The sequence below is a fragment of the Alicyclobacillus suci genome (assembly GCF_017329615.1).
Taxonomy (GTDB): Bacteria; Bacillota; Bacilli; order Alicyclobacillales; family Alicyclobacillaceae; genus Alicyclobacillus; species Alicyclobacillus suci.
This window is the reverse complement of sequence record NZ_JAFMTW010000019.1, coordinates 1-57,671: the sequence shown is the minus strand read 5'-3', so window position 1 is coordinate 57,671 and position 57,671 is coordinate 1. Positions and strand designations below refer to the sequence as shown.

Genomic DNA, 57,671 nt, shown 5'->3' with positions numbered 1-57,671 from the left:
TCCACGAGGTACCACGCTTCACAACATTCACCAGCGACACCTGTAAGACCAAGGCAACGCCAATCAACACACCTGTGGAAATCACCAATAGCGGTCCAACTTCACGCGTATCAGGCGTGTTGAACAATACGTGCAGTACGGCAAACACCACGTAGCCGACCAGACCTCCACCTGCGGAAGGCGGCGCGGCAGACGTATTCGGATGAAAAATGTAATTCTTCAACTCCTGTAACGCTTGCCACTGCGCTGCGGCCAGCCCGGTACCTGTTTGATACTGCAATTGACGGCTATAAAACTGCATTTCCATGAAGCCTAACAAGCATAGCAAAATGATTAAAAGGCCAACGTGCCGACTGTCCCACACGAAGCGCGATCTCCGAAACATCATATAAATCGCCGCATAGCCTGTCAGAATAGGAATTAGAAAATACCAACTCCCAGCGAGAAAAATGCTGATGACAGCGAGCGACTGCCCCACGAGCCCTAATTTGCCTAAGGCGAGCGCACATCCCGTGAGCATCGCCAAACCGGTCACTTCATACTTCAAGATGTTCTTCTGTTGCTGTTTACGTGCCACGGTTCACCCACCAGTCTCATTGTCCTTAGTGAAGAATTCGTGAATCCAGGAATGATTTCCTGCCAAGGTCACGAACTGGATCCGGCGGCACCTCACTGGCACCATTAGCAATATCGCGCTTACTTGTAGTCTTTCTCGCTCTATTGCCCCCATGCTGTGCGCGAAACAACTTTGCAACAAAGGGCCATCCCTCAAGTCATCATCTACGATGACGTTTGGGACAGCCCTTGGCCACATCACTCGCATTTGTCTTCACATTTCACGGTAGGCAAGCGTCCTACCGGGAGGTATACGGCATGCCAGGTTGCCAATCTGGCCGAAGGTAATCACGTGCCCGCGGGCTAATCACGCGGCTGACCGTCGCCTCTCCCGTCTTCGTGCTGCGCGTCAAAACGAGAATGGCGTCGCCGACAGTGACTTCTTCCGTCACTGTGTCTGACGCACCTTGTGAGGCGGTTGGCGTGGCGAAAATTTCGCTGTCCGACAATGTCGTCCAATGCATTACTGCATCACCCCTACCGCAGGGCTCGCCGACTGTTGCTGCTCGCGAATCAATTCGTGCAGTTTGCGCATCGCTTCACCCAGCCCACCAATTTCATCAACCAGCCCATACTTCACCGCATCTGGGCCAATGACCGTTGTGCCAATGTCTCGCGCCATCTGCCCGGTATTGAGCATCAATTCGCGAAATTTGTCTTCGGTGATATTGGAGTGATCAACCACAAATTTCGTCACTCGTTCCTGCATTTTCTCAAGGTATTCAAACGACTGCTGCACACCAATCACGAGCCCATTTAGGCGAATGGGGTGAATGGTCATACTCGCGGATTCGGCGATAAATGTGTAATCGGAACTCACGGCAATCGGCACACCAATCGAATGTCCGCCGCCAAGAACGAGCGAGACCGTCGGTTTACTCAGCGAAGCGACCAGTTCCGCAATCGCGAGCCCCGCCTCCACATCGCCACCCACCGTATTCAGAATCAGCAATAACCCATGTACTTTTTCGCTTTCCTCGACAGCCACCAGCTGCGGGATGATATGCTCGTACTTAGTGGTCTTGTTCTGTGGCGGCAACACCATGTGGCCTTCAATTTGACCAATGATAGACATACAGTAAATGTCGCTGTTGACATTGGCGGTTTCCTCAGGAGCCGTCTGGCCTAGCGCCTCTATATTTTGAACGATCTCGTTCGCGCCCTCATCGCCGGTCGCCGGTTCGGCTTCAGACTGCGCAATCACTTGCTGGACGGCGGTGCGCCTTGGCTTCGTCGACCGCAAAATCTGCTGTAAAGGTGAATTCATGTCATAACCCATCGTGGCGCCATTCCCCCTTTTCTACCGGTAGTATGAGCCACGGGTGCTTGGGAGATGCAGGGGAGCGTGCCAGAAACCGCAGTGAAACGAAAAACGGGCCATCTCAGACAGCCCATGTCCAAGATGCCCCGTTTTTGACAAGCAGATTACGCCTCCATGATGATTGGAAGAATCATCGGGCGGCGGCGCGTCTGCTCAAACAGATAGCGGCCTAACGAATCGCGAACCGCCGTTTTCAGGCTCGACCACTCACTCACGTTATCCGTCACCAATTTGATGAGCGTACTCTCCACCAGCTTATTGGCCTCGTCGAGCAATGCTTCCGACTCGCGCACATAGACAAACCCGCGTGAAATGATATCTGGACCAGAAAGAATGTGACCTGTCGCCTTCGACAGCGTGACGACGACGACCAAAATCCCATCCTGGGATAACAACTTGCGGTCGCGCAAGACGATATTGCCCACGTCTCCGACGCCCAGTCCATCAATCATCACCGTACCCGCAGGTACCTTCCCGCCGAGGCGCGCACGGCCGTTCTCAAATTCCACCACGTCACCAAGCTCGGTGATAAAGATATTCTCTTCCTCGACGCCAACTTCCATGGCAAGATTCGCGTGCGTCCGCTGCATCCGGAATTCACCATGCACAGGCAAGAAGAACTTCGGCTTCACAAGCGACAACATCCACTTGAGTTCTTCCTGGCTGCCGTGACCTGAGGCATGGACACCACGGTAAATGACATTTGCGCCAGCGCGGAAAAGTTGGTCAATGGTACGCGCCACATATTTTTCATTACCAGGAATCGGGGAACTTGCGAGCACCACCGTGTCACCAGGCATGATCTCGATTTTGCGATGCGCCGCCCGCGCCATCCGCGTGAGCGCAGACATCGGCTCGCCCTGGCTACCAGTCGAAAGAATCACCAGCTTTTCCGGATCAATACGATTGACGTCGTCCGCATCAATAATCGTCTCCGGCAGGGCTTCCAAATAACCAAGTTGTAAACTGGTTTGGATATTGTTCACCATACTGCGCCCGACAACAGCGACCTTTCGGCCATGTTGTTCAGCAGCGCGAATCATGAGTTGCAACCGATGGATGTTCGATGCAAAGGTGGACATGATAACGCGACCGGTCGCGTTTGCCACAATTTCATTAATTTTTTCTCCTACCGTCAGCTCCGAGGGCGTGTATCCCGGGCGTTCAGCGTTTGTGCTATCGCCAACCAGCGCCAACACTCCGCGGGCGCCAAATGCCGCTAGCTTGTGGATGTCAGCCTGACGCCCGTCCACTGGCGTCTGGTCAAATTTAAAGTCACCGGTGTGCACGACGAGGCCTTCCGGAGTCTCTATCGCGAAACCTGTGGTATCTGGGATGCTGTGATTTACATAAAACAACGATACTTGAAAAACGCCTGCCTGAATGTTGGAACGGCCATCCATCACGTTGAGCTTTGCAGTGTCGAGCAAACCGTGCTCACGCAATTTGTTCTCAACCAAACCTAACGTCAGCCGCGTTCCATAAACCGGGACATTCAACTCGCGAAGAATGTACGGCAATCCACCAATGTGATCCTCGTGGCCGTGCGTCAGAAAAATCCCGCGAATCTTTTCGCGATTTTCTACCAAAAACGTAATATCTGGTATAACAATATCGATTCCCAGCATATCTTCTTCAGGAAACTTCAACCCGGCATCGACGACTATCATGTCATTGCCATACCAATATAAAGTCATATTTTTACCGATCTCCCCAACGCCCCCAAGCGGGACGATGGAAAGTCTTGCTTTTCCTTTAGCCAAAGTGGCACCTCCGTAGTGCTATCCCAGAAACTGAAGTTTGACACAGATATAGAGGCTGTGCACGCCACACAGCGCCTCATACCCGCAAGTTTGTCCCTATAAGGGAGAAGAACTCTGCGGTGATTCACACAGTTCTGTCCGTACGCCGATGAAAAAAAGTCGCAATATCTCAATCGGTCACACAGATCAGCCCGGTCCGTCCATCCATCGATCTGAGTGATGATTCGCTCAATAAATAAGCCGCACCAGTCACTATGGAAATCATTATACCCTGCCGACGAATGCTTCACAACAGACGATCACGTCTACATTTGTCGAAATCTGTATCAAAATAAGCAAAGAGGCACAGGATTCCCCATGCCTCTTTGGCGTTGGTACCATTCATTTTTACCCACAATCGACGAATTCATCGATTGTGGGATGGCATTTCGCGCAAATTAGTCACACTTGCCTAACCGCTGCAAGATTGCGCGCAAATGTTGATATAGCGCGTCTGAGACAGGTACAAGCGGCAACCGCACGGAGCCAACTGGTTGCCCGATTAACTCCAGTGCAGCCTTGAGCGGCGCCGGGCTGGCGCTCGCAAACAGGCCTTCGAAAATCGGCAACAGACGTGCGCTCCAGAGTGCAGCTTCGGCGTGATCGCCATGCCAGAACGCGTCCATCATCTGACGGATTTCGAGGCCTACCACATGACTTGCGACACTGACCACACCGGCGGCACCTAAGCTCAGCATCGGCACAGTAAACTTGTCGTCACCGCTGTACAACAGAAAATCATCCGGTTTCTCCGCCGCGATGTGGGAGATTTGCGTAAACTGACCGCTCGCCTCTTTGACCGCGAAAATATTTGGAACCTGCGCGAGCGAGAGCACCGTGTCCACGTCAATATTGACACTTGTCCGACCAGGGACATTGTAAATCATGACAGGAAGGTCAACACTGTTGGCAATTGACGCGAAGTGCTCGTAAAGGCCCTCTTGCGTGGGCCGATTGTAGTACGGCGAAACCAATAATATGCCATCGACGCCAAGCGCCGCAACTTCCTTTGTCAATTCAATCGACTGTTTCGTCGAGTTAGTCCCCGTACCAGCCATCACCGGTACGCGGCCGTCAACCGCTTTAAGCGTCGCCTCAAACAATCTCATCTTCTCGCTGTGCGTCAATGTCGGCGATTCCCCCGTCGTGCCACACGCGAGAATGGTGGTCGTGCCCGTGGCGATGAGGTGGTCGACCAGAGATTTCAGTGCAACTTCATCCACTTCATCGCTTCGATTAAAGGGCGTGACCATCGCCGTGATTAAACTTCCAAAGTCCATCGCTCGGCCATCCTTTCTTTACACCACATTTCCGGCGAGTTGAAAAGCCCTGTGGAGCGCACGCACAGCGGGCCCCATGTGCTCACCGTCGACTAATACCCAAATCGTCGTGTGCGAATCTGCCGACTGCAGGATATCAATGCCCTCAACAGCCAACGCTTCGACGATTTTTGCCATAATGCCGGGCACGCCCATAATTCCAGCGCCGACGACCGACACCTTCGCGCACCCTCGCCGCACTTCTGGCGTGTAGCCCAATTCCTGCAATTTTTGTGTGGCAATTTCAGCCACATCATCGCCCACCGTAAACGCGACTTCAAACGGCGTCACAGAAATAAAATCGACGGAAATGTCGTGTTCAGCCATCAACGTAAAGATGCTTGACGTACCAATTCCATGACCAGACAGGCGAATCTGCGTGAGATTCGCACTATGTGCAATCCCTGTGACAAAGCGGTCAAACAGCGCACCGTGCTCCAATTGAGGTGGCGCCTGCGTGACCAGCGTTCCTGGGTCATCCGAGTGCGTGCTGCGAACGCGAATTGGAATATTGCGCTGCATCGCAATTTCTACCGCACGCGGATGGATGACTTTCGCTCCCTGATAGGCGAGATTGCAGATTTCTGTATACGTTACCTGACTCAGTTGGCGAGCGTCGTCGACCAATCGCGGATCTGCCGTCATAATTCCGGAGACATCTGTAAAAATATCGACCGCGTCTGCTTCTAGCGCAACACCGAGCGCAGTCGCGGTCGTATCGCTGCCACCGCGACCCAGCGTCGTGATCTCGCCAGCCTCATTCGCACCCTGGAAGCCCATCACCACGACAATCTGGTCGTCGCCAAGCGCCGTCAGAATTTTATCTGGGCGGATATCGAGAATCCGTGCGTTACCGAAGTCATCATTTGTGAGAATGCCTGCCTGCGCGCCCGTCATCACTTGCACCTTGTGCCCTCGATTGCGCAACATATTCGCGAAGACGACGGCGGAGATGGTCTCCCCGCAGGCCATCAGCAAGTCCTTGTCGCGCGCGACGAATGGTCTTTGCGCGTCATCGACTTGAAACAGCGACAACAGCGTGTCAGTCGCGTAGGGGTCCCCCTTGCGCCCCATGGCGGAGACCACGACGACGACGGCGTATCCCTCTTCGCGCGCCCGCTCAATATGACGAACCGCTGCGAGCCGAGACTCCGGCGTCGCAACGGAAGTACCCCCAAACTTTTGAACCAAAATTTTCATTGCGTCAGTTCTCCCTCTCGCGGGCTGTTAAGCTCGTTTCACCAAAGCCTCTGCAATTTGCACCGCGTTCCACGCCGCGCCCTTGAGCAAATTATCTGCAACCACAAAGAACAACAGCGTATGCGGATCAGCCAAGTCCTGGCGAATGCGCCCGACGAACGTATCGCCAGTACCCTCTGCCATCTGTGGATGTGGATACTTTGCTGCGCCCGGCTCGTCGACCACGACGAGATTTTCTGCTTGAGCAAAACGCGCGCGCGCGATGTCCGGCGTCACCGGCGTGGCAAAGCGCACAGCCACTGATTCCGCGTGCCCGTAGAGGACGGGTACACGAACAGCCGTCGGACTAACTTTCAAATCTGGCAGCTCAAGAATTTTGCGAGATTCGTTGACAAGTTTCATTTCTTCTTTGGTATATCCATTGTCTAAAAAGATATCGCACTGTGGCAACACGTTAAACGCCTGCGGATAGTGCGTATCCTGCGACGCCAAAGGGAAGATAGTCGGCGCGATGGTGCCCGTCGCCTGCCACGCCGCAACCTCCTCGCGCAGCGCGTCGACTGCCTTTTGCCCCATACCGCTGACAGCTTGATAGGTTGAAATCGTGACGTGCTCCAGTCCAAACGCCCGCAATGCGTGAAGCGCCACCATCAATTGAATCGTCGAGCAATTAGGATTTGCGATAATGCCCTGATGGTCGTCCAGTGCATGCGGGTTGACCTCTGGGACGACTAGCGGCACGTTCGGATCCATCCGATATGCGGAACTGTTATCGACGACCACTGCCCCCCGTTTCACTGCCTCCGGCGCAAAGATTTGACTCGTCGTCGCCCCTGCACTAAAGAGTGCAATATCAATGCCTTCAAACGAGTCGGCCGTCGCCCGCTCGACCGGGAGTTGTTCACCCCGAAAGGCAATCGTTTGGCCTGCGGACCGTTCCGAAGCCAATAGTTTCAAAGATTCAATGGGAAAATTCCGCCGTTCCAACGTTTCGACCATCCGCCGCCCCACTGCGCCCGTCGCGCCGAGAACTGCAATGCGGTAACTCGCTTTTCTCTCCATATATGATCCCCTTTGGTTCGTCCCGAAGAGTCAAGTCCGATAGGACCGACTCCACCTTACGACGGCCGTTGTTCGCGCCAGCGTTCAAGGAGGACAGGTTGTAACTGATGCCCATCTAACGCAGCTGCCAACGTCTCCGGAATTAATCTCATCAATGATACCAGTGAATTTATTTTAACATGTGGCGCGTCCTGACCAAATGGAACAAAATAAATGTTTTTTGTATTCATCAGTCGTGCAATATTATACATGCTCAATCCCAAACCATCATTAGTGGAAATTCCAAGGACGACAGGCCGGTCATTGCGTAACGTCGATTTCGCAGCCATCAAAACAGCTGAATCTGTGTTCGCCTGGGCCAATCGACTCAGCGAACTCGCCGTACATGGCGCAATCAGCATCACGTCCAGCCGTTTCGACGGGCCGAGCGGTTCAGCCTCTGGGATGGTCGAAATCGCCTTTTGACCTGTCACCTCTTCAATTTTTTTAGCCCACGCTCCGGCCTCGCCAAAGCGCGTATCTGTGTGTAATACCGCGTTTGAGAAGACGGGGATGACGGTGGCGCCGAGATTGACCAGTCGTTTGACCTCCGGGAAAATCTCTTCGTAGGTGCAATGGCTACCTGTAATACCGAACCCGATGGTCTTGCCTTTTAACTCCATATGTCTTCCTCCTTCTGTCCGCCCTCAGATTGTTCTGCGAGAATCCGGGAAATCGACCGAGCAATCATCCGGCCTGCCGTTTTTGGTGCCACGATACCCGGCAAACTCGGACACAACAACGCGCGCATACCACGCCGTTCTGCGTAACGAAAATCAGTTCCTCCCGGCTTGGAAGCGATGTCGATGATGACACACTCACGCCGCATCTCCTTTAAGACACCTGCGTTTAGCACGAGCGCCGGAATGGTGTTAAAGACGATGTCCGCATCGCGAACGGCTTCGACAATGTGTGAAAGCGGAACGGGTGTGAGAGCCAACTCGTCGACGCGCGCAAGATCAGACGCATGTTTCGCGCAAACGCGCACATTGGCACCCATTGCGCGCATTTTGTGCGCCAGTGTCTGCCCACACCGCCCAAACCCAAGGACCACCGTCTTCGAACCATGCAATGTGATGTCGGTTTCCTTCATGGCAATGGCGATGGCGCCCTCAGCGGTCGGGATGGAATTTGCAATCGCCACTTCATCGAGTTCCATCAACTTCACCAGTTGCAAGGAGTGATTCTGACACCACTCGGTCAACCTCTGTCGTGCAATGCCGGTAAATACAAATGCGCCCTTACGCATGGCGGCAAAGTGATGCTCCGTAAGCATAATTGGTTCTTTGGCAAACTGCGTATCGACGCGCCCGTCGTTCTCCATACCGGCAATGGGAAGGACTAACGCGTCCGCTTTGGCCAAGACCTCTTCCGACAAGTCGCCATAGACCGTATCCGTGTACTCGCGGTGAATGTCGGAAAACCCAACTAACGTCGCACTCGCGTCATTGTCGACAATCTGCGCAATGACTTCGAGCTGGCGGGCATCCCCACCAACAAACACAAGGTGTTTTCCAGTTAACATAGGGTGTTTCACTCCTTGACGGGTCTGACGGGTCTATCGCTAACATATGTGCGCACGCCCACAGGGGTGAAAATAAAAAACGGACCATTTCACTGTCGAGCACCACGTGAAATGGTCCGTTTTTCATTCATCTGTATGTATCGAAAAGGTAGGTAAACTTGCTCGAATCAAGTGGTTTGTACACCCGTCGAGCCAAAGCCGTTCACGCCACGACGCGTGCTGTGAAACTCGTCTGTCTGCACCCACTGCGCCACGAAAATAGGCGCAACCACGAGTTGTGCAATCCTATCCCCTGGTTGAATCACGACTTCAGCGTCGCCGAAATTCGTCAGTAAAACCTGCACCTCTCCCGTATAATCACTGTCGATGACACCAACGCCGTTGGACAGGGCGAGCCCGTGGCGCCAAGCCAGTCCACTTCGCGCATAAACCAACGCCACCAAATTGCGCTCTGGCAGTTGAATCGCGATGCCTGTCGGCACGCGCACGCGCGCACCTGGCGCCACCTGAATCGGGGACGGTATTGCGGCGTGTAAATCCATTCCAGCCGCACCCTCTGTCGCATAAGCCGGCGTGTACGACGGCTGAAACCACTCAGACACGACGCGAAACGACACGCGGACATCGGCGGTCGTCATGATACCGATGCCTCCGGCAGCAGTGCGGCAAAGTCGATGTCCGCGATGGGGCCAACGGCGGACAAGGCAAATCCATCGCGAAATAGGCGATCTGCCATCTCCTTGACCTGCTCGACCGTCACCGCATCAATCCCAGCAAGCGTCTCTTCAACAGGGACCTCGCGATTGAGCAACAGTTCATTTTTGGCAATCCGGCTCATCCGGCTTCCCGAGCTCTCCAACCCCAGCATCATGGCACCTTTCACCTGTTGCTTCGTCTTTTCTAGTTCTTCAGCCGACAGCGGTGTCTCAGCAAACGTCTGACAAATTCGACGAATCGACTCGACAACCGCTTTGACGTGCTGTGGGGAAGTCCCGGCGTAAATACCAAACATCCCCGCATCCTGGTAGGCCGTGTGAAAGGAAAAGACGCTGTACGCCATGCCGGCATCCTCACGAATTTCCTGGAACAACCTCGACGATTGCGTGCCCCCGAGCAAGTTGTTCAACAAGATGAGGGGATACATCTCGCGACTTCCCGCAGGTAATCCTGGCGTCGACATGCACAAATGAACCTGCTCAATTTCTTTTTGCCGAGTGACAAGACTTCTGTGAAACGGCGGGGTCACCACTGCCCGCTCATCGAGCGACGTCCCCGGTTGCATGCTGCCAAACAAGCGCTCTACTTCGCGCACCGCCGTCTCCTCGTCAACATGCCCAGCAATCGCAACGACGATGTTCTTCGGCTGGTATTGCTCGCGAATGTAATTGTGCAGATCCTTTTGTGTAAACGACAGCAAATTCTCTTCCGTTCCCAAAATGGTGTATCCCAGTGGGTGCTCGCCATACGTCCCCGCCGCCAGCAAATCCATCACCAGTTCGTCAGGCGTGTCTTCATACATGCGAATTTCCTCAATCACCACCCGCTTTTCCTTCTCCAACTCCTCCTCTTCGAAGGTAGATGCGAGAAGCATGTTCGCAAGCGTGTCGAGGGCAATAGTGAAATGCTCATCGAGCACACGCGAATAAAAGCACGTGTACTCCTTCGATGTGAACGCGTTCACCTGCCCGCCTAATTCATCAAATACCTGTGCCAGTTCCTTTGCAGAGTACCTATCAGTTCCTTTAAAGAACATGTGTTCCAAAAAGTGACTGACACCATTTTCCCGTTGTGTTTCGTATCGTGACCCGGTTTTCACCCAAACGCCGATGCTTACCGAACGAAGCGTAGGAATCTCTTCGCCCACAATACGCAGTCCATTGGGCAATTGTCTATGATATGTCACCAAAGTGCCTCCTCAACCATGACGAACATCTCTTGGCAATACGTCCAATATAACAAAGTTAATCCATCACACTCAAGACACTCGGCGGTTTTACGGCAGGTCGCTCAAGCACCACGTCCTCCACAGTCTTCGCGTGGTAGCCACTGGTTTCAATGATCTTTAGAATTTGTGGCAGTGCCTGCACCGTCGGTTTCGTCGGGTGCATGAGTAACAAGCAGCCTGGTGTGAGGCCGGATTTGGCCCGCGCCACAATTTCATCCGCTGGCGGTCTACGCCAATCTACAGTGTCGGCCGTCCAGAGAATCGTGTACATCCCACGCGCTTTTGCCAACGTGACCAGGCGCGAATCGTAGGCGCCCGCTGGGGGCGCGATAATCCGCACCGACTTTCCCGTAACCCGTTCAATGGTGCGATTCGTTCCGTCCAATTGTTCACTCAATTGGTCGCTCGTCAACTTTCGAAAATCTGGGTGCCCTGTACCGTGAGAGCCTATCGCGTGCCCATCTCGCTCGATTTGCCTAACCAAATCGGGATGTTTTTTCACCCACTGCCCGTCGAGGAAAAACGTCGCGCGCATGCCGTGGGCTCGAAGGATTTTGAGCATGGCAGGAACGTACGCTTCTCCCCACGACACGTTGACCATCAGCGCGACGGACTTTTCTGCACTCGGCCCACGATAGACCGGTTGTGCAGCGAGTGTGGACGCAGAAATGGCAGGAGGCACTGACCGCCAAACCAAGTGCAGTTTGCCATCCGTCGACGCTTTCGTGGCCACTCGGCTCGCACCTGTGTCCAACGTCCATCCAGCCAAGCCAGGGACGAGGTGCCAGACTCTGTCAATGCGCGCATTGACAGGCGCCGTCCCCATTTCCGTATTGTATTCGTCAAGTTTATGCAGCGCCTGTTCCTGGTTGGCTGCAGCAGGACGCGCGTTCTGACCAAAAGCGGTATAAGAGCCAAACAGTCCAATCACGCTGAGCGCCGCCAGCGCGGTGCGCATATTGTGCAAACGCTTCACGTTCATCCCTCCGCGATCTTTGTACGCGTAGGTTGCCCAGGAGAGGGCAAAACAAAAAGCCCCTCAGCAATAAGGGGCTCGCTCGTACGACAATGGCTCCACCAAACATCCGAGCGACCGTTCGGTGACCAGTGATTATTCGCGAACAGTTGCCTTGGGCGCGTCTGCCGTTGCAGGCGCAGTGTCCTTAATAGCCTCTTTCCGCGAAAGGTTAATCCGACCCTGATTGTCAATCTCGGTGACCTTTACGGGAATCTCATCGCCGACGGCACAAATATCTTCAACCTTCGCCACACGGTTGACGTCCAGTTGCGAAATATGAACCAGGCCTTCCTTGCCTGGCAGTACTTCCACAAACGCACCATACTTCTCAACACGTGTGACTTTACCGTTGTAGACCTTGCCCACTTCGACTTCGCGCACAATGTTGGCAATCATCTCTTTCGCCTTGTTCGCCCGCTCCACTTCCGAACTGTGGATAAAGACGCGACCATCCTGTTCGATGTCGATTTTGACACCCGTCTCTTCGATGATCTTATTGATGACGCGGCCACCAGGTCCGATTACATCGCGAATTTTGTCAGGGTTTATCTGAACGGTAATTACGCGCGGCGCATACTTCGACAGGTCCTCGCGCGGCGACGAAATCGCCTCCATCATCTTACCAAGGATGAACAAACGACCTTCATGCGCCTGCGACAATGCGCGTTCGAGAATGTCGCGATCAATTCCCTTGATTTTAATATCCATTTGCAGTGCGGTGACACCATTTTCGGTACCTGCAACTTTGAAGTCCATATCGCCAAGGTGATCTTCAAGCCCCTGAATATCGGACAGAATCGCAACCTTGTCATCTTCCTTGACAAGACCCATGGCAATTCCCGCCACCGGTGCCTTAATCGGAACACCCGCATCCATCAATGCCATTGTGCTGCCGCAAATACTCGCTTGTGAGGTTGATCCGTTCGACTCAAGAATCTCAGAAACCACGCGAATCGCGTACGGAAACTCCTCAGGCGATGGAATCACAGGATCGAGTGCGCGTTCACCCAATGCCCCGTGTCCGATATCGCGACGGCTCGGCGCACGCAAAGGACGGGCTTCACCGACGCTAAACGGCGGGAAGTTATAGTGGTGCATATAACGGTTTGACGCCTCGATTTCAAGGCCATCCAACATCTGCTCATCGCCCATCGCGCCAAGCGTACAAACTGACAACGCTTGTGTCTGGCCGCGGGTGAACAAGCCTGATCCGTGCGTGCGAGGCAAAACGCCCACCTCACAGGAAATGGGGCGAATCTCCGTCAGTTTTCGACCATCTGGACGGATGCCTTCATTCAAAATCGCACTACGAACTTCCTCTTTCAAGATATCGTGCAGAACTTCTGCAATGTCGTTCTCCATCTCGGGAAACTGTTCCGCAAAATGTTCCTGGACTTCCTCATTCACTTCGGAGATAGCCGCCTCTCGCGCAAGCTTGTCCGGGTTGCGAACCGCCACGCGAATACGGTCGGTCGCATAGCTGCGCACCGCTTCATTGAGGGATTCCTCTACGCGGTGAAGCACCACTTCGCGCTTCGCGGTTCCTACCTTGTCCGCGAATATTTCAATTTCGCGGCAGATCTCCTGAATTGCGCGGTGCCCGAACAGTACAGCCTCAAGCACGGTCGCTTCAGGAATTTCGTTCGCACCCGCCTCAACCATGACAATGGCATCTTTCGTTCCAGCGACAACCAAGTGCATATCGCTGCGCGCGGCTTGCTCCACCGTCGGATTGAGCACAAATTCACCATCGACCAAGCCGACAATCACGCCACCAATCGGTCCGTCAAATGGGATATCGGAAGCAGTCAACGACGCGGAAGTTCCAATCATCGCCGCGATTTCCGGCGCACAGTCCTGGTCAACCGACATGACAATATCGACGACCTGCACATCGTTGCGAAACCCTTCGGGGAATAGCGGGCGGATAGGTCGGTCAATCAGCCGGGACGCCAGGATTGCCTTTTCGCTCGGCCTACCTTCACGTTTGATAAAGCCACCTGGGATTTTGCCCACCGCGTACAGTCGTTCCTCGTAGTTCACGGTCAACGGAAAAAAGTCCAAATCCTTGGGTTCTTTTGAAGCGGTGACTGTGCATAGAATCACCGTATCTCCATATCTCACGTGTACTGCAGAGGTCGCTTGTTTTGCCAATTTCCCCGTTTCCAGGGTTAGTTTTCGTCCACCAATTTCAAATTCGTGCCGTACTACCATGCGGTCACTCCTACCTCCTCACCGTCCAAGCGGTGCATCCGTCATTTCAATTCATATGTAATACCATAGCCCTGTACACGCCAGATTGATACGGTGACATGTACAGGAGCGGATGTGAACTACCTTTCGTATGTAAAAGAAGCGGGCCGAAGCCCGCTCTCTTACCTGCGAAGTCCCAGAGACTGAATCAATTCGCGATAACGATTGACATCCTTCTTGCGAAGGTAGTTCAACAAGTTTCTGCGACGGCCGATCATCTTGTACAACCCACGACGGGAGTGATGATCTTTCTTGTGTGTGCGGAAGTGTTCCGTCAAATACGAAATACGCTCCGACAAAATCGCAATTTGAACCTCTGGAGACCCTGTATCCGTCTCGTGTACTTGGTACTTCTCGACGATTGCGCGCTTTGACTCGTTCGTCAACATAAATATTTCCTCCTAAATCTGCTCAATCCCTGCAACGAAGAAGTGGTCGGGAGGTCACGTCCAAATCCGCGTAGCAGTTCATTCGTGTGTTCACACGAATGATAGCATACCATATCAAATTCAATCAACGCTAGAGCTTCTCTCTACCAATCAGCGCGATGCGGGCGGCAAGCCGAGCATCTCACGAGCCGTATCGCAATCCGCCTGAATTTGCTGTTTCAATTCATCCAAACCGGAAAACTTCCGTTCATCCCGAATTCGGCGGAGAAAAGACACTCTACAGGTTTCCCCATACAAATCGCCATTAAACCCCAACAAGTGGACCTCTATCCGAAAATCCTGTCCCGAAACCGTCGGTCGAAATCCTGCGTTAAGCACACCAAACCAATGCTCATGCCCGGTCGGACGGGAAATTTCCACAGTGACAGCGTAGACGCCGGATTTTGGCGGAACGTATTCCGCCGTCCCACCCAAATTTGCCGTAGGAAAACCAATTTGCCTTCCCCGAGCATCTCCGTGAACGACCGTGCCAGTCATGGTGTACGGGCGCCCGAGCAACGCCTCCACCGCTTCAACCCTGCCCTCACCTAAGTGGTGACGGATGTGGGAACTGCTTACCTTCGCCCCATTTTCCTCAACAGCATCGACGACGGTAACGCCGATGCCAATATCCGAAGCAAAAGTTCGCAAAGCGTCGACATCTCCCTTACCGCCACGCCCAAATCGAAAATCGCGTCCCACGACAATCTGTTTTAGGTGCAGCCGTGCGAGATGTGACTTGACGAATTCCTCAGCTTCCGTGGAAGCAAACGCAGTGTCAAAGCGCACAATATATAGCGCATCTACCCCATACTCGGCCAGAATCCGAACTTTCTCCTGACGCGGTGTGAGCGACTTCAGATACCGTTCATCCCCGGTCAACACGTAACTTGGGTGGGGTTCAAAGCACAGGACGGCGAACTGTGTTCCAGGCTCCAGATAATGTCGAGCTTGCTCCAAAATCGCCTGGTGACCCACATGGATCCCGTCGAACTTGCCGATGGCGAGCACCTGCGGCACTGGACTGGTTTCTGGCAGTCCTGCCACCTCATACACCTGCACGCTTATCCCCTCTTCCAGAACACTTTCTTTGGTTGTAGCACAAGTGTCCCGCGCAACTTCTCAACCTGCGCAACCAAGGCCAAACGACTTTCGTACGTCACCATCACCATCTCGTCGAGCCAGAGCGAAGCATCTTCCAAATGCATATCGCGCACCGGAACGCGCTGCCCATTCGTCAAGCGCTCCAACACTGTCCTTGAGACCGGAATCTTGTGGTACTCCGATAAAAGCGATAGCGGTTCGAGAAAGAATGTTTCGGGACATGCACTGTCCAAGAAATGTTCAAGCGACACAGCCGAGCGCACGTTGGCACTGCCTGCCGCTTCTCGACGAAGCGACCCCATATGCGCCGGCACGTAGACCTTTGCCCCCAAATCGCGACACAAAGCGCGAATATAGGTGCCTTTCGAGCACGTCACGGAAAATGACGCGCGTGCCACTTCGCCCTCAAATTGCAGTGGCCCGACCTCAAACACATCGATATGTACAGTCCTTTTTGGCATATCGACGGCTTCTCCCGCACGCGCGAGTTCATATGCCCGCTTGCCACCAATATGCACTGCAGAATACGCGGGCACGACCTGTTCAATCGACCCTGTCAAGTCCTTGACCGCAGCCTGCACCGCATCGTCGGTCAATCCATTGGCACTCGCTGACGCAATCACAGTTCCCGTTGCGTCATCCGTATCCGTAGCACAGCCGAACACGACTTCCCCCGTATACGACTTGGTCGATGCCACCAAATACTCCAGCACACGCGTCGCATCATCGACACAAAGGACGAGCAGGCCACTCGCATCTGGATCTAATGTCCCTGCGTGACCTACTCGTTTTGTTCGCAATTTGCGCCTAACCTTTTGCACCACATCGTGCGAGGTCAGACCAATCGGTTTGTCGATGAGCAATACGCCTCCATTACTCAATTGCTCATCACTCAATTGCTCATCGCCTCCAACACAGATGCAACCACAGCTTCTATCTGTTGACGTGCCGCCGCGAGCGGTCCATCCAGGACGCACCCAGCGGCACGCGCATGTCCGCCGCCGCCAAACTGTTGCGCAATCGCAGCGACGTCCACACGCCGTTTTGACCGCAAACTCGCCTTAATCCTGCCGTCAGGTCGTTCACGAAGCAGCACGCCTACTTCAACCGTCTCAATCGAACGGGCAAAACCAACGAGTCCCTCAACGTCGTCCTCCGTCGCCCCAGCTTCCTCAAGCATCTCACGATTGACCGAAATGAACGCATATCGGCCGTCGCGCGCGATAAACATATCGCGCAACGCCAACTGCAGCAATTTCATTTGCGATGTCGATCTCGCCTCCAACGCTGGCTCAGCAATATCATACGGCTGAACGCCGCACTCCAGTAACTCTGCGGCAATCTGATGCACGGCACGCGTGGTATTGGGATAGCTAAACCCGCCTGTATCGGTCAAAATCCCAGTGTACAGACAGGTCGCCAAGTCGACATCAAGAGGAATAGACAGAAAAAGCGCCACGTGATACACCAATTCGCAAGTCGCCGCAGCTTCTGCATCGACACACGCAGCCGCCCCATAACGCGGATTCGTCTGATGATGGTCGATATTAATGACACGCGCATCTGTCGCCATCGCCCGCGATACCGCCGCAAATCGTCCTTCATCGGCGCAATCGACCGCCACGACATCGTGATACCGCCCGACATCCGCGTCGTCTACGCGACGAATCCGGTCGTACAGTGGAAGAAACTGAAACCTATCGGGCAACTTCTCATCCACTAAAACGGTCCATTCCTTACCAAGCGCTGTCAAAATATGTGCCATGGCAAGGGCACTGCCGAGCGCGTCCCCGTCCGGCCGCTCATGGGTCACAATCAACCACGACTCAGCCGTTTTCAACGCCCGGCTAACGCGCTCAATGGCATCAATATCGCGTGGGACAGGTTGCCACTGTGCCATCCCGTCGCCCCCGTTTCACTCGCCCGCTGAAGGCGACTCACTCGTACGAATCGTCTTGAGAACATGCTCGATACGCGCGCTGTACTCCCCAGACTCATCCAACCGGAACGCCAGTTCCGGTGCCACGCGCATATGCAGTCGGCGCGCGACTTCACCACGAATAAAGCCCGCCGCCTTGGTCAGTGCCGAGATGGTCGCAGAGCGCTCCTCTTCACTGCCCAACACGCTGACATACACCTTGGCGTGCTGCAAATCACCGGAAACTTCCACGCGCGTGATGGTCGCAAACCCGACACGAGGATCCTTGACGCTGGTGCGAACGATATCCGCGAGTTCCTTTTTCATCTGCTCTGAAACTTTTTGCACCCGTATCCGAGACATCTGTACACCCTCCGTCCTGACTGCACTAGAGGTCGCTGAAACAACGTGGCACGAGCCCCGCTGTTTCAGCACACAAACACGAATTAATCCCGCTTGACGGCCTCCATGACAAACGCCTCAATCACGTCGCCATTCTTGATGTCGTTGAATCGCTCCAACGTGACACCACATTCGAAGCCGGTTTGTACCTCGCGTGCGTCGTCTTTAAATCGCTTCAACGAGTCCAGTTTGCCCTCGTACACGACAATTCCGTCACGAATCAAGCGCGCTTCTGCATCGCGGGACAATTTACCGTCCGTGACATAACAACCCGCTACCGTGCCAATCCGCGAAATCGTAAAGGTTTCACGAACTTCGGCATGCCCCAGCACAACTTCTTTGTACTCAGGTTCCAGCATGCCCTTCATCGCGGATTCAAGCTCACTAATCACGTTATAAATGACGCGATACAAGCGGATGTCCACTTTTTCGGCTTCCGCCATGCGCGCAGCGTTGACGTCTGGCCGAACGTGGAAACCGATAATAATGGCGTTCGACGCAGCTGCCAGCGAAACGTCAGACTCTGTAATCGCACCAGCGCCTCGGTGAATCACTTTGACGCGCACACCGGAGACGTCGATTTTTTCAATCGACTGCACGAGCGCCTCGACGGAGCCTTGAACGTCCGCTTTGACAATCACGTTCAATTCCGCGACTTTACCTTCTTGAATCTGCTTATACAAATCGTCCAGCGTCACTTTGGACGTCGTCTGCATTTGTTCCTGTTTCTCACGACTCATGCGCTTTTCAACCAAGTTGCGGGCACCGCGCTCGTCGTCGTACACGACAAACTGATCCCCAGCACTCGGCACACCGTTGAGCCCCTGAATTTCGACCGGCATCGACGGACCTGCTTGCTTCAAACGCCGGCCCATGTCGTTGACCATGGCGCGAACGCGGCCATACGTCGTACCCGCGACGACAATGTCTCCGACCTTCAATGTGCCGTTCTGAACAAGCACCGTCGCAACCGAACCGCGGCCTTTATCCAGCTTAGCCTCAATGACTGTTCCGCGCGGGCGGCCATTCGGATTCGCCTTCAGTTCTTGCACATCCGCCACCAACAGCACCATTTCCAGCAGCTCATCGAGACCTTCTTTCTTAAGCGCGGAAATTGGAGCAAAAATGGTGTCGCCACCCCATGCTTCCGGTACGAGGCCGTATTGCGTCAATTCTTGTTGTACCCTATCCGGATTCGCATCTGGCTTATCAATTTTGTTGACCGCCACGATAATGGGCACATTCGCCGCCTTCGCGTGGTTAATGGCCTCAATTGTTTGCGGCATGACACCGTCATCCGCCGCCACGACGAGAATGGTCAAGTCCGTGACTTGCGCACCACGTGCGCGCATCGTCGTGAACGCCTCGTGACCCGGCGTGTCAAGGAACGTAATCGGTCGACCATTGACCTCGACCTGGTACGCACCGATGTGCTGCGTGATACCGCCAGATTCCGTCGCCGTCACCTTGCTCTCGCGAATCGCGTCAAGCAAAGTGGTCTTGCCGTGATCGACGTGACCCATAATCGTCACCACTGGCGGACGGGGCTTCAAGTTTGCTGGGTCTTCTTCCTCCATCAGCATATCCAACGCTTCCTCGTCGACCGGCTCCACGACATTCAGCGTAACGCCATACTCACTCGCAATCAATTCCATGGCATCCGTATCAATTTCCTGGTTAATGGTCGCCATAATACCAAGCAACAGCAACTTCTTAATGACGTCGGCAGGTTCGCGCTGCAACGCCTTCGCGAAATCGCCCACAGTCATCGGCCCATCCACCGTGACCTCCGTCGGCAATGCGGGTGCCTGTCGGCCACCATTTCGGCGTTTCGACCGTTGCAATTTCTGTTCGTTAAACTCTTCGTGACGCGCGAAGGATTGTTTGTCGCGACCCTTTTCCTTCTCCTTGCGCAAACTTCCCGGAGCCGCTGGCTTCTGTTGTGCTGGTGCTATACCGCCTGCAGCAGGACGGTTCCCAGCTGGCCGGCCACCGCCAAATCCTCCGCGATTGCCGTCGCGGCTCGGACCCCCAGAACGTCCGCCGCCACCACCAAAACCACTTCGATTGCCGTCGCGATTCATGCCGCCTGGTCTACCTCCACCATTGCTGGAGGCGGGGCGACCATCGCGACCGCCCGCTCCGCGGGGCCCACGAGAAGAGAAGTTCCCTTGCTCCCTGTCCTGACGGGGGCGCCCTTGGCCATCACCCTGGCTAGGACGATCCGTGCCCTGTGCTCGTCCGGCACCTACACGCGTATCGTCATTGCGACGTTGTTCCCCGTAAGAAGGCCGCCCACCGGCATGCGCGTCGTTACTGCGCGGACGGTACTGACCGTTATCGCGCCCGTCCCGACGCGAATCGTCTTGGCGGTCACCCTCTCGACTCGTCGGTCTCGCGGTTTGGCCAGTTTGATCAGCCATCACCCGATTGCGTTCCAAGGAAGCGCCCTGGTTTTCGTCGCCCGTGCCCGAAGTCTTACGGGCTGCATTATCGTCTGTTCGTTGATGATTATCCTGTCGTCGCTGCTGTCGCTCGCGCAATTCTTTTTCCACCTCATGCGCATGCCGCTCAGCCGCGCGTTTCTTAACATCTGAAAAGAAGTTTTCCACCTTACCAATCGTCGCCTCATCCATGACACTCATGTGATTGGCGACCGGAATATCCAAACGAGTCAATATCGTCAATATCTCTTTGCTCGACATGTTCAACCGTTTGGCATATTCATACACTCGAACTTTTGTCAATCGCTCCACCTCCGTGTAGTTCACCGAATCGTTCCAGCAGCTTTTTCGCAAACCCGGCGTCGATAATCGCCACCGCGGCTGCTGTATCACGTCCGACAGCCCTACCCAACGTTACTTTGTTGGCAAATGTCACAACCGGAACACCGTACGTATTCGCCTTGTCGTGTAACTTTTTACGCCCATTGGCGCCGGCGTCCTCCGTGACCACGACAAGTTTCGCCTGGCCCGAAGTCACCGCAGAAAGGATTCTGTCCTGCCCGTCGACAATCGCTCCAGCGCGGCGAGCTAGCCCCAGAAGGCCCAAAATTTTATCCATCAGCGAGCCACTCACGACGGCTTCACCGCCTGCTGCAATTGCTGTGACAGTTGGGTATACACAACGTCAGGAATGCTTATCTTGAGCGCGCGTTCCAACGACTTGCGCTTCTGGGCTGCCAACAAGCACGCCTCGTTCGGGCACAAATAGGCGCCACGGCCATTTCGTTTACCAGTCGGGTCTATTAGCACCTCGTCTTCAGGCGTATGCACAACGCGGATAAGTTCGCGCTTAGGCTTCATCTCTTGGCACCCAACACATTTTCGCAACGGCACTTTTCGAACGGTCGTCATGTACTCCCCTCCCTTCACAATCACGGCGTGCGCCAAGCATCACGGTTCCGTCAGCCAGTCATCCGACAATTGCCCAATTTCATCCTCATCTTCGTCAGAAGCGCCGTCGAAATCACCAAACAAACCATTTTCCGAAGCCTGCGTCTCATTTTTGATGTCAATTTTCCAACCCGTTAACCGGGCGGCCAATCGCGCGTTCTGCCCTTCCTTGCCAATCGCCAAAGACAACTGGTAATCCGGCACAATGGTTCGGGCCACCTTCTCCTCTTCGTCAATCTGGACGTCGAGTACCTTAGCAGGAGACAGTGCATTCGCGACGAAGGTGGCTGGGTCTTCACTCCACTCGACGATGTCGACTTTTTCCCCATTCAGCTCCGTCACCACAGACTGTACCCGCACACCGCGCGTCCCGACACAGGCGCCAATGGGATCAACCTCCGGATTTCTCGAGTGGACGGCGATTTTCGAGCGATACCCGGCTTCTCGGGAAACCGCCTTAATTTCCACGACACCATCATAAATTTCTGGTACCTCGAGCTCGAAAAGCCGTTTCAACAGACCTGGATGACTGCGCGAAACAACAATTTGCGGTCCTTTCGTGGTCCGCTCCACGCGCGCGATAAACACCTTAATCCGGTCACCCATCTGTAGTTTATCCGTCGGCATCTGTTCCGACTGTGGCAAAATCGCTTCCGTCTCACCTAAGTCAATATACGCGACACGCGGGTCAATCCTCGCCACGATGCCCGTCACGACCTCTTCCTCACGGTCGACAAACTTTCCATAGATGACTGAGCGTTCCGCTTCTCGAATGCGCTGCGTGACCACCTGTTTGGCCGTCTGCGCCGCAATTCGTCCGAAATCCCGCGGCGTAACCTCGATTTCGACGACATCGCCGACCTGGTAGTTCGGATTCATGTCTCGCGCCGCATCTAGAGAAATTTCTAAACGCGTATCTTCCGGCTCCTCAACGACCGTCTTCCGGGCAAACACGCGAACTTCACCATTGTCGCGATGGATGTCGACACGGACGTTCGCAGCCGAATTAAAATTGCGTTTATAACCAGAGATAAGAGCGGCTTCAATCGCTTCTAGGAGTACTTCCTTATCAATCCCTTTTTCCCGCGCCAATTGTTCGAGCGCCTCTAAAAAGTCAACGTTCATGGAAGGGAATCTCCCCCTCTCCGCACCGTATTTTTACAAACTGCACAACGAGTTGATGACATACAATCGATGTCGAAACCGCACGGGGCATGCGCCCACGGACTTTAAAGTTGAACGGCAAGGCGCGCCTGCGCAATCTTCTCAGTCGGGATAACAACCTCTTTCGTCCGCGTTTTGATGCGGACTTCCAAGGTTAACTGCGTCTCCTCATAACTGCGCAAAAAACCCTCAAACACCTTTTGTCCGTCAAGCGGTTCGTACAGCGAAATGTGTACGTATTCGCCGACCGCCCGCACAAAATCCGCAGGTTTTTTTAGCGGACGTTCCGCGCCGGGAGACGACACCTCAAGGAAGTACGCGGTCGGAATCGGGTCCACGATGTCTAGCTGTTCAGACAGCTGCTCGCTGACTCGGCTGCAATCGTCGATGTCTACACCTTCCGGTTTGTCGATGAAGACACGAAGATACCAATTGGCACCTTCTTTTTTGTACTCCACATCAACTAGCTCAACGTGCTGTGCTTCTGCAATTGGCTGCGCCAATCGCTCCACAATGTCTGTCACACGTTCTTTGGCCACACGTCATCCTCCTTGTGCTTTCGCCACCCGTACGCCGAAAAGTGCCAAGCATAAATCAAAGAGTGGGAAATTGCCCCACTCTTGTCCGTACACGGTATACGAAGCCTAACGTCAATATTATATCATCGACAGAAAACGCCTGCAAATACTCCTTTGATTGTCAACTGCGTCGCTTCGTGCTATCGTTTTAGCGGCACTCTACATCTAAGATCAGATTATAGCGCATGTTTATGTGCATGTGGCAGTGCCGAACAGAAGGAGGATCCTATGCATACCGAGACAACCCGGATGCGCAATGTCGCCATTGTCGCCCACGTCGACCACGGCAAAACCAGCCTCGTCGACCAATTGCTTCGCCAGTCGGGACTCTTCCGCGACAACGAGCAGGTCAACGAGCGGGCCATGGATTCAAATGACCTGGAGCGCGAGCGCGGCATTACCATTCTCGCGAAAACAACATCAATTCCTTATAAAGATTATCGCATCAACCTGGTCGACACGCCAGGCCACGCCGACTTTTCCGGCGAGGTCGAACGCATCGTCAAGATGGTCGACGGCGTGCTTCTCGTCGTGGATGCATTTGAAGGCGTCATGCCGCAGACTCGCTTCGTGCTCGAAAAAGCGCTCGGCGCCGGTCTCGTCCCTGTCGTCGTCGTCAACAAGATGGACCGGCCCAACGCCCGCCCACTCGAAGTCGTCGACGAAGTGTTGGATTTATTGATTGACCTCGGGGCCAACGAGGAACAACTGGAATTCCCAGTCGTCTACACTTCAGCCATCCAAGGCACAGCCACGAACGACCCGGCTGTTCCAGGCGAAAATATGGTTCCGCTCTTCGAAGCCATTATCGACCATATTCCGGAACCCGATGTCAACCCGGCAGGACCCCTTCAATGGCAAGTCACAATGCTCGACTACAACGACTACCTTGGTCGCATCGGCATTGGCCGCATTGCACGCGGCGTCTTGCGTCAAGGTGAAACCGTCGCCCTGATTCAGCGCGATGGCACCGTCGTGCAACGGCGCATCGTGAAACTATTCGCACACCAAGGGCTGCGCCGCATCGAAGTGGAGCGCGCAAGCGCCGGAGATATTGTCGCTGTTGCCGGCATTCCCGAAATTATGGTGGGTGAAACGGTCGCCGACATAAACGTCCCCGAGGCGCTGCCGCTGCTGCGAATTGACGAGCCGACACTGGAAATGACATTCCGCGTGAACGACAGTCCGTTTGCTGGACAAGATGGCACACACGTCACATCTCGCAAACTACGGGAACGTTTGTTCCAAGAATTGGAATCTGACGTCAGTCTTCGCGTCGAGGAAACAGAAGATGCGGACGTCTTCCTCGTGGCCAGCCGGGGTGAACTTCACCTGTCCATCTTGATTGAGACAATGCGCCGCGAAGGGTACGAACTCGCCGTCTCGCGTCCGCACGTCATCTTGCGCGAAGAAAACGGCCGCAAGCTCGAACCAATTGAAGAATTCGTCGCGGACGTACCATCCGATGCCGTCGGATCTATCATTGAAGCACTTGGGTACCGCAAGGGCGAAATGGTCAACTTGCAACCGAGCGAGCAAGGCGATATGACGCGTCTCGTCTTTCACGTTCCGACGCGCGGCCTCATCGGTTTCCGGACAGAGTTCTTGACGTTGACAAAAGGCTACGGAACGATGCACCACCGCTTCCACGAGTACGGCGAGTGGCGAGGTGCGGTCACAACCAGGCGCCAGGGTGTACTGGTTTCGATGGACACCGGCGATGCGACAGCGTACAGCCTGGGCAACTTGGAAGACCGCGGGACGATGTTTGTCACCCCTGGGACACCCGTCTACGAAGGTATGATTGTCGGAGAACATACGCGTGAAAACGACTTAACGGTCAATGTTACCAAGGCCAAGCACCAATCAAACGTCCGCTCTGCGACGAAAGACGAAACCGTTCGTTTGAAAGCCGCTCGTACGTTGTCATTAGAAGAGTCGATGACGTACATCGAGGACGATGAATTGTGCGAAATCACACCGCACGCCATCCGCCTGCGCAAACGCATCCTGAACAAAAGCGAGCGCGAGCGGGCACAAAAGAAAAAGCGTCAAGACTGATGGAGTAACAGTTCTGGCCCCTACCATCGGCTGCTTCTATAAAGCCAAAAAATACGTCTGTGCGACTTCACTGCACGGACGTATTTTTTCATATAAAACTATTGCACTTGATAGATTGGATAACTGCCTAATTGGACGATGCGCACCCCGTTGTCAGCCAACTGCCTCGTGACCGGACTCAAGAAATTCGTTATCTCCGCGACGTTCGTTTGCGGTGGAAAAGACACATCTAAATAAAACACGTAATTGCCCAACTGATCTCCCACCGGACGCGACTCCACACGCCCCAAATTTAAACCAGCTTGGGCAAAAGGCAAAAGCGCCCCGACAAGGCCACCTGGACAATGCGCAACGCCATGTAGGCACAGCGAGACGACGTACTCGGTGTACGTCCACTCCGGTGCAGGCACCCACTCACCCGGTACTGAGAGCTTCAGAAGGTCGTCTTTCGCCTCCGCGACGCTGCCAACTGGAGCAACCAACGCAAAGCGCGTCGCATTCCCCGGCTGGTCTTCAATAGGGTCATCCGACGCAATCAGGCCGTAGCGCTCGGCCGCGCGGCGACCTGCGATAGCAACAGCCGATGTTTGCGCCATACCATTACGCCCCACCTCTTTTGCGACATATTGAACCGCCTCAGCTGTACTATTCGTCGCAACCGGTAGTGCATTTGGGAACATCTGCGCCAAGTGATGTTGGCACTGCGCAAGCGCCTGTGGATGCGAATAGACTGCAACGACGTCATTGAAAGAAGTGCCAATTGGATAAATGGCGTAGTGGTGAATGGGCAGCGTCAACGCAGCCAAAATTGACAATGATTGCGTCGTCACGCCGTCCGCAACCGATTTCATCAGCGTGTCCCACGTCTGTGCGACTGCACCTTGAATGCTGTTTTCAATCGGAACACAGGCTAGCCCCTCACCCGCCGCCCTCTGTGTCCGGTCAATGACCGTCGGAATGGTTGAGCAAGCGGTAACCGTTGCGCTCGGTAGCATCGCGTCACGAAGTCGCAACGCGGCATCATGGCTATGTGTCCCTTCCGGACCAAGATAAAATAATTCCACAACATATCCTCCCGGCTGATGATGGCCACTTTAGACAGCAGGCCACGTTTTTATGATTATACCGTGGCAAGCTGTAAAAGACGACCAAATTAAAAACGCCCGCCAGACACCCTCATCATCCAATCGGTCGCTTCGCAATGCGAATCCAACCAACCGCTACAGGGTGTCTAGCGAGCGTCAAGGACAAGATTTCACCTTTGGGTATCCCAAGCGAAAACAGTCCCTGTCTCTCTTAAAACAAATGCGTCACATCGCGGTACGTGATGGCCACCGCAAACAACATCAGAATCGCAAAGCCGACAAAGTGGACGAATCCTTCTTTTTGCGGATCGACCTTGCGACCGCGGACGAGCTCGATAATCATAAACAACAATCTACCACCATCAAGCGCCGGAATCGGAATCAAGTTAAACAACCCCAAGTTTAAGCTGAGCACCCCGGCAATCATCACCACATTCCAAAAGCCGACTTTCGCTTGTTGGGTGATGACATCAGCAATTCCCACTGGACCAGACAGGGCGGAAAACTGATGGTGCGAAATCAGTTGACCGTACGCTTGTACCGTGAGCACCGTGTCGCGAGCCATCTGCACAAAACCCGCCGGAACCGCACGCAGCGGATTGTGCGTGACCGCTGACTCAATTCCGATAATCGCGCCACCATTTTCCACCTTCGGCGTGACCTGGACGGTTTCTGGCTGCCCTGCACGCGACACAACGAGTTCAAGCGGCTTAAGCTTCCCATGGTCCGCCGCGTAACTGGACTGGATAGAGGAAGCCACATCATCCCAACTGTGGATAGAATGATGGTTAACCTCCACAATCTGATCTCCCGCTCTTAGCCCCGCAGCTTGCGCAGGCGTACCTGGTTCCACTTGCCCGATGGTCGTCGTCGCGATGCCAATACAAACGTTGACGATAGAAAATAACACGCCCGCCAACAGAAAATTCATCACCGGTCCCGCAAGAATCACCGCAGCCCGCTTCCAGAGGGGTTTTCCGAGCATTTGCTCATGCCGCTCCACCAAGGGAATCGAAGAACGCTTGTTCAACATCACGCGCGCGTACGGTTTTACCTGAAACGTACGAACGCCTTGTGCTGTATCAATCGCCATCTCCATCGCATTGGTTAAATCGACGCGACGAACCGTGCCAACATACCCCTGCTTCAGATCCTTGGGATCTCCCAAACGGATAATCCGCAACTCGTCGTCCAATTCATACGCGACGCGCTGCCCAATCGGAAACCACGTCTCCTGCGGTGCTTCACCAGCCATTTGCACAAATCCACCAAGCGGAAGCAGTCGGATAGAATATTCCGTTCCACCACGGTTCCATTTTACAAGCTTTGGTCCAAAGCCAATGCTAAACACTGGAACCGCAATACCACTCTTCTTGGCCACGTAAAAATGTCCAAACTCGTGCAGTGTCACACAGACAAGAAATACACAGATGATGGCGATGGCCGCCCTCACATAGAACTCCAAATTCGAAATGATAGGCAACTGTACATCCGCCTCTCCTCACGTGGTCTCCGACAAGGTAAAGGTACTTTCTGCACATGCCGCCTCACGCTACTACGTCGTTGTTATGCCCCGTATGCTACACGCCGCGCGTACACCCGCGCCTGCCTATCCGCCGCCAGGACCTCTTCCAACGACTGTGCGGTACCTGGCGCCATCGCCTCCAGTGTCCCTTCCACCAACTCGGGAATTTGGGTAAACGCAATTTTCTCTTGAAGAAACGCTTCCACGGCAACTTCATTCGCAGCGTTCATCACGCACGGCGCGAGGCCACCTGCTCGTCCCGCCTCAATCGCCAGGCGCAACGCCGGGAAACGTTCCATGTCAGGTTCAGCAAACGACAGTTGATTGTACTGTGCGAAGTCGAGTCGCGGCCACGACAATTTTACACGTTCTGGATATGTCAATGCATACTGAATCGGTAAACGCATATCGTGCGTGGCCAACTGTGCCATCACAGATCCGTCCGCATATTCCACCATCGAGTGAACAATACTTTCCGGATGTACGAGCACCTTGATCTTATCATATGGTGCATTGAACAAATGATGCGCTTCGATAACTTCAAGTCCTTTGTTCATCATCGTCGCGGAATCGATGGTGATCTTTTGCCCCATGCTCCAGTTCGGATGACGAAGCGCATCAGCCACCGTCACATGCGCCAATTGCTCCTTCGAGAACGTTCGAAACGGTCCACCCGACGCAGTGAGTATCCACCGTTCCACCTCGTCTGAGCTGCCAGCCAACATACACTGAAACAGCGCACAATGCTCGCTATCGACCGGAATCACTTCGGCACCAGACGCACGGGCGGCTTCCATAATGAAATGCCCCGCCGCCACAAGACACTCCTTGTTGGCCAACGCTAAACGCGCCTTGCGGCGAACTGCCTCCAGTGCCGGACGAATGCCGCGCGCACCCATCACAGCATTGACCACCACGTCTGTCGGATATGCGGCACACGCCGCCAAGCCTTCGTCGCCGACCAAGACTTCCGGCTCAAAAGCACCCGAGAGCTTCAACATCAACTCATCTCGCGCCGCCTCATCAGCAACGCTGACCAATTCTGGCCGGAATCGTTTCACCTGTTCCGCCAAAACCGACATATTTCGACCAGCGACAAGCACGCTGACACGCACTTCGCCCCCCAGGGCGTCGACGACCTCCAGCGTTCGCGTCCCAATCGCCCCTGTCGAACCAAGCACCGCTACGGTTTTCATCTGTCAGGGTCACCTCTCAATTTGGCCTAGAGCGCGCACCACTCCCACTGTATGGCCTAATGGAACCAGCCATGGACGCCGTGCACAATGATCCAAAACGCAAACGGAGAAGCAAACAACAGACTGTCGATCCGGTCGAGCATACCTCCATGTCCTGGAAGCAACTTACCAGAGTCTTTGACGTTTGCCGCCCGTTTATACGCACTTTCAATCAAATCGCCGAATTGACCAAATACGGAAATCACTGCACCAAGCAATGCGTAAATCCACAAAGCGTATGTAGGATAAGCAATCGCACCGAAGATAACGGCGCCTATCGCTCCACCAAAAATTCCACCCACAGAACCACTGATGGTCTTTTTCGGGCTGATTTCTGGCAATAATTTAGGACCTTTGACGAACCTTCCAACGAAATACGCTGCCGTGTCGGTCATCCAAACGGCTATCAACAACAGCCAAAGCCAGAACCAACCCACAGGCATTGCCCGAAGTTCACTTAAAGAATAGCCCCCGACGGCAATATACAACGCGCCAAACGTATGTACGGCCATCGATTGTACATGCACGCGATTCAAACTGAAGACCGGCACCGCAATGACCACCGCGACCACGAGAAAGAGTACAGCCGGCTGATAAAAAAAACGCGGGAACCACTCTATCAAACTGACGAGTAGTACCCCATATAGTGTCAATGGACCAAACCATTTTGCTCTGTGCATGGTGGTAAATTCAACGACGCCAGCTACAGTGGCTAGCCACACCAAAGCCCGCCACGCAGTTGGATTGCCGATGACCAACACCGCCAATACCACGAGTCCCGCCACGGTTGCTGTGATTACGCGTGTCTTAAGCATGCGACACCTACTCTACATCTCCATATCGACGTTTGCGCCCACCGAAATCGAGGATTGCTTGATATAAATCGTCCTTCCGAAAATCCGGCCATAGCACGTCTGTAAACCACAACTCAGCGTAAGCCGCTTGCCAAATCAAGAAATTACTCAAGCGAATCTCACCACTCGTGCGGATGACGAGGTCTAATGGGGGCAACCCAGCCGTGTCCAAATACGACTCGAATCGCTCCTCCGTCAAATCTTCCACGCCAAGGTCGCCTTTCGCCACCGCTTCAGCGAACCGAGACATCGCGGACATCAGTTCGGCACGCCCACCGTAATTCAGGGCAAAGTTCACCGTCATCCCTGTATTTTCAGCCGTTCGTTCCAACGAATTGCGCACCGTCTCCTGCGTGTAAGGAGGGAGGGCAGACGTATCTCCCATAAACCGAACACGCACACCGCGGCTCACCAGTTCGTCGATTTCCGAGCGGAAAAATTGCTCAGGCAAATGCATCAAATACTCGACTTCAGGCATCGGCCGTTTCCAGTTTTCAGTAGAGAAAGCATATAACGTAACACACTCAATCCCAAAATCGTCACATGCACGAATGACCTCGCGCATCGCAATCATTCCCGCTCGATGTCCGGCCATTCTCGGCAGGCCGCGCTTGCGAGCCCACCGTCCATTGCCGTCCATGATAATGCCAACGTGACGAGGCTTGATCTTGAGCGGTGGATGCTCGACTGTCGTTGCACTGGCTCGTTGTCCACGTCCCCAACCTTTGAACAAGTCTCGCATCCTCCTCAGTCGACATGATTCCGTTATACTTGCGTAACGTCTTTCTCCTTATCTTCCAACAAACTGTCAACCTGTGCAATGGATTTATCTGTTACTTGCTGAATTTTATCCATTAGCCGACGTGCCTCATCTTCGGTGATCTCGCCATTTTTCTCCGCTTTCTTCAACTCGTCATTGCCATCGCGGCGAATGTTGCGAATCGACACGCGCGCCTCTTCCGCGAGCTTCCGCACCTGTTTCACCAGTTCCTGGCGGCGTTCCTCCGTCAAAGCCGGAATCACCAATCGAATCACGCTGCCGTCATTGGATGGATTCAAACCGAGATCTGACTTTTGAATCGCTTTCTCGATTTCCCCCAACATAGATTTTTCCCAAGGCGAAATCACGAGTTGTCGAGGTTCTGGCGAGGTCACACTCCCCACCTGATTCACCGGCATTTGAGCCCCGTAATACTCGACCATCACTTTATCCAGCATAGCTGGGGTTGCGCGACCCGCACGCACGGAAGCAAACTCGCGTCGCAAGTTTTGTAACGCCTTTTCCATACGCTCTTGAACGTTCTGAATGACTGCTTCACTCATGGGAAACACCCTTTCCAACAATGGTACCAATCGTTTCGCCCAGTACAGCGCGCCGAATATTCCCTTCCTCACCCAGCGCAAAGACAATCAATGGAATATCGTTGTCCATACACAGAGAGGCAGCGGTCGAATCCATGACGCCAAGCCCCTCATTCAGCACCTGCATGAATCCTATTTCATCATATTTCTTAGCGGATGGATCTTTCTGCGGGTCTGCCGTGTACACGCCATCCACGCCGTTTTTCGCCATTAAAATGACTTCCGCTTCGATTTCCGCTGCGCGCAGTGCAGCAGTGGTATCCGTCGAGAAAAACGGATTGCCTGTACCGCCGGCAAAAATGACCACGCGCCCCTTTTCCAAATGACGAATTGCACGTCGTCGAATATACGGCTCGGCGACCTGTGACATTTCGACGGACGTCTGAACCCGTGTATCAACACCGATTTTCTCCAAGGCATCCTGCAGGGCTAACGCATTCAATACCGTCGCGAGCATCCCCATATAGTCGGCCGTCGCTCGGTCCATGCCGCGTGCACTGCCAGAAATACCCCGCCAGATGTTCCCGGCGCCAACCACAATTGCAATCTGGACATCTAGCAGAGCGACATCCTGGATTTGGCGGGCAATGTCGTCAATGGTGACTGGGTCTATACCGTACCCCGCGTCTCCCGCAAGCGCTTCTCCGCTCAGCTTCAAAATCACACGATGATATTTCGGTGTCGTCAAGGCCTTCCCTCCGTCTCCTGAATCGTAGCGCGAACGCTAGAGGAGGGAACACAAGTGTGTTCCCTCGCCATTCGTATTAACCGCGAACTTGCGCCATCACTTCGTCAACAAAATTGTTTTCGGCCTTTTCAATTCCTTCACCAACCACGTAGCGTGCGAAACGGCGAATCGAAATGTTTTCTCCGATGGTCGCAATTTTTTCGCGCAGTAACGTCTCAACCGTCTTATCCGGATCTTTGACAAATTCCTGCTCCAACAAACAGATATCCTTGAAGAACTTGTCGATGCGGCCTTCGACGATCTTATCGACAATGTGTTCTGGCTTGCCTTCGTTCAAGGTTTGCGCACGCAGAATTTCGCGTTCTTTTTCCACCACGTCCGAAGGAACGTCTTCGCGGCGAACATATTGCGGGCTCGCAGCGGCAATGTGCATCGCGACGTCCTTCACGAACGCGCGAAAATCTTCATTCTTTGCAACGAAGTCCGTCTCACAGTTGACTTCGACGAGAACGCCAATGCGTCCACCTGCGTGGATATAGGCTTCCACCAAACCTTCTGCCGCAACGCGACCAGCCTTTTTCGCCGCAGACGCGAGACCGCGTTCACGAAGGACTTCTGTTGCGCGCTCGATGTCACCCTCCGCCTCGGTCAACGCTTTTTTGCAATCCATCATGCCAGCGCCCGTCTTCTCGCGGAGTTCCTTCACCATTGCTGCCGTAATTTCTGCCATTTGCACACATCCTCCTTATGTAGTCGCATCCAAATCGTCGAATGGGAAACGCAATTTACACAAAAAAGGTGACGAGAGCTTCACGCACCCGCCACCTCCCCATCACAATTTACGCAGTGGTTTCTTCTTCACTTTCGCTTTGACCCTGCGCACCCTCGAGAACGGCGTCGGCCATTTTCCCTGTCAGCAACCGCACAGCGCGAATCGCGTCGTCGTTGCCAGGAATCACATAATCGATTTCGTCTGGGTCACAGTTGGTATCGACAATTGCAACGATAGGAATACCGAGCTTGTGCGCTTCGGCAACCGCAATCCGTTCCTTGCGCGGGTCGATGATGAACATCGCGCCTGGCATCTTGGTCATACCCTTAATGCCGCCAAGGAACTTCTCCAGTCGTTCCATTTCTTTTTTGAGCAGAATAACTTCTTTCTTTGGAAGGACGTCAAACGTGCCGTCTTCCTGCATACGCTCCAACTGTTGCAAGCGGCGAATCCGCTTTTGAATCGTATTGAAGTTCGTGAGCGTACCGCCCAACCAACGTTGATTCACGTAAAACATCCCGGAACGTTCCGCTTCTTCGCGAACAGCTTCCTGAGCCTGTTTCTTCGTACCGACGAAGAGAATCGATTCACCAGACGCTGCCAATTCGCGAACAAAGTTGTATGCTTCCTCAACCTTGCGAACCGTCTTCTGCAGGTCAATAATGTAGATACCGTTGCGCTCCGTAAAGATGTACCGCGCCATCTTTGGGTTCCAGCGACGCGTCTGGTGTCCAAAATGAACACCGGCTTCCAGCAATTGCTTCATCGAGATAATTGCCACAATGTTTCCTCCTTTAAGTTTGGCCTCCGAGCAACTCATTCCATTCACCAACTTGGTATCCCAAGCACCAGGCGAATCGTCATTACTCGTGTGAACTCCACGTTTGTGGGCCATTACACCGCACACTAATATAGCATAAGCTGTTACAACAGGCAACAAATCTCCATCACAAATCTGCAGATGGTCGATTTTGAACCGGGATCGACATAATCTCTCGAACGTAATCCACGGCTTCAGGCTGCACATTCAGCTCTGACGCGATCTCCGCTTCTGAACGACCGGCCTCGAGCATGTCCAAAATGACATAGTATAAGTCGTCGCGCACCCCATCGCCAACCGGCGTGGGCGTTTCTCGAACATCCGCTTGTGCAATCGTTTGTGACGCCTTTGACGACACGGCGCCATCATCTTTGACGCCTACATCATCGGCTGTCGACTGAACGGGTTCTTGGGCGATCGGCCGCGCTGGCGACGTCATGGACAGAAAGGGTTTAAGCAACCGCTCAAGCGACTGCTGCGACGCCTCCAGCTTGTCCAGACGAGCCTCAATCGCCCTGGTTCGCTCATCAAACTCTTGATACATGTCTTTGAGCACTCGAATCGCTTCATCCGTCGCTGGGTCTACTGGCGACGACACGCGCGCCATCGGTTTTGCATTCTGCACCGGCCCCAGTTGCGCGCCAGCGCACAGCCACTTGAAAACGCCAAGAAAACCGCCGTACTTCTTCCAGCCGCCAGAAACGATGTACAATACAAAAATTAGAACAATGCACACGATGGCAAGAATCGCTGTGGTCATGAATTCGTCTCACCTATCCATCAAATTTGACGCTGTTCACCCTTCGCCGTGCGGATAAAAAACACGCGCGACGGCAATTCGAAGCGAACAGTTCTACCATAGTGACCACCGACATCTTGTGCAACCACCGGAATATGTAATTCATGTAGCAATTCCGTTGCCGCCTGCAAATTCCGGTCCCCAATTCGCAGTGCCTCTGTCTGCAGGTTGCGAAACATCTGCGCGCCTCCAGCCAATTTCGCCTTGATATGCGGGCGCTGTGCACCAATGCGCACCAATTCGTCAAACAACCAAGGAATGGCAGTGTCTGCGTATTTTTGCGGATGTATAGGATTCGGTTTCGGCGCAGTCGGCAACATGATGTGAACCATTCCAGCCACGTCTCGTCTGTCGTCGTACAAGACCAACCCGACACAAGACCCCAGGCCAGCAGTCACAATCTGCCCGGGGCCATACAGGACCGCGCCTTCCGCGATACCAATTCGAAGTTGTTGCTCCACTTCACTCATGCAAAGCCGCCCTTCGTAGCACTCGAAGGAGCGTCTGCATGCCTTCCGCATCCGGCAACAAGAAAAAGTGGCCGTGAATCGCAGACTGTCCCTGCGCCAACGTCGAACTAATCAATATCGCCTCGTTGTCCTCGTACCCCGTCAACATCAGACCCACGTCGAGCACCGCAGCAGCCATGTCAATGGCCACGGACGGCACCGATTGGTTCAACTGAATGTTACACAGGTCACTAATGGCCGTCACGTAGGCGCCCGTCAGAATGTTTCCTACTTCAGCTATCGCCGACAAATCGAGGTCGGAGTAGTCCTCCCTCGGCGCCTGTACCGGCAATAACTGATCTAACAGGCGGTCAGCCGTATCCAGCGTGAACAAGACAAACATATTGCCGGAAATCTGGCCATCAATCCGGATGAATACCGCCGCCACAATGGCTTCGGGTCCGCCCACGACATCCACGATGTCGGCAAAAGGGCACACCCGAGCAGCGGTAACAGACATCGTAATGCGGCCTTGTAACAGTACCGACAACGCTGTCGCGGCGTGCCCCGCCCCGATGTTGCCGAACTCACACAGGGCGTCCGCCGTTACCTCATCCAGTTTTAGGCCACTCATCCGCGAACCTGCTTTTCTACCTCGTGAAGTTGCGCCACCTCGACGTCAGAAAGGATACGTTCCAAGTTGAGAACCACCATCAGCCGTTCGCCAACGCGGGCCACGCCATCCAAATAAACCGCCTGTAGTCCACCCACAACCGCAGGTGCCGGTTCAACGGCCGCCTCGTCGATCGAGACCACATCCTCAACCGCATCGACAATCAACCCGACCGTCATCTCGTCGACCTCGACGACGACAATGCGACGAGCGTCATCCCCTACTTCACTCTGACCTCGCAGGCCAACGCGTTCCCGAAGGTCAATCACCGGCGTGACGGTTCCTCGCAAATTCGCCACGCCCTTTATGTAACTCAGCGTACGAGGCACTGGCGAAATATCGAGCATGCGCTCGACAGACATCACTTGCTCCACTCTCGCACCATACAACTCATCGCCAATTCTCATCGTCACACACTGTAATTCGGCCATTTATCCCAACTCCTTTTTAGGCACCCAATTGAAAGACTTGGTGCAAATCGACAATTAATGCGACATGACCATCTCCGAGAATGGTCGCGCCGGAAAACACCTTGACGCCTTCCAGATATTTGCCTAAAGGTTTGTTGACGACTTCCAATTCGTCGATCACGTCATCAACCACCAGCGCCACATAACGCTTCCCCTCTCGGCAAATGACCGTCTGCCAAACGTCTTCCGTCGTCGTCTTCGACGAGAAGAAATACGCGCCCAAATCAATCATTGGCACGACACCTTCGCGAAAATTGACGACCGGCTGTTCGTGCACGAACTCGACATCCTGCGGCGCAATGCGCGCAACTTCTTCAATCCCACTGGTCGGCAACGCAAACAGCTCGTCCCCGACTCGGACTAACATCGCTTGCAGAATGGTCAGCGTCAGCGGCAATTCAATGAGAAATGTACTCCCTTGACCAGGAACCGATTCAATCCGGATAGTGCCGCCCAACGACTCGACTTTGCCGCGAACTGCGTCAAGCCCTACGCCACGACCCGAAATATCCGAAACCGTTGCGGCTGTACTGAAACCTGAGGCAAACAGCAAGTCGTAGACTTGCGCATCGGACATCGCCGGGGCCTTGGCCGGATCGACAATGCCCTTCTTGATAGCTGAAGCGAGTACTTTATCGCGATCGATCCCGCGACCATCGTCACTCACTTCCAAATACACGTGGCCGCCAGAAGCATACGCGGCCAAACGAATGACACCCTTGCGCGGCTTCCCCCGTTGTTCGCGGTCAGCAGGCGACTCCAGGCCGTGATCAGCGGCATTGCGCAACAGGTGAACCAACGCCTCACCCATCTCATCCATAACCGTCCGATCCATTTCGGTCTCAAGTCCCGTCATCTCAAAGTCGAACTCGCGGTCAAGCGTCTTTTGCAAATCCCGCATCATCCGCGGGAAGCGTTGGAACAGCGACTCGACAGGCATCATCCGCATGCTCATGACACCATCCTGCAGCGAATCGGACAACCTAGCAATCTGTTCGCTGACTTCGCGCAGTTCAGGATTTTCACTCGCCCTCGCCAACAACTCCAACCGAGTTCTCGCGATGACCAACTCGCTCAAGACGTTCATAAACTCGTCAATACGACTAACCGGCACGCGCAGCGTCTGTTCACGATGGCGAGGTGCAGCCTGTTTGCCGCCGGACGCAGGTGCGGGTGCAGAGGCAGAGGCAGCAGGCGCTTGTTCAGACGAAGCCTGCTCGACTGGTTTGGCAGCCGACGCTACCGGGGTTGGTGTGGTGGCTTGTGCAGCGGTTTTCAGGTCGGAAAGTTGTACGATGTCAACCTGAGCAACCTCCGCGATGTCGGCCACTGCTGCGCGCAGGGCGTCGAACGTGCCATTGTGCAAAACGACCGCCAATTCTGCGGCGCCAGTGAACGATCCCTCTTCGAGTACCGGAACATCCGGACTGGTCGCGAGACATTCGCCGAACGGTTCAAGTGCCCGCATGACCATCACCATCCGCACACCTCTCATGACACAATCCGCAGTCAGTTCAACGCGGACGACCGCCACCTGGTTCCCTTCAGCTTGCAGGGACTCGAGCATGGCAATCATCTCTGGCGCAAATGAGGCATTTTCCGCGGCAGACGCTACCGCACTCGCCGCGACTTCATTTTGCGCACGGGCCAAAGCGTCCAGCACCGTCTGATGGTCTATCCCCTCTTCGCCCGCACCATTGCGAATCGCTTCGACATGCTCTGTCAATCCGTCAATGGCCTGAAACAGGACATCGACGATAGCACTGTCAAAACGCTCTGGATGCTGGCGAAAATACCCAAGCGCATCTTCCATATGGTGCGTCAAATCGGCCATTTTCTGAAATCCCATGGTCGCACTCATACCCTTGAGCGTGTGCGCCGCGCGAAACATCGCCGCAAACGTGTCATCGTCTGCGCCCTGTTGCTCCAGCACGAGACACAGTTCACTTAAAACATTTAAATTTTCATCTGTCTCTGCTAGAAATGCGTCAAGATAATCCGCCGTGTCCAAATCATCGACCTCCAGGAACTAATCTAATCCGTGCCGTAGGTGTGTCGCGAGAACGTCCGGAATCTGCCAAAGCGGCACAACCTCCGTTGCTGCACCGCGCTCCACCGCAGCTTTCGGCATGCCATAAATCACCGCAGTGCGCTCGGACTCAGCTACCGTAAACGCACCCGAATCCTTTAGTTTCAGCAAACCATCGGCGCCATCGCGCCCCATTCCCGTCAAAAGTACACCGACCAGTTGCAGATGGCCTACCAATTCCAGCACAGAGTGAAACAATACATCGACAGAGGGCTGGTGCCCACCGACTGGCTCTTCCTTCCGAATGGACAAACCAATCGTCGGTCTGCCTGCCTGCACCCGCATTTGCATTCCGCCAGGTGCAATATACACGTGACCCGGTTGAATCACATCGGCATCTCTTGCCTCCGACACGTGCCACTTTGAACTATCGTTGAGCCGCTTCGCCAAGTTCGCAGTAAAGCCAGCAGGCATGTGCTGCACGACACAGCAGGCCACGCCAGCCATCACCGGAAGCGCCTGAAACAGTTCAGTGAGCGCCTTCGGCCCACCCGTCGACGTACCGACGACCACCAGCGCGCGCAGCCTAGACGAATGTGTATTAGGCGCTGTGTCCACTGTCCCGTCCACCTTTACGCGCTCTCAGTCCCAACAGCCGTTCGAAAAAACCGGATACGCCGACTCGCGGTGTCACTACATCACGTCGGACAAAGTTGGTAGCAACTTGCAAGTAACAGGAAGCCGCACGACTTTTTTCCGCGTGAGCCACCACTGGCACCTGTCGCATGACCGCCTCACTAACCACGGCATCCTCGAGAATATAACCCAACGCCTCGATATTGACATCGAGAAACCGTGTCGTCACGCTCATCAGCGTCTCGGCGGATCGTTTTGCAGCCGCAAACGACGAGGCCCGATTGACCACCACGCGAGTGGGCGGTAAAACACTTCGTTGCACCAACAGTTTCATAAACGCGTAGGCATCAGTCATTGAAGTCGGCTCCGGGGTGGTCACGAGAATCAATTCGTCACTCGCCGAGATGAGTTGACGGCTGACCTCATTGACACCAGCGCCACAATCGAGCAACACGATGTCATATAGCACACTCAACTCGTGCAACTGCGCAAGCAAACTACCGTAGTCCTCGACGGATAAGGTGGAACTGTCAAACAGCCCATTTCCACCGGAGATAAAGGACAGCCCATAGACAGAATGCTCGACGATATCGCTTAGGCGTCTGCCAGACAACGCGTCTAACAGACTGTGTGACGGCGTAACATTCAACAGCACCTCAATATTCGCGAAGCCAACGTCCGTGTCCATAATCAACACCCGAACGCCTTCGCGCGCGAGACCCATGCCAAAATTGACGCAAAAGTTGGACTTGCCAACCCCACCTTTGCCACTGCCCACAGCAATTACCTTTGCTACGCTCTCTCGCAGCCGCGCGTCGAGAGAATCGCCCGGTGCGTGCTGCATACGCGCGCGCAACCGAGCAGCCTGGTCATTCACCAGCCTCACCTCCCAGCCACCTGTCAAGGATTTGCTCGACCGACAAGATGTCAATATCGTCCGGCACGTTTTGCCCAACCGTCACGTAGGACAACGGGCGCTGGTACTTGGCGAGAAGCGCAGGAATACTTCCCACCGTGCTCGTCTCGTCCAGTTTCGTAAACAAAAACTTGTCAATACCAAACGGATTGCAGGCGGTGACAAGCGCGTCGAGATCATCTGGTTTCGCAGTGAGCGACGCAACCAAAATGGTTTCATCAGGCGCTAAACTGCCGAGCAGAGACTGCGTATTCGCCACCGTTTCCGGCTTGCGAAAGTTTCTCCCGGCAGTGTCCACCAAAATCAAATCACAACCCGATAACTCTGCTAACCGCAGAGGGAGTTCCTGCGCATCATCGACCACGAGCATCGGGACGCCGAGAATGTCCGCATACGTCTTCAATTGCTCCACCGCAGCAATGCGAAAAGTGTCTGTCGTCAACAGCCCGACGCGGCGCTTTCCAGCCAACACGTATAAAGCGGCAATTTTGGCAATCGACGTCGTCTTCCCGACACCCGTCGGGCCCACAAAAGCGACAACCCGACTCTCCTGCGATATGGGCATGGGGATGGCGAGATCACCTAGTTCGTCCAAAATCACCTGCTGCACGCGCGACAACGCAATCGGCATAGGCACGTCAGGGTCATTTGCAGTCGCCCTTTGTGCCCATTGGCGGGCCACGTCCTCGCCGACGCCTTGCGCTCGCAAAAATCCCTCGCATTCACTCGCCACTGACGCACTGTCCCGGCTGCCCACTTGCGTTTGAAGCATGGCCTTGAGCGACGCCAGTTCCCTTAGGACATCCTCCACGACGGGCACCTGCTGCGGCGCTTTGACTCCACCATCTTGTTGCGCAGGTTGCATCGCAGCGGCCGTCGCTTGATACGCGCCAAACGCACCCGCGAGCGCCGCCCCGAAACTTGGCTCGTCCAACACATCTGTGGCCTCAGGCCGTGTGACAGGGGGAGTCTCCCGCGTTTCTTCACGCACCGGTGCCGCAGGCGCCTTAACACCATTGCGGACGACATCGTGATGTAATGGGATATCCCCGCCAACCGCCGCAGTCACTTCGAGGCGTTTTTGCCAACGCAAACCCAGCCACTTCTTCACGCGCACCTTCTTCGTACTGAGAATGACCGCATCTTTTCCCAAATCTTTGCGGATGGACATGACCGCTTCCGGCATGTCCCGAACAATATACCTTCGAACAATCATCACAGATTCACCACGCCGCCGCTTTGAATTTCAACCGTTGGATCTAACTCGTTATAAGACAACACCACGACATCGGGCAGATAGCGTTCAATCCACCGGCGCACCGGCAGGCGCAACTGCGGATGGACCAACAGCACCGGTGTTTTACCCACCGCCTGAAGCTTTCCAGACTCCTCCTGCAACCGTGCGATGACGCGTTGAGTCTGCGCCGGATCCATCCCGATGAAGGCACCCCCCGGCCGCTCGACAAGCGACTGTTGAATCTGCTCCTCGATGGTGGCCGACAACGTAATGACCGCCATCGGTTCACCCGGTACGGAGAACTGGTTGCAAATTTGACGCGCCAAAGCCTGTCGAACCTGTTCGGTCAAGACGTCCGGATCTTGCGTTTGCCGAGCCGCATCCGCCAATGTTTCGAGAATCGTCACCATGTCGCGAATCGAAATTTTCTCCCGCAACAAGTTGCTGAGCACATTTTGAATCTGACCCAGCGACAACGGATTTGGATACACGTCGTCAACAGCGGCCGGATTGGTCGTCTTGACGTGATCTAAGAGGGACTTCGTCTCCTGGCGTCCAAGCAGTTCATGGGCATGTCGACGGAGAACTTCAGTTAGATGTGTCGCAATGACCGACGGCGGATCAACCACCGTATATCCGTTCGCCTCCGCCTGCACACGCATCCCTTGGTTGACCCAAATCGCTGGCAGCCCAAACGCGGGGTCTTTGGTTTTGACACCCTGAATTGCAGGATTCTCCACGCCAGGACTAAGGGCTAACCAGTGTCCCATGACAATTTCTCCTTCTGCTACTTGAACCCCTTTTAGCTTAATGGCGTATTGTGTCGGTTTTAGTTGAATGTTGTCGCGCATGCGCACCATCGGAATGACAAGCCCCAACTCAATCGCCAACTGACGCCGAATCATGACAACGCGCTCGAGCAGGTCACCACCCTGCTTGCTATCAACCAATGGAATCAGACCATAACCAAACTCAAACTCAATCGGTTCTACTGTGAGCAGGTTGAAGACGTTCTCCGGTTTCTTCGTCTCGGCTTGTTGCGATCTCGCCGCCTCCTCAACCTGCTTCACTTGCGACTGTTTCTTTTTCTGCTGCAAGCGCCAGCCGCCAATCGCAGCCGCTGCAGAAACCGGAAGCACAGGGAGAATGCCGATGGGCGTCACGACCCCGAGTAAAAAGATTACAATCGCAACAATGAACAGGGCACGCGGATAACCAAACACCTGTGACACCACGTCTGTCCCCAAGTTGTCTTCGGAAGCCGCGCGCGAAACCATAAGTCCTGTCGCTGTGGACAACAGAAGCGCCGGAATCTGACTGACCAAGCCGTCGCCGACGGACAAGAGCGTATAGGTGCTAAGGGCCTGTTGAAACGGCATGTGGTGCATGGCGATGCCAATGATGAACCCGGCGACGATATTGATGCCGACAATCAGCATCGACGCAATCGCGTCACCTTTGACAAACTTTGAAGCACCGTCCATCGCGCCATAAAAATCCGCTTCGCGTTCAATCGTCTGCCGCCGCTTGCGCGCCTCTTCCTCCGTGATGAGTCCGGCATTCATGTCGGCGTCAATCGCGATTTGTTTACCAGGCATCGCGTCCAGGGTAAAGCGTGCAGCCACTTCCGCCACGCGCTCAGCACCTCGCGTGATGACGATAAACTGCACGATAATAATGATTAAAAAGACCATAAAGCCGACCACTGCATTGTTGCTGATGACGAAATCGCCAAACGCCTTAATCACGCTTCCCGCATCAGCTTGCCCCAAAATCAATCTCGTCGACGAAATGTTGAGCGTCAGCCGAAACAGCGTCGTAATGAGAAGCATCGACGGAAAGACCGAAAAATCAAGCGGCTCCTTCGTGCTCATGGCAACCAATAAAATCGTCATCGACACAAAAATATTGACGATAATCAACATGCTGAGCAGTGGCTTAGGTATCGGAATAACTATCATGACGATAATCCCAAGCACAAACATCATCACGAACAAATCTGTCCGTTTCGCCAACTTCATGAATCCTCACCCCCTTGCCGATTGCTTAAGTCGATACACATGTGCGAGCACTTCTGCAACCGCCTGATACAATTCCTGCGGCACGGCGTCCCCAACTTCTGCTACTCGATACAACGTCTGCGCTAGAGGTCTGTTTTCGACCATCGGCACACCGAATTCTGCAGCGCGCTCCTTAATGCGCTGCGCCAAGTTGTCTGCCCCCTTGGCGATGACCTGCGGCGCCGCCATCGACTGGCTGTCGTATTTGAGCGCAATGGCAAAGTGTGTCGGGTTGGTCACGACTACGTCCGCCTTCGGCACGTCTTGCATCATTCGCCGAAAGGCCAGTTGCCGGGCACGTCTGCGAATCACACCCTTAATCTGCTGATTCCCTTCCATTTGCTTCATTTCATCTTTAACTTCCTGTTTCGTCATTCGGAGTCCCCGCTCGTACTCGAATCGCTGATAGAGAAAATCAAAGAAGGCAAGCATCACCATACACACCGCGATACGAATGCCCAGCGAGAACACCATCCCCCCGACAGCAAACGGCAGTTGCGTCACATCCACCTGTGTGAAACCGCGTATTTCCGACGCGGAGGGCACGACTACGCTATAGCCGACGAAACCAATCAACATCAACTTCAGCAACGACTTACTCAACTCAACCAACGTGTGCGTACTAAACATCCGTTTAAGACCGGCTAGCGGTTGAATTCGGCTAAACTTTGGCGCCAAAAGCATGGGCACAAACATCGGGCGCACCTGTGCTACGGACACGGCCACACCAATCAACAGCGCGATGCCAACCACCGGTAGCAGCGCCTTCACCGCTATCGCTCCCTGCATCAAAAGCAACTGCGTGACCGTACTCGTCGTCCATTGCGACGGCACTTGCATTGTCAAGTCCCGCTCCATCAACGACTGCCAACTCCCCCAAATCATCGATCCGGTGAAGCGAAGCGCCACCAAAATGGCTGCAAGTACAAGCGCGGATGTGAGTTCTGGACTACGCGAGACGTTGCCCTTGCGGCGTGCTTCTTCGCGGCGCTTCGGCGTCGCGCGCTCGGTTTTGTCTCCGCTGTCAGCAAACCGCTGAAGTTGTAAGTCCATCACGCCGCGTCACCCCCCTATCGCTTGCAGGACTACTTGTAATTCGCGAAACACAAACGAAAAAATCTGATTGAATAAGTAGACCGTACCGGGCATGACGATGGCAAACATCGCGAGTCCAGCAAACAACTTGACTGGCAGACCGACGACAAACACGTTCATCTGCGGAACCGCGCGCGATAAGAACGCAAACGTCACATCGCTCAAAAACAGTGCCGCAAGTAACGGTGCCGCCAATTCCACGCCCATCGACATCACAAGTCCCATCAGCTTGAGCAGAAATCCGGGCCAATCGCTCGGCAACTGAAATGCGCCAATGTGTACGATGGTGAAACTTTGTAACACCGCCAGCATCAACCCATCCAGGCCACCCATCCCGAGAAAATACAGCGTGAACAAGAGATTGTACACATTGCCCATGATGCCCATCTGAGTGGTCGATCCCGGCGCGACAAGTTGAGCCATCGAAAAACCAATTTGAATATCGACAGCCTGCCCCGCGATGGCTATCGCTGAAAAGACCAGCGTCGCGATAAATCCCAGCAACAAGCCGATGACAGCTTCCATCACGCCGTCGACAACGAATTGACCAGGATTGTTTAAAATATCCGGCACCCTCGTGTCGATACTAGGCGCTGCAATATACGCCAATCCAAACGCCAAACTGATCTTGGCCAGTCGCGGCCACACATTCATCGACATCAGCGGCGAAGCCGCAATAAACGCGATGGTGCGCAAACTCACTAACAGAAACAAGTTAAAGTGCTCGAGTACGTAATTCATCGAACTACATCACGTAACTCATTAAGTTCGATAGAATGTTACTCGTAAAATCTGTCAGATTGGTGAGCATCCACGGCCCAAACACCAGTAGCGCGACCATCACCGCGACGATTTTCGGCACAAATGCGAGCGTCTGTTCCTGAATCTGTGTCGTCGCTTGAAAAATACTAATCAAAAGCCCCACTGCCAGTCCTAACAGCAACACTGGCGCGGTGAGTTTGACCACCAGCCACATCACTTGCGCCCCAAGCCCCATGACAAACCCATCGCTCATTGCGTACAACCCCCTTCGGCCTATGTCGCGTATCCTGCCAATAGCGATTTGACGACGAGGTACCAGCCATCCACCATGACAAACAGAAGAATTTTAAACGGAAGTGAAATGACCACCGGCGGCAACATCATCATGCCCATCGACATCAACGTCGTGGCGACAACTAAATCGATGACCAAGAACGGAAGATAAATCATAAAGCCAATTTGGAAGGCCGTCTTCAACTCGCTGATGGTATAAGCCGGAACCAGAGCGCTGAGCGGAATGGACTGTGGATGTTTCGTGACATCCTTGGGTATTTGCTCGTGCCGATATTGCATAAATAACTCCAAATCCGTCACCCGCGTCTGCTTCTCCATAAACACCTTAAATGGCAGTTCCGCGCGTTGCATCGCCACCGTCTGCGATATTTTGCCGTTCAAGTACGGTTGCAGAGCTTGCTTGTTCGCCTGCTGCAGCGTTGGCTCCATCACGAACATGGTAATGAACAACGCCAGTCCAATCAGGACTTGGTTCGGCGGGGTCGTCTGTAGCGACAGCGCATTGCGAATAAACGACAAAACAACTATTACGCGCGTGAAACAAGTCATGAGAATTAACGCAGCGGGTGCCAGCGTCATGACAGTCAACAGTAAAATAATCTTCACCGTGTCCGCCACGGAACTCGGACCACTGCCGCTGCCAATACTCAAGTTGACACCGGGAACGATAGAGGAACTATTCGTCGCCGCGTGGACGAAACAAACCGTTCCGCCAAAAAGCCACGCACACAATACGGCCAACGAGCTAAGCCAAAGCCAGCGGTTTCGCAATCCACGTTTTAAAATCATTTTCACCGCCGTTCCCCTATTCGTCCCGATGCGGATGGCGCCGCAGTTCTGCAAGGGCACTACTCAACGCTTGGCCAAACGAGGACGGGTCTGGTTCGTCGACGCCTTGCGCATAGCTGTCGGTAACCTCGGCCAATAGCGAAACATCCTCCCCAACACCAATGAGAAACCGCTTCTCGCCGACTTCGACTACCTGCACCGAACGGTTAGGTGCCAACTGACGCGCTGCCAACACCTGAATCGCGCCGCGCTGCTGAACGTTCGTGCGCTTGGCCAAAAAGCGCACCAACAGGACAATCATGAGCACGACGACCACCAACGCAATGACGACGTTAATGTAGTAATGCACACCAGGTGCGCCGACCGTCACTGGCGCCGCCGTGGCATTGGTCGTCGTATCCAACGCGATTCGCAAATCTGGATGGATGACGTTCCACACTATCGGCACACCCCCAAGTGACCCTTCCCATTGGCCTTGCCCATGATGAAGTCAAACATCATTTACCCCAGCGCCTTTTTAACCGCTTCAATCACGCGGTCAGCCTGAAATGGTTTGACGATAAAATCCTTGGCACCTGCTTGAATCGCGTCGATGACCATCGCCTGTTGCCCCATGGCCGAACAGACAATCACTTTCGCGCTTGCATCAATCGCCCGAATACGCTTCAGCGCTTCAATGCCATCAACCTCCGGCATAGTGATATCCATGGTCACCAAATCAGGCTTCAACTCCTGGTATTTTTCGACTGCCTGCGCACCATCCGCAGCCTCGCCGACCACCTCAAAGCCGTTTTTGGAAAGAATGTCTTTAATCATCATCCGCATGAATGCCGCATCGTCTACTACCAAAATCTTTGCCAATTCCATTCACCTCAACTGTTTAATTTGCGTGTTAGGAGAGTTTGCTGACGCGTTGATCCTGGCTGATGATATCGGTGACGCGAACGCCAAAGTTTTCGTCAATCACGACGACTTCCCCAATGGCAATACGCTTGTTATTGACCAGGATATCAACCGGCTCACCAGCGAGCTTGTCCAGCTCCAAAATGGACCCAGGCGCCAGTTCCAAAATTTCGCGAATCACTTTTTTCGCCCGTCCAAGCTCCACCGTCACATTTAAAGGCACATCAAACAACAGCGACAGATTGCGCGGTGGCGCTGCGTTTTGGGAAACGTCATCAAAGTCTGCGAACTCTGGCTGGCGAACCTGAATCGGCTGCTGTGCCGCAGTCTGTCTCGGTACACTCTGCGGTGCTGAAGGCGTCGCACTCGCCATCGCCGCATACGCGCCGTGCGCAACGCTTTGCTGCGTCGTCGCCATTGGCGTCGGTTCCGAAACTGGCGACTCTGTCACCGTCGCGCTCGCTTCGGTTGGTGCAGGCGAATCCACTTGCGGTGCCACAGTGGCCGCCGATTCCGAAGAGCTCGACGCAGGCCCGGCCAGGAGCGTCGCAACCATTTCGCGCGCAAAGTCCAGCGGCAACAATTGCATAATTCGCGAATCAATTAAATCGCCAACTTTGAGCTGAAACTCCACATTGACGACGGTCTTCGTATCAAAAGCGCGTTGGCCCGGCCGGGAAAAGTCGATAATATCGACTTTTGGCGGCGAGATGTTGATGTAACGCCCAAACATTTGGCTCATCGAGGTGGCGGCCCCACCCATCATCTGGTTCATCGCCTCGCCGACAGCGCTCAAATGCAGTTCGTTCAGTTCTCCTTCGACATGAGTGCCGTCGCCACCCATCATTAGGTCGGCAATCGTTTTGGCGTCATCCACCTCAATCGCCAATGCGTTAGAACCAATCAATCCCTCGGTGAACTCCACAGCCACCAACACGTACGGCTTCGGAAAATTTTTCTCAACCTCATCGGCATCAATCAACGATACCGTGGGGGTGGTAATATCCACCCGATGCTGTAACAAAGCCGACAGCGAAGTGGCCGCCGAACCAAAACTGATATTGCCGATTTCACCGAGTGTATCCGCCTCTTCCGGCGTCAACGCAGCCGCCGTGGGCTCTTCTCGATTCCCGTCGCCGCTGAGCAGCGCATCAATTTCCTCTTGCGAAAGTTTCACCTGATCACTCATTATCGCTTGCTCCCTCCCATTCGCGGAGAATCTTCACGGCGTAATTGCGGTTGCGCTTGCCGATACTCCCCCAATACGCGGCGGTGCCATCAACATACACCAGCGCCGGATCGCGGATAGACTGGCGAAGCAAAATCGTGTCGCCCACTTCCAAATCCAAAACTTCATGGACGGTCAATTCGGTTGATCCCAACTCAACCTGCACCTCGACGGGCACCTTCATGACATGCGCCGTAACGACTTGTTCCTCTTCCGCCGCGTTGTGTTGACGGCGCCTCGAATCCAAGAAGTGACGGTTGGTCAACGTCGGCATAATCGGTTCGACCGTGGTATGTGGAATACACAGGTTGATGAGCCCTGTCGTGTCACCGATGCGAACACTCATCGCGATGACTAACACGGTTTCGTTCGGCGTCGTCAACTGTAAAAATTGCGGATTGCTTTCGAGTCCCACAAACTCTGGTTCGAGTTCCACAACGCCACGCCAGGAATCCGCCAGGAGGTCTGCCGCCGGCGTGATTAGACGGCGCATTAGTGTCATCTCGATGTCCGTCAACTCGCGTTCTCGATATGGACCAACATTGTCGCCTCCCATGAACCGGTCGAGCATCGCAAACACCACCTGTGGATTCATCTCCAGGACGACTCGACCCTCGAGTGGCGCCATTTCCATCAAATGCAAGACCGTGAGCACAGGAATCGAACGAATAAACTCCTCGTAAGGAACCTGATCTACCGACTCCACCTGAATTTGAATCACAGTGCGAAGCTGACCCGATAGATGGGTGGTTAAGAGCCGGGAGAAATTCTCGTGAATTCTACGCAACGCGCGCAGGTGATCCTTAGAAAACCGCATGGCTCGGCGAAAATCGTACGAACGGACTCGCGCGGCGTGATCATCTGCCCGAATCTCATTGGCGTCGATCTCACCGTTGTGAATGGCCGACAACAACGCATCGATTTCCGATTGTGATAAAACTTCTGACACGACGTTCGCCCCCTTTCGCGATTTACTGCACGAGCACCTGCGAGAAATACACGTTCGTCACGTTCCCTGTGTCGAGCATTCCATTGATGTCCTTTTGAATGACCTGTTTGAGGTCGTTCAATCCCTTGTCGTTTCGCAACTGGTCTGGCGTATACTGCCGCATAATTTCGTTGACGTCATCTTGAATTTGGTACTGCATCAGACTCAGTTCCTTCTTGGTGGATTTATTATCCGCCTGAAGCGTCAACGTAAATTGAATTAAGCCGGACGATTCCAGATTGGTTGTCATCTGTGGCAACGTCACCTGCAACGCGGCTGCCTCTTTTGCCGATAGCGCGTGTGTCTTCGCCGCGCCTGTGGGATGTTGGTGCTTCATATACATCGCAACTGCGACACCGCCGCCCGCAATGACTAAAATTCCGATGATGATAAGAAGCATCACCCGTACAGGGCTTTTCATCTGTCTACCCCCTTACCCGCTTGCGCCGCCACCAAGCCAATTCTCCGATAGAACGCAGTGACGATTTGTTCAATGGCACTAGGCCGCTCCTGGACCAGATACTTGTGCCCATTGGACAACGTGATGACAGAATCCGGCGTCGCCTCGACGCTTTCAATCAACATCGGATTTAGCCATATCTCTGAGCCGTTTAGCCGTGTCAGCCGAACCATGATTCTCTCTCTTTCCCAGGTCACTGTGCGCCCTTAACTAGGGCGCACAGACCCGCTCACGTTTACGAGTTCTTCATATTGACGAGCGCCTGCAGAATCGTGTTGTCGGTCCCAATCATATGAGTGTTGGCCACATACGCGTTCTGCGCGACAATCATCTCTGCGAACTGGCTGGACAAATCGACATTCGAACCTTCCAGCGCACCAGACTGAAGCGTGCCCGCATTACTTTTCCCAGGCAGTGAATAAGACGCCGGACCCGAGGCGGTCGTTACACTAAACAAGTTGTCCCCCTGCTGTTCAAGCCCATCCTGGTTTGGAACGTTCGCGATAGCAAGATAGCCGACGACGCTCGTCGTTCCATCCGTATTGGAAACCGTGATGCTACCATCACTGCCAATTTGAACATTGGGGTTGGCCGCGACATTGCTATCGAGGGCCTTTAGATTGATATTCGTCAACTCGCCGGCCGTTGGATTGCCAGACGAAGCATCTGCACTAGACCACCCTTGGGCAATCATTCCATTTGGCAAAACGAGGTTATCATCATTGTCGACGGAGAAATCCCCGGCGCGGGTGTAATAAGTGTTGCCACTTGCATCCTGGACTGCAAACAAACCGTTGCCGTTAATCAGGACGTTCGTCGGAATGTCCGTCGTATCGGTCGCACCCTGCGAGAAGTCCATCGACGTCGACGCCACTTTGACGCCGAGACCGACCTGTTGTGGATTCGTACCACCCTGCGTGGCGGTTCCTGAACTGCCCCCTGCGAGGGTCTGACTCAAGATGTTGGCAAAATTGGTGCTGCTCGACTTAAAACCGACTGTGTTTACGTTGGCGATGTTGTTGCCGACGACGTCGAGATCGGTCTGAAACGCCTGCATTCCGGAAATGGCTGAGTTCATTGAACGCAACATGTGTATTCCTCCTCAGTTGTGTGCCGCGCTATCGGATCAGTCGGTCACCGACAGCCAAGCTCCCTCTTTGTGGTCCAGCTAGTTTACAAAAACGACACTGTCAATTTGGGTAACAATCGGATGATCTTTGTTTTCCATTGCCGTAACGACCGTGCGTGACGGCAAATTGACCACAAACCCAGCCTGTCCCAAAATCATGTACGTGTTCTTTGCACCTTTTTTCTGTGCAAGGTTCGCCGCCTGATCCATCGCTTGCAGATCTGCGTCCGACAATGTAATTCCACGCTGCTGCAGACGTTGCTGTGCGTGGCTACTAATATTCCAGGGTTTACTTTGTTCGACCGTCGCTGCCGTCAATGCGGCCGCAAACGTATCATTTCCGGTTTTTGCCTTCCCCTGGCTGGCGGGCATCGCTGCCTGTGACGTGCCGAGCGGCCGCCAAGTGGCAATCGTAGTGCGCAGATCACTCACGACATCTGCACCACCTGTGACAGGGGATACGCCGTGCCATTGACAACGACCTGCGGCTGTCCCTGCTCAATCTTTATCGCAGACACTTGACCGCTGACCGTGTTCCCATTGCCGTCATCGACAGAGATATTGGTCCCTATCAGTTGATGTTCAAACGCCATAGACGTGACAGATTGTAAAGACTGAATGGCCGATAACACTTGTGTCTCCGTATTTGCCACATTGGTCATTTGCTCCAGCGCGCTAAACTGCGCCAACTGGGATAACATTTGCGTGTTGTCCTGCGGTTGCAGCGGATCCTGGTTTTGAAGTTGGGTTACTAACAGCTGCAAAAACGCGTCCTGTCCCAGTGGCTGATCTTGATTGACGGTCGTTCCAGGCGCATTCGTCTGCGCCGCCCCAGCGACACTGTTCGATGTAGGTTGAACCGATGTCGTCATTGTTGTTCCTCCTTCCTTTAAATAGATAGACTGATGTCCCCAGCGTGCTCAGTATCGGGTGCAAGTGACGCGTCGCCAACCGCTGCAGTACTCAGTATCGCAGTGGCTCCACTCGATTTTCTTCCGGGCGAATCCGAATCTTGTTGCCCACGCTGACCGCCGCCAAATTGATTGCCGCCTTGGTCATAAGCCACCTGGAACTCAGCGACATTCAACCCTTGGCTTTGCAGGTTCTGTTGTAACGCTGGAAGCTGTTGATTCAACCATGCGAATGTCGACGCCTGACTCGCCACAACCTGCACCTGCAATCGACCATCCGCCGCCTTCGTCACCGTCACATCCAGTTGCCCCATCCCCTGCGGTACAATCTGCACCTGCAGCTTGCTGTCCCCGGCATCTGCTTTCACCGAGATCAAATGTCCAAACTGCGCCAGAGCATCCGGGTTTCGCACATCGATTTGCGGGGCCTGCCCGCCGCTTACAGATGCCGTCGACGTCGTCGCCGAGGGCACACCTCCACTCGCCATCGTGCCAACCACCATCGCGCTTGATCCGTCATTGACCCCACCAGTGCTCGACGGTGGACTATCTGAATCTGCATCAGACTTCGAGTGACCGCCGTGTTTGGCTTGTGCCAGCACCGCTTGTACGCGCGGATCAGACGACGTTGCAGAAAATCCACTCGCAGTCTGCCCAGTTGACGGCAAAACGGTGTCACTAGCCGTCGAATTGACCGATGAAGCGCCCCGCTCTGCGGATTCCAAATATCGGTCGTTCTTCACGCCGCTCGTCGGCGATTGCTTTACCAGCATATCTGCAAACGTCGATGACAGCGTTGTATTCGCGTTATTTCCACCCGAATGACTCACTGCCGCGATGCCTGTAGAAGATACATTCGCGACAAGGGACGCACCTGCATCATCCGATGCCTTCTTGCCCGTACCACTGTCGGCTTTCGCATTTGCACGCGCAGTTGTCGCAAGAAGGGTACTCGCCTCGCCATTCGCTAGGGCCACACCCTGTGGTGGGTTCGATTCACTCGCACGACCACCCATAGATGGCTTATCTATTCCCCGTTGCCCAGCCGTCGACATCACCGGATTGGTCAGCCCGCGCTTACCTTTTACCGAACTGACCCCGCCAGCAATCTGCTCCCCTGTGGAACCGCTCGCCGCATCGGTCAGATTCGCATTTGGAAGCGTTCCAGACGTTCCCAACATGGCAGCCAGTAAATCGTCAAACACGGCTGCATCCAGAACACCACTGAATTTCCCAGAACCCCCTGCGCTCAACAAATCCGCCGTGGAACTCTTTGCCGCCGATACATGCATATTTGTTTCACCTCCTTTCAACATGAAAGACCCTCCATTACGGTGTCTGTCCTACCGTCCCAAACGAAGTCGTATTGTTGGCCGAGCCACTCGCCGCCTGTGACGCCATACGCATATCGTCCGCCGCCTGTTGAAGGACCGAGCTGGCAAATGCCGTAGGCAGCGCTTGGAGAATCGGACCAGAGGTCTCAGCTGGCATCGCCGCTACCACCCATGCGGCTTGGTCAGCGCCCATCTTCTGAAGGACCGAAGCCGCCGCCGAAGCATCCATCTGCGCCAGCACCTTCGCTTCCTGCTGGCCGTTTTGCAGGTGATTCGTCCCTACTTGTTGCTGTTTCTGCAACGTCTCCACCTGATTTTGCAATGCCTGAATTTGTTTCTCATCGGCTTGCGTCTCTTGTGTCAGGTTCGCATTTTCCGACTTCAACTTGGCAATTTGCTGCTGCTGTGCTTTGACTTGCTGTTCTGCACTCGAACCAGCCGACTGTGATGCCGCAGCAGGTTGGCGTATACCGAGGACATCCAGCGAAGTCTGCCATACCGGCACCCCGACGAACTGCAGCGCGACACCAATGACCACCGCGGCGACGAGAATCGGAACGACCCCCACAAACAGAATCCAGGTAACTCTATTCACGCGCCCGCGCTCGTTATCGTGACCCTTGCCACCGTCCACCTTCGACGCCATTACACATCCGTCCTTTTAAATCTCTTCAGCGCCTCGTCGTCTGCCTCAACTTGCAACTTTCGCATACGCTCAACCCTGTCTTCCATGCGTGCATCTTGCGAGATGCGAGACCACTTTTCCTGTTCGACATACGCGTCGCGAAGTTTTCCTTGCTGGGCGTGAACGTCACCCTGTAAAGCCGCCCATTCCCGTTCCAGATGTGCCTTTCGCGTCTCAATAGCCTCCTGATATGAGACATAAGATTGCACGAGCAACACACTTGCGGCCTCTTTCATCCGCCCTCTCGCCTCGCGGGACAAATCCTCCAACTGCTGCCACTGCAACTGCAACGCTCGCTCCTGTTGCAACAGACGCGCGTACTGCGACTCCTCGATGTCCTGTAAGTCCCGTTTCAATTTGTGAAATCGCGTCGCAAACGCGGTGAATTCACGCACACCTTACACCCCCGTCACTTGCGCGAGCCGCTCCACGGTCGTCGCAAGTTCCGTTAAATCATCCGTTTCTTGAACGAGCAGTTGGTTGACATCAGGGACTTTCTCAATGGCGAGGTCAGTATCCCTATCCGCGCCCTGTCGATACGCCCCTATCCGCAACAAATCCTCCACGTCGCGATACCGACTGAGCCACGTTCGGGCTTGTTTGGCTGCTTGCTGATGCCGCTTATCGGCAACTGTCGAAAACAGTCGCGACACACTGCTCAATACGTCAACCGACGGGAAATGTCCTGCATTCGCGAGCTTTCTGGAAAGCACGATATGTCCGTCAAGAATTCCGCGAACGGTATCGGCAATCGGGTCATTCATGTCATCCCCATCGACGAGCACCGTGTAAAACGCCGTGATGGTGCCCGACTCACCGGGACCCGTGCGTTCCAGCAACTTGGGAAGTGCCGCAAACACGGATGGCGTGTAGCCACGAGCCGTCGGTGGCTCACCTGCCGCCAACCCAACCTCACGCTGCGCCATCGCAAACCGCGTAACCGAATCCATCATAAAGTTGACGTGCATACCTTCGTCACGAAAGTATTCAGCAATGGTCGTCGCCACATAGGCGGCCTTCAGTCGAATCAACGCAGGTTGGTCAGACGTTGCAACCACTACGACGCTGCGCTTCAGTCCTGCTTCTCCGAGGTCCCGCTCGATAAACTCGCGCACCTCTCGACCGCGTTCGCCGACCAATGCGATGACGTTGACATCCGCCTCCGTACCTCGCGCAATCATCGACAAAAGCGTGCTCTTGCCGACGCCACTGCCAGCAAAAATCCCAACGCGCTGACCATCACCGATGGTGAGCAGACCATCAATCACGCGAACCCCAGTCTGAATGGGACGCTCAATGCGCTGGCGACGTAATGGATGCAACGGCGCCTGTTCAACTTCCCGGGTGAAAACATCGCGGAGTGGGCCACGCCCATCCATCGGTTCTCCTAGTCCGTTGACTATCCGTCCAAGCAACCCTGCGCCACAATGCACCGCCAATCGCCCGTGCATCGCCAAAACATCCGCGCCTGGACCGATATCCCCCATTTCGCCAAGTGGCACGAGAATCAAATGCCCTTCGCGAAAGCCGATGACCTCCGCGCGACATTGCGTCTGTTTACCATAAATCACGCAAAGGTCCCCAAGATTAGAAAGCGGGCCACTCGATTCGATGGTCATACCGACCACTTTGGTCACTTTCCCATAGACCTTGGCCAGTCTCGTGGAGGGCAACTGTTCGAGAAAGCTTTTAAGCCTCGCTTCCATCGTCCATCTCTCCCTGACCACGCATGCAGTCGCGCAACGCCTGATGCAACTCCTCAAGCCGCGTCTTCAACGTGCCGTCGACGCGACCTGCCGTTCCCCGCAACTCACAATCGCCGGGCGCAAGCGTCGGATCCGGCACCACCGCAATTTCCCACTCGCCGTAGTTTTCCAACTTCCACCGCGGATGCGCTTGACGGGCCGCCGCGTAATCGTCGGGATGTACACGAACTTGTACGGACGTACCTTGGCTGACGTAAACCAAGAGATCTTCAACCATCGCCCCGATATCAGCAGGCGCCAGTGCCAATTCTCGATACAGCAATTTTTTCACAGCAGCCATTGCCAGTTCCTCGACAATGGGTTGTAACGCATGCAGACGCTCACTGCGACCCGCCTCAATCTGTTCGGCCAACTGCCTCAGTGCGACATGTTCCTTTTGCTTCCACTCGACAAAGGCTAGCGCAGCTTCCTCTTGACCTTGCCGAAACCCTTCGTCATAGCCCGCCTGTTGCGCCGCCCGCCGAATCTCCTGGGCCTCGACCTGGGCCGCCGCAATCGCAGCTTGCGCCTCGACTTCCGCCCTTTCGAGCATCTGTTCACAGACAGCTCTAGCTTCTGCGAGAAGCGCGTCCGGGTGGACGACAGATTCACTCTCCTCGCCAAGCTCCACGGTCGCGGCCACCTCTTCGCTAACGCCCGCGACCGCGATGGGAATCGGTTGCTTGCCCCCGGGGAGCCAGGTCGACGACACGCGTTTGAACACGTTAGACAATGATGTCGTCACCTCCACCACGAGATACGACAATTTCACCGAGATCCTCGAGGTGTCGAATGACGCCCACAATCCGCTGTTGTGCATCCTCGACGTCACGGAGGCGAACTGGGCCCATGTACTCCATATCTTCCTGGAAGGTTTCAGCCATCCGCTTCGACATGTTGTTGAACAAAATCTCCTTCACATCATCGCGCGAGACTTTCAGTGCCAACTGAAGGTCTCTCGCGTCCACTTCGCGAATTACGCGCTGTATCGCTTTGCTGTCGAGGAAAATAATATCTTCAAAGACAAACATCCGTTTTTTGATCTCGTCAACCAAATCTGGATCTTTCACCGACAGTTGTTCAAGAATCCCCTTTTCTGTACTCCTATCGACGCCATTCAAAATCTTAACAATCGCCTCAATACCGCCAGCCTGTGCGCTATCCACCGTAGTCATCGCCGACAACTTCGACTCCAAGATATCCTCCACTTCCGCGATGACCTCTGGAGAAGTTCCCTTCATCGTGGCAATTCGGCGCGCGACATCCGCCTGTAATTCTGCAGGCAGTGCGGCCATAATCATGGCCGCCTGTTCCGGATCTAAATAGGAAAGCACAAGTGCAACCGTCTGTGGATGTTCATCCTGAATAAACCCAAGAACCTGATTCGGGTCTGCTTTCCGCGCGAAATGAAAGGGTCGCACTTGGAGCGCAGAGGTCAGGCGATTGAGAATGTCCTCGGCCTCCTTGCCGCCAAGAGCCTTCTCAAGCACCTCGCGCGCGTACTCGATACCGCCGGTCTGAATGTACTCTCGGGCCATGGCGAGATCGCGAAATTCCTGGAGGATATTTTCCCGCTGCTCGAAATTCACTTTGCTGACATTGGCAATTTCAAATGTCAGTTGTTCGACCTCTTCCTGCGACAGCCGCTTGAAAACACTGGCCGCAACATCTTGGCCAAGCGCGATGAGAAGGACTGCGGCCTTCTGTCGACCGGTTAAGGTCCTCTGGCGTTGCACACTCATCGCCTCCGCGTTTCAAAATTCGTACGTATTACTCAGACAGCCAACTTCTCAACAAACTCGCGAAATCATCTGGACGCTGCCGGGCCATATTGACCAGCTGACTCATCAACAACTCGTCTTCCGTCGGTGGCAACTCTTCTAATTGCTCGTCGTAGGCGTCTTGAATTCTAGCTGGGACATCTGTCGGACCATTGCCGCCAGCCCGTTTGCGCCGCCACCAGAGAAACAAGCCCGCAACCAATGCGGCTAGAAGACCTAAGACCACATACAGAATCCAGTTCGATTTGGTTTGCGATGGTGCCGCAGCGCTTTGAGTAAACGGAACAGTCGATACCGATACCGTGTTCGCGCCCTGGGTCGTCGGACTTTGCCCCACCAAATTGGTCACGAACGACTTGATTTTCTGAACTTCGGCCGGCGTCATCGCCTTGTCGTTGCTATTCAACAACACGCCCACTTTGTATCCCTGAATCTGCATCGGGTCATCGGTGGTCGTCTGGTTTTCATAGCTGTAATCGTAGTTCGTCGTCGTATTCGACTCAGAAGACGTCGAATTCCCCGCCGCGGAACTTGAAGCGCTGTACGAAGTCGTACTATTCGGATTTGATCCCGCCTGGCCGGCAGGCCCTCCCGCTTGACCGTTCGTATTCGTCGACTGAGATTTCTCCTGATTTTGACTCGTGACAAACCCACTCGTCGAGTTCGGCGCATTCTGCAATACGTGAGACTGACTCTTCGTCTGATTAAACGTCACGTTCGCATGCACCACAACGACAGCGTTACCGGCGCCGACAATTTGTTGTAACCCGCTTGTCAGTTTCTCGGTCATGTCGTTTTCAACACTCTG

62 protein-coding genes (1 of these 62 running past the window's edge) are annotated in these 57,671 nt (G+C 54.3%); 1 reads left to right on the top strand and 61 read right to left on the bottom strand.

Features of this window, described 5'->3' with window-relative positions; genetic code table 11:
• The 23 genes from J3482_RS11210 to rimP all read right to left on the bottom strand — a co-directional run.
• Positions 1–577, bottom strand: the start of a protein-coding gene (locus J3482_RS11210; protein ID WP_328702691.1) for an FtsK/SpoIIIE family DNA translocase. It extends 1,865 nt beyond the left edge of the window; only the first 577 of its 2,442 coding nucleotides appear in the window; it begins with the start codon at positions 575–577; the stop codon falls past the left edge of the window.
• Between the two features lie 277 nt (positions 578–854).
• Positions 855–1,079 (bottom strand): YlzJ-like family protein, encoded by a 225-nt coding sequence (locus J3482_RS11205; protein WP_206915698.1) that lies wholly within the window; start codon positions 1,077–1,079, stop codon positions 855–857.
• On the bottom strand, positions 1,079–1,894 hold the full coding sequence (locus tag J3482_RS11200; RefSeq protein WP_223204010.1) for a ClpP family protease: 816 nt from the start codon (positions 1,892–1,894) through the stop codon (positions 1,079–1,081). The genes J3482_RS11205 and J3482_RS11200 overlap by 1 nt, the downstream gene beginning before the upstream one ends.
• Positions 1,895–2,040: 146 nt before the next feature.
• Positions 2,041–3,699 (bottom strand): ribonuclease J, encoded by a 1,659-nt coding sequence (locus J3482_RS11195; RefSeq protein WP_021296410.1) that lies wholly within the window; start codon positions 3,697–3,699, stop codon positions 2,041–2,043.
• A 437-nt stretch (positions 3,700–4,136) separates the two neighbouring features.
• The gene (gene dapA / locus J3482_RS11190) at positions 4,137–5,018 is read right to left on the bottom strand and encodes a 4-hydroxy-tetrahydrodipicolinate synthase (RefSeq protein WP_146821796.1); all 882 of its coding nucleotides are present in this window, start codon (positions 5,016–5,018) and stop codon (positions 4,137–4,139) included.
• Positions 5,019–5,036: 18 nt separating this feature from the next.
• On the bottom strand, positions 5,037–6,257 hold the full coding sequence (dapG, locus tag J3482_RS11185) for an aspartate kinase (protein ID WP_146821795.1): 1,221 nt from the start codon (positions 6,255–6,257) through the stop codon (positions 5,037–5,039).
• A 27-nt stretch (positions 6,258–6,284) separates the two neighbouring features.
• Positions 6,285–7,319: an aspartate-semialdehyde dehydrogenase gene (locus J3482_RS11180; RefSeq protein ID WP_146821794.1), complete on the bottom strand. Its 1,035-nt coding sequence runs from the start codon at positions 7,317–7,319 to the stop codon at positions 6,285–6,287.
• 56 nt (positions 7,320–7,375) lie between these two features.
• Positions 7,376–7,981, bottom strand: coding sequence for a dipicolinate synthase subunit B (locus J3482_RS11175; RefSeq protein WP_146821793.1), 606 nt, complete (start codon positions 7,979–7,981; stop codon positions 7,376–7,378).
• A complete protein-coding gene (gene dpsA / locus J3482_RS11170; RefSeq protein ID WP_146821792.1) occupies positions 7,972–8,883 on the bottom strand; it encodes a dipicolinate synthase subunit DpsA in 912 nt (303 codons plus the stop codon). The genes J3482_RS11175 and dpsA overlap by 10 nt, the downstream gene beginning before the upstream one ends.
• A 167-nt stretch (positions 8,884–9,050) precedes the next feature.
• Positions 9,051–9,521: a dUTP diphosphatase gene (dut, locus tag J3482_RS11165; protein ID WP_146821791.1), complete on the bottom strand. Its 471-nt coding sequence runs from the start codon at positions 9,519–9,521 to the stop codon at positions 9,051–9,053.
• Positions 9,518–10,786, bottom strand: a complete 1,269-nt coding sequence (locus tag J3482_RS11160; RefSeq protein WP_146821790.1) for a M16 family metallopeptidase — start codon at positions 10,784–10,786, stop codon at positions 9,518–9,520. Before J3482_RS11160 ends, dut begins: the two co-directional genes overlap by 4 nt.
• 58 nt (positions 10,787–10,844) lie before the next feature.
• Positions 10,845–11,810, bottom strand: a complete 966-nt coding sequence (locus J3482_RS11155; protein ID WP_223204009.1) for a polysaccharide deacetylase family protein — start codon at positions 11,808–11,810, stop codon at positions 10,845–10,847.
• A 129-nt stretch (positions 11,811–11,939) separates the two neighbouring features.
• Positions 11,940–14,060, bottom strand: coding sequence for a polyribonucleotide nucleotidyltransferase (pnp, locus tag J3482_RS11150; RefSeq protein WP_146821789.1), 2,121 nt, complete (start codon positions 14,058–14,060; stop codon positions 11,940–11,942).
• 161 nt (positions 14,061–14,221) lie between these two features.
• Complete coding sequence (gene rpsO / locus J3482_RS11145) at positions 14,222–14,488, bottom strand: 30S ribosomal protein S15 (protein ID WP_021296420.1); 267 nt, start codon at positions 14,486–14,488, stop codon at positions 14,222–14,224.
• 150 nt (positions 14,489–14,638) lie between these two features.
• On the bottom strand, positions 14,639–15,589 hold the full coding sequence (locus J3482_RS11140) for a bifunctional riboflavin kinase/FAD synthetase (RefSeq protein WP_146821788.1): 951 nt from the start codon (positions 15,587–15,589) through the stop codon (positions 14,639–14,641).
• Positions 15,590–15,591: 2 nt separating this feature from the next.
• On the bottom strand, positions 15,592–16,527 hold the full coding sequence (truB, locus tag J3482_RS11135; protein ID WP_223204008.1) for a tRNA pseudouridine(55) synthase TruB: 936 nt from the start codon (positions 16,525–16,527) through the stop codon (positions 15,592–15,594).
• Positions 16,524–17,531, bottom strand: coding sequence for a DHH family phosphoesterase (locus J3482_RS11130; protein ID WP_146821787.1), 1,008 nt, complete (start codon positions 17,529–17,531; stop codon positions 16,524–16,526). Before J3482_RS11130 ends, truB begins: the two co-directional genes overlap by 4 nt.
• A gap of 15 nt (positions 17,532–17,546) precedes the next feature.
• Complete coding sequence (rbfA, locus tag J3482_RS11125; protein WP_021296424.1) at positions 17,547–17,912, bottom strand: 30S ribosome-binding factor RbfA; 366 nt, start codon at positions 17,910–17,912, stop codon at positions 17,547–17,549.
• A gap of 83 nt (positions 17,913–17,995) precedes the next feature.
• Positions 17,996–20,656, bottom strand: a complete 2,661-nt coding sequence (infB, locus tag J3482_RS11120) for a translation initiation factor IF-2 (RefSeq protein ID WP_328702693.1) — start codon at positions 20,654–20,656, stop codon at positions 17,996–17,998.
• Between the two features lie 19 nt (positions 20,657–20,675).
• Entirely contained in the window at positions 20,676–21,014 is a 339-nt protein-coding gene (locus tag J3482_RS11115) for a L7Ae/L30e/S12e/Gadd45 family ribosomal protein (RefSeq protein WP_031218593.1), read from the bottom strand.
• A gap of 11 nt (positions 21,015–21,025) precedes the next feature.
• Positions 21,026–21,307 carry an RNase P modulator RnpM gene (rnpM, locus tag J3482_RS11110; protein ID WP_021296427.1) on the bottom strand — a complete coding sequence of 94 codons (282 nt, stop codon included), beginning with the start codon at positions 21,305–21,307 and terminating at the stop codon, positions 21,026–21,028.
• 39 nt (positions 21,308–21,346) lie between these two features.
• The gene (gene nusA / locus J3482_RS11105; RefSeq protein ID WP_146821786.1) at positions 21,347–22,471 is read right to left on the bottom strand and encodes a transcription termination factor NusA; all 1,125 of its coding nucleotides are present in this window, start codon (positions 22,469–22,471) and stop codon (positions 21,347–21,349) included.
• A gap of 104 nt (positions 22,472–22,575) precedes the next feature.
• Positions 22,576–23,049: a ribosome maturation factor RimP gene (gene rimP, locus J3482_RS11100; RefSeq protein WP_146821785.1), complete on the bottom strand. Its 474-nt coding sequence runs from the start codon at positions 23,047–23,049 to the stop codon at positions 22,576–22,578.
• Between the two features lie 267 nt (positions 23,050–23,316).
• On the opposite strand from rimP, the gene typA reads away from it, so the two are divergent.
• Positions 23,317–25,149 (top strand): translational GTPase TypA, encoded by a 1,833-nt coding sequence (gene typA / locus J3482_RS11095; protein WP_223204007.1) that lies wholly within the window; start codon positions 23,317–23,319, stop codon positions 25,147–25,149.
• 98 nt (positions 25,150–25,247) lie between these two features.
• On the opposite strand, the gene J3482_RS11090 is transcribed toward typA, so the two are convergent.
• From J3482_RS11090 to J3482_RS10905, 38 genes are all read right to left on the bottom strand, one after another.
• Positions 25,248–26,213, bottom strand: a complete 966-nt coding sequence (locus tag J3482_RS11090) for a prephenate dehydratase (RefSeq protein WP_146821784.1) — start codon at positions 26,211–26,213, stop codon at positions 25,248–25,250.
• Positions 26,214–26,445: 232 nt separating this feature from the next.
• Positions 26,446–27,717, bottom strand: coding sequence for a M50 family metallopeptidase (locus tag J3482_RS11085; protein WP_146821783.1), 1,272 nt, complete (start codon positions 27,715–27,717; stop codon positions 26,446–26,448).
• A gap of 83 nt (positions 27,718–27,800) precedes the next feature.
• The gene (locus J3482_RS11080; RefSeq protein WP_146821782.1) at positions 27,801–28,955 is read right to left on the bottom strand and encodes a 1-deoxy-D-xylulose-5-phosphate reductoisomerase; all 1,155 of its coding nucleotides are present in this window, start codon (positions 28,953–28,955) and stop codon (positions 27,801–27,803) included.
• 56 nt (positions 28,956–29,011) lie between these two features.
• Positions 29,012–29,809, bottom strand: a complete 798-nt coding sequence (locus J3482_RS11075; protein ID WP_146821781.1) for a phosphatidate cytidylyltransferase — start codon at positions 29,807–29,809, stop codon at positions 29,012–29,014.
• Between the two features lie 7 nt (positions 29,810–29,816).
• Entirely contained in the window at positions 29,817–30,590 is a 774-nt protein-coding gene (uppS, locus tag J3482_RS11070) for an undecaprenyl pyrophosphate synthase (protein ID WP_188332125.1), read from the bottom strand.
• A 23-nt stretch (positions 30,591–30,613) separates the two neighbouring features.
• Positions 30,614–31,171, bottom strand: a complete 558-nt coding sequence (gene frr / locus J3482_RS11065; protein ID WP_021296436.1) for a ribosome recycling factor — start codon at positions 31,169–31,171, stop codon at positions 30,614–30,616.
• Positions 31,164–31,898 (bottom strand): UMP kinase, encoded by a 735-nt coding sequence (gene pyrH / locus J3482_RS11060; RefSeq protein ID WP_021296437.1) that lies wholly within the window; start codon positions 31,896–31,898, stop codon positions 31,164–31,166. Before pyrH ends, frr begins: the two co-directional genes overlap by 8 nt.
• 76 nt (positions 31,899–31,974) lie before the next feature.
• Positions 31,975–32,628, bottom strand: a complete 654-nt coding sequence (tsf, locus tag J3482_RS11055) for a translation elongation factor Ts (protein WP_021296438.1) — start codon at positions 32,626–32,628, stop codon at positions 31,975–31,977.
• A 109-nt stretch (positions 32,629–32,737) separates the two neighbouring features.
• Positions 32,738–33,451 carry a 30S ribosomal protein S2 gene (gene rpsB, locus J3482_RS11050; RefSeq protein WP_021296439.1) on the bottom strand — a complete coding sequence of 238 codons (714 nt, stop codon included), beginning with the start codon at positions 33,449–33,451 and terminating at the stop codon, positions 32,738–32,740.
• Between the two features lie 166 nt (positions 33,452–33,617).
• Positions 33,618–34,250: a hypothetical protein gene (locus J3482_RS11045; RefSeq protein ID WP_021296440.1), complete on the bottom strand. Its 633-nt coding sequence runs from the start codon at positions 34,248–34,250 to the stop codon at positions 33,618–33,620.
• A gap of 20 nt (positions 34,251–34,270) precedes the next feature.
• Positions 34,271–34,759: a chemotaxis protein CheD gene (locus J3482_RS11040; RefSeq protein WP_021296441.1), complete on the bottom strand. Its 489-nt coding sequence runs from the start codon at positions 34,757–34,759 to the stop codon at positions 34,271–34,273.
• Positions 34,752–35,372: a chemotaxis protein CheC gene (locus J3482_RS11035; protein WP_021296442.1), complete on the bottom strand. Its 621-nt coding sequence runs from the start codon at positions 35,370–35,372 to the stop codon at positions 34,752–34,754. The genes J3482_RS11040 and J3482_RS11035 overlap by 8 nt, the downstream gene beginning before the upstream one ends.
• Positions 35,369–35,842, bottom strand: a complete 474-nt coding sequence (locus J3482_RS11030; protein WP_021296443.1) for a chemotaxis protein CheW — start codon at positions 35,840–35,842, stop codon at positions 35,369–35,371. The genes J3482_RS11035 and J3482_RS11030 overlap by 4 nt, the downstream gene beginning before the upstream one ends.
• A 16-nt stretch (positions 35,843–35,858) precedes the next feature.
• Complete coding sequence (locus J3482_RS11025) at positions 35,859–37,892, bottom strand: chemotaxis protein CheA (protein ID WP_206922414.1); 2,034 nt, start codon at positions 37,890–37,892, stop codon at positions 35,859–35,861.
• A gap of 18 nt (positions 37,893–37,910) precedes the next feature.
• The gene (locus tag J3482_RS11020) at positions 37,911–38,528 is read right to left on the bottom strand and encodes a CheB methylesterase domain-containing protein (protein WP_206915669.1); all 618 of its coding nucleotides are present in this window, start codon (positions 38,526–38,528) and stop codon (positions 37,911–37,913) included.
• The gene (locus J3482_RS11015) at positions 38,512–39,423 is read right to left on the bottom strand and encodes a P-loop NTPase (RefSeq protein ID WP_146821772.1); all 912 of its coding nucleotides are present in this window, start codon (positions 39,421–39,423) and stop codon (positions 38,512–38,514) included. Before J3482_RS11015 ends, J3482_RS11020 begins: the two co-directional genes overlap by 17 nt.
• On the bottom strand, positions 39,416–40,678 hold the full coding sequence (gene flhF, locus J3482_RS11010) for a flagellar biosynthesis GTPase FlhF (protein WP_206922413.1): 1,263 nt from the start codon (positions 40,676–40,678) through the stop codon (positions 39,416–39,418). The genes J3482_RS11015 and flhF overlap by 8 nt, the downstream gene beginning before the upstream one ends.
• Positions 40,678–42,720, bottom strand: coding sequence for a flagellar biosynthesis protein FlhA (gene flhA / locus J3482_RS11005; RefSeq protein WP_146821770.1), 2,043 nt, complete (start codon positions 42,718–42,720; stop codon positions 40,678–40,680). Before flhA ends, flhF begins: the two co-directional genes overlap by 1 nt.
• Positions 42,721–42,726: 6 nt before the next feature.
• Positions 42,727–43,812 (bottom strand): flagellar biosynthesis protein FlhB, encoded by a 1,086-nt coding sequence (gene flhB, locus J3482_RS11000; protein WP_223204027.1) that lies wholly within the window; start codon positions 43,810–43,812, stop codon positions 42,727–42,729.
• Between the two features lie 9 nt (positions 43,813–43,821).
• Entirely contained in the window at positions 43,822–44,595 is a 774-nt protein-coding gene (fliR, locus tag J3482_RS10995) for a flagellar biosynthetic protein FliR (RefSeq protein ID WP_146821768.1), read from the bottom strand.
• A gap of 4 nt (positions 44,596–44,599) precedes the next feature.
• Positions 44,600–44,869, bottom strand: a complete 270-nt coding sequence (gene fliQ / locus J3482_RS10990) for a flagellar biosynthesis protein FliQ (RefSeq protein ID WP_146821767.1) — start codon at positions 44,867–44,869, stop codon at positions 44,600–44,602.
• A gap of 20 nt (positions 44,870–44,889) precedes the next feature.
• A complete protein-coding gene (gene fliP, locus J3482_RS10985; RefSeq protein WP_146821883.1) occupies positions 44,890–45,699 on the bottom strand; it encodes a flagellar type III secretion system pore protein FliP in 810 nt (269 codons plus the stop codon).
• Between the two features lie 16 nt (positions 45,700–45,715).
• On the bottom strand, positions 45,716–46,138 hold the full coding sequence (locus J3482_RS10980) for a FliO/MopB family protein (RefSeq protein ID WP_223204006.1): 423 nt from the start codon (positions 46,136–46,138) through the stop codon (positions 45,716–45,718).
• 62 nt (positions 46,139–46,200) lie between these two features.
• A complete protein-coding gene (locus tag J3482_RS10975) occupies positions 46,201–46,566 on the bottom strand; it encodes a response regulator (protein ID WP_146821766.1) in 366 nt (121 codons plus the stop codon).
• Between the two features lie 25 nt (positions 46,567–46,591).
• A complete protein-coding gene (gene fliY, locus J3482_RS10970; protein WP_206915665.1) occupies positions 46,592–47,791 on the bottom strand; it encodes a flagellar motor switch phosphatase FliY in 1,200 nt (399 codons plus the stop codon).
• The gene (fliM, locus tag J3482_RS10965; protein ID WP_146821764.1) at positions 47,784–48,779 is read right to left on the bottom strand and encodes a flagellar motor switch protein FliM; all 996 of its coding nucleotides are present in this window, start codon (positions 48,777–48,779) and stop codon (positions 47,784–47,786) included. Before fliM ends, fliY begins: the two co-directional genes overlap by 8 nt.
• 22 nt (positions 48,780–48,801) lie before the next feature.
• Positions 48,802–49,239 (bottom strand): flagellar basal body-associated FliL family protein, encoded by a 438-nt coding sequence (locus tag J3482_RS10960; protein WP_146821763.1) that lies wholly within the window; start codon positions 49,237–49,239, stop codon positions 48,802–48,804.
• On the bottom strand, positions 49,236–49,451 hold the full coding sequence (locus J3482_RS10955; RefSeq protein ID WP_021296458.1) for a flagellar FlbD family protein: 216 nt from the start codon (positions 49,449–49,451) through the stop codon (positions 49,236–49,238). The genes J3482_RS10960 and J3482_RS10955 overlap by 4 nt, the downstream gene beginning before the upstream one ends.
• A gap of 62 nt (positions 49,452–49,513) precedes the next feature.
• The gene (locus J3482_RS10950) at positions 49,514–50,368 is read right to left on the bottom strand and encodes a flagellar hook-basal body complex protein (protein ID WP_146821762.1); all 855 of its coding nucleotides are present in this window, start codon (positions 50,366–50,368) and stop codon (positions 49,514–49,516) included.
• Positions 50,369–50,446: 78 nt separating this feature from the next.
• Positions 50,447–50,839: a hypothetical protein gene (locus J3482_RS10945; RefSeq protein WP_206922412.1), complete on the bottom strand. Its 393-nt coding sequence runs from the start codon at positions 50,837–50,839 to the stop codon at positions 50,447–50,449.
• Positions 50,836–51,279, bottom strand: coding sequence for a flagellar hook capping FlgD N-terminal domain-containing protein (locus J3482_RS10940; RefSeq protein WP_146821760.1), 444 nt, complete (start codon positions 51,277–51,279; stop codon positions 50,836–50,838). Before J3482_RS10940 ends, J3482_RS10945 begins: the two co-directional genes overlap by 4 nt.
• A gap of 17 nt (positions 51,280–51,296) precedes the next feature.
• Positions 51,297–52,610 (bottom strand): flagellar hook-length control protein FliK, encoded by a 1,314-nt coding sequence (locus tag J3482_RS10935; protein ID WP_206922411.1) that lies wholly within the window; start codon positions 52,608–52,610, stop codon positions 51,297–51,299.
• A 37-nt stretch (positions 52,611–52,647) separates the two neighbouring features.
• Entirely contained in the window at positions 52,648–53,298 is a 651-nt protein-coding gene (locus J3482_RS10930; protein WP_146821758.1) for a MotE family protein, read from the bottom strand.
• Positions 53,298–53,732, bottom strand: coding sequence for an MICOS complex subunit MIC60 (locus tag J3482_RS10925; protein WP_146821757.1), 435 nt, complete (start codon positions 53,730–53,732; stop codon positions 53,298–53,300). Before J3482_RS10925 ends, J3482_RS10930 begins: the two co-directional genes overlap by 1 nt.
• Positions 53,733–53,735: 3 nt before the next feature.
• Positions 53,736–55,043, bottom strand: coding sequence for a FliI/YscN family ATPase (locus J3482_RS10920; protein ID WP_206922410.1), 1,308 nt, complete (start codon positions 55,041–55,043; stop codon positions 53,736–53,738).
• A complete protein-coding gene (locus J3482_RS10915; RefSeq protein ID WP_328702692.1) occupies positions 55,027–55,806 on the bottom strand; it encodes a FliH/SctL family protein in 780 nt (259 codons plus the stop codon). The genes J3482_RS10920 and J3482_RS10915 overlap by 17 nt, the downstream gene beginning before the upstream one ends.
• 1 nt (position 55,807) lies before the next feature.
• Positions 55,808–56,824 carry a flagellar motor switch protein FliG gene (gene fliG, locus J3482_RS10910; RefSeq protein WP_188332123.1) on the bottom strand — a complete coding sequence of 339 codons (1,017 nt, stop codon included), beginning with the start codon at positions 56,822–56,824 and terminating at the stop codon, positions 55,808–55,810.
• Between the two features lie 28 nt (positions 56,825–56,852).
• Positions 56,853–57,671 (bottom strand): flagellar M-ring protein FliF C-terminal domain-containing protein (locus J3482_RS10905; protein WP_206922408.1); only part of this gene is annotated, 819 nt, incomplete at its 5' end.

Coding starts and splice junctions, on each gene's coding strand:
- fliP (WP_146821883.1), bottom strand. CDS start 45,699: ATGATTTTAAAACGTGGATTGCGAAACCGCTGGCTTTGGCTTAGCTCG.
- uppS (WP_188332125.1), bottom strand. CDS start 30,590: ATGCGAGACTTGTTCAAAGGTTGGGGACGTGGACAACGAGCCAGTGCA.
- J3482_RS11035 (WP_021296442.1), bottom strand. CDS start 35,372: ATGAGTGGCCTAAAACTGGATGAGGTAACGGCGGACGCCCTGTGTGAG.
- fliR (WP_146821768.1), bottom strand. CDS start 44,595: ATGAATTACGTACTCGAGCACTTTAACTTGTTTCTGTTAGTGAGTTTG.
- pnp (WP_146821789.1), bottom strand. CDS start 14,060: ATGGTAGTACGGCACGAATTTGAAATTGGTGGACGAAAACTAACCCTG.
- J3482_RS11040 (WP_021296441.1), bottom strand. CDS start 34,759: ATGAGTGAAGTGGAGCAACAACTTCGAATTGGTATCGCGGAAGGCGCG.
- J3482_RS11045 (WP_021296440.1), bottom strand. CDS start 34,250: ATGACCACAGCGATTCTTGCCATCGTGTGCATTGTTCTAATTTTTGTA.
- J3482_RS11155 (WP_223204009.1), bottom strand. CDS start 11,810: ATGAACGTGAAGCGTTTGCACAATATGCGCACCGCGCTGGCGGCGCTC.
- J3482_RS11075 (WP_146821781.1), bottom strand. CDS start 29,809: ATGCTTAAGACACGCGTAATCACAGCAACCGTGGCGGGACTCGTGGTA.
- fliY (WP_206915665.1), bottom strand. CDS start 47,791: ATGAGTGATCAGGTGAAACTTTCGCAAGAGGAAATTGATGCGCTGCTC.
- flhB (WP_223204027.1), bottom strand. CDS start 43,812: ATGGACTTACAACTTCAGCGGTTTGCTGACAGCGGAGACAAAACCGAG.
- dut (WP_146821791.1), bottom strand. CDS start 9,521: ATGACGACCGCCGATGTCCGCGTGTCGTTTCGCGTCGTGTCTGAGTGG.
- tsf (WP_021296438.1), bottom strand. CDS start 32,628: ATGGCAGAAATTACGGCAGCAATGGTGAAGGAACTCCGCGAGAAGACG.
- rbfA (WP_021296424.1), bottom strand. CDS start 17,912: ATGTCTCGGATACGGGTGCAAAAAGTTTCAGAGCAGATGAAAAAGGAA.
- J3482_RS10975 (WP_146821766.1), bottom strand. CDS start 46,566: ATGGAATTGGCAAAGATTTTGGTAGTAGACGATGCGGCATTCATGCGG.
- J3482_RS10930 (WP_146821758.1), bottom strand. CDS start 53,298: ATGGCGTCGAAGGTGGACGGTGGCAAGGGTCACGATAACGAGCGCGGG.
- rpsO (WP_021296420.1), bottom strand. CDS start 14,488: ATGTTGACGAACGAGTCAAAGCGCGCAATCGTCGAGAAGTACCAAGTA.
- fliG (WP_188332123.1), bottom strand. CDS start 56,824: ATGAGTGTGCAACGCCAGAGGACCTTAACCGGTCGACAGAAGGCCGCA.
- fliQ (WP_146821767.1), bottom strand. CDS start 44,869: ATGAGCGATGGGTTTGTCATGGGGCTTGGGGCGCAAGTGATGTGGCTG.
- J3482_RS11205 (WP_206915698.1), bottom strand. CDS start 1,079: ATGCATTGGACGACATTGTCGGACAGCGAAATTTTCGCCACGCCAACC.
- J3482_RS11115 (WP_031218593.1), bottom strand. CDS start 21,014: ATGGATAAAATTTTGGGCCTTCTGGGGCTAGCTCGCCGCGCTGGAGCG.
- typA (WP_223204007.1), top strand. CDS start 23,317: ATGCATACCGAGACAACCCGGATGCGCAATGTCGCCATTGTCGCCCAC.
- J3482_RS10935 (WP_206922411.1), bottom strand. CDS start 52,610: ATGCATGTATCGGCGGCAAAGAGTTCCACGGCGGATTTGTTGAGCGCA.
- J3482_RS11200 (WP_223204010.1), bottom strand. CDS start 1,894: ATGGGTTATGACATGAATTCACCTTTACAGCAGATTTTGCGGTCGACG.
- dapG (WP_146821795.1), bottom strand. CDS start 6,257: ATGAAAATTTTGGTTCAAAAGTTTGGGGGTACTTCCGTTGCGACGCCG.
- J3482_RS11030 (WP_021296443.1), bottom strand. CDS start 35,842: ATGGCCGAATTACAGTGTGTGACGATGAGAATTGGCGATGAGTTGTAT.
- flhA (WP_146821770.1), bottom strand. CDS start 42,720: ATGAAGTTGGCGAAACGGACAGATTTGTTCGTGATGATGTTTGTGCTT.
- J3482_RS11130 (WP_146821787.1), bottom strand. CDS start 17,531: ATGGCACAGTGGCAACCTGTCCCACGCGATATTGATGCCATTGAGCGC.
- rnpM (WP_021296427.1), bottom strand. CDS start 21,307: ATGACGACCGTTCGAAAAGTGCCGTTGCGAAAATGTGTTGGGTGCCAA.
- J3482_RS10940 (WP_146821760.1), bottom strand. CDS start 51,279: ATGACGACATCGGTTCAACCTACATCGAACAGTGTCGCTGGGGCGGCG.
- J3482_RS11175 (WP_146821793.1), bottom strand. CDS start 7,981: ATGGAGTTAAAAGGCAAGACCATCGGGTTCGGTATTACAGGTAGCCAT.
- dapA (WP_146821796.1), bottom strand. CDS start 5,018: ATGGACTTTGGAAGTTTAATCACGGCGATGGTCACGCCCTTTAATCGA.
- dpsA (WP_146821792.1), bottom strand. CDS start 8,883: ATGTTAACTGGAAAACACCTTGTGTTTGTTGGTGGGGATGCCCGCCAG.
- J3482_RS10955 (WP_021296458.1), bottom strand. CDS start 49,451: ATGGTTCGGCTGACACGGCTAAACGGCTCAGAGATATGGCTAAATCCG.
- infB (WP_328702693.1), bottom strand. CDS start 20,656: ATGTCGAGCAAAGAGATATTGACGATATTGACTCGTTTGGATATTCCG.
- flhF (WP_206922413.1), bottom strand. CDS start 40,678: ATGATTGTTCGAAGGTATATTGTTCGGGACATGCCGGAAGCGGTCATG.
- J3482_RS11180 (WP_146821794.1), bottom strand. CDS start 7,319: ATGGAGAGAAAAGCGAGTTACCGCATTGCAGTTCTCGGCGCGACGGGC.
- nusA (WP_146821786.1), bottom strand. CDS start 22,471: ATGAACGTTGACTTTTTAGAGGCGCTCGAACAATTGGCGCGGGAAAAA.
- J3482_RS11080 (WP_146821782.1), bottom strand. CDS start 28,955: ATGAAAACCGTAGCGGTGCTTGGTTCGACAGGGGCGATTGGGACGCGA.
- J3482_RS10950 (WP_146821762.1), bottom strand. CDS start 50,368: ATGTTGCGTTCAATGAACTCAGCCATTTCCGGAATGCAGGCGTTTCAG.
- J3482_RS10960 (WP_146821763.1), bottom strand. CDS start 49,239: ATGAAAAGCCCTGTACGGGTGATGCTTCTTATCATCATCGGAATTTTA.
- J3482_RS10920 (WP_206922410.1), bottom strand. CDS start 55,043: ATGGAAGCGAGGCTTAAAAGCTTTCTCGAACAGTTGCCCTCCACGAGA.
- frr (WP_021296436.1), bottom strand. CDS start 31,171: ATGAGTGAAGCAGTCATTCAGAACGTTCAAGAGCGTATGGAAAAGGCG.